Annotated in this window: 48 protein-coding genes and 1 tRNA gene (1 of these 49 only partly in view); 37 read left to right on the top strand and 12 right to left on the bottom strand. The window is 60.3% G+C overall.

Annotation, left to right across the window (positions count from 1 at the left end):
• Positions 1-250 precede the first annotated feature (250 nt).
• From LVD10_RS01730 to tesB, 3 genes are all read right to left on the bottom strand, one after another.
• Entirely contained in the window at positions 251-1492 is a 1242-nt protein-coding gene (locus tag LVD10_RS01730) for a hypothetical protein (protein WP_237061554.1), read from the bottom strand.
• A 152-nt stretch (positions 1493-1644) separates the two neighbouring features.
• Positions 1645-1721, bottom strand: a tRNA-Pro gene (locus LVD10_RS01725).
• A 70-nt stretch (positions 1722-1791) separates the two neighbouring features.
• On the bottom strand, positions 1792-2637 hold the full coding sequence (tesB, locus tag LVD10_RS01720; RefSeq protein WP_237061550.1) for an acyl-CoA thioesterase II: 846 nt from the start codon (positions 2635-2637) through the stop codon (positions 1792-1794).
• A 352-nt stretch (positions 2638-2989) separates the two neighbouring features.
• Between tesB and LVD10_RS01715 the strand changes: the two genes are divergently transcribed.
• The 4 genes from LVD10_RS01715 (at position 2990) to LVD10_RS01700 (ending at position 9219) form a co-directional block, all read left to right on the top strand.
• Positions 2990-3667, top strand: a complete 678-nt coding sequence (locus LVD10_RS01715; RefSeq protein WP_232942639.1) for a TetR/AcrR family transcriptional regulator — start codon at positions 2990-2992, stop codon at positions 3665-3667.
• Positions 3660-4226: a DUF1285 domain-containing protein gene (locus LVD10_RS01710; RefSeq protein ID WP_237061548.1), complete on the top strand. Its 567-nt coding sequence runs from the start codon at positions 3660-3662 to the stop codon at positions 4224-4226. Before LVD10_RS01715 ends, LVD10_RS01710 begins: the two co-directional genes overlap by 8 nt.
• A gap of 501 nt (positions 4227-4727) precedes the next feature.
• On the top strand, positions 4728-6377 hold the full coding sequence (locus LVD10_RS01705) for a beta-helix domain-containing protein (RefSeq protein ID WP_237061544.1): 1650 nt from the start codon (positions 4728-4730) through the stop codon (positions 6375-6377).
• Positions 6378-6495: 118 nt separating this feature from the next.
• The gene (locus tag LVD10_RS01700) at positions 6496-9219 is read left to right on the top strand and encodes a TonB-dependent receptor domain-containing protein (RefSeq protein WP_237061542.1); all 2724 of its coding nucleotides are present in this window, start codon (positions 6496-6498) and stop codon (positions 9217-9219) included.
• Positions 9220-9318: 99 nt separating this feature from the next.
• Here the strand turns inward: LVD10_RS01700 and LVD10_RS01695 are convergent, their stop codons facing one another.
• Together LVD10_RS01695 and LVD10_RS01690 are read right to left on the bottom strand one after the other, a co-directional pair.
• Entirely contained in the window at positions 9319-9948 is a 630-nt protein-coding gene (locus LVD10_RS01695) for a cysteine hydrolase family protein (protein ID WP_232942631.1), read from the bottom strand.
• Between the two features lie 174 nt (positions 9949-10122).
• Positions 10123-11745 carry an electron transfer flavoprotein-ubiquinone oxidoreductase gene (locus tag LVD10_RS01690; RefSeq protein WP_237061873.1) on the bottom strand — a complete coding sequence of 541 codons (1623 nt, stop codon included), beginning with the start codon at positions 11743-11745 and terminating at the stop codon, positions 10123-10125.
• Positions 11746-12113: 368 nt separating this feature from the next.
• On the opposite strand from LVD10_RS01690, the gene LVD10_RS01685 reads away from it, so the two are divergent.
• The 16 genes from LVD10_RS01685 to LVD10_RS01610 all read left to right on the top strand — a co-directional run bounded on the left by LVD10_RS01685 (position 12114) and on the right by LVD10_RS01610 (position 27839).
• Positions 12114-12863, top strand: coding sequence for an electron transfer flavoprotein subunit beta/FixA family protein (locus tag LVD10_RS01685; RefSeq protein ID WP_237061540.1), 750 nt, complete (start codon positions 12114-12116; stop codon positions 12861-12863).
• Positions 12863-13792, top strand: coding sequence for an electron transfer flavoprotein subunit alpha/FixB family protein (locus tag LVD10_RS01680; protein WP_232942628.1), 930 nt, complete (start codon positions 12863-12865; stop codon positions 13790-13792). Before LVD10_RS01685 ends, LVD10_RS01680 begins: the two co-directional genes overlap by 1 nt.
• Positions 13793-14029: 237 nt before the next feature.
• Positions 14030-14731 (top strand): type II secretion system protein N, encoded by a 702-nt coding sequence (locus LVD10_RS01675; protein ID WP_237061538.1) that lies wholly within the window; start codon positions 14030-14032, stop codon positions 14729-14731.
• A gap of 81 nt (positions 14732-14812) precedes the next feature.
• The gene (gene gspD / locus LVD10_RS01670; RefSeq protein ID WP_237061536.1) at positions 14813-16795 is read left to right on the top strand and encodes a type II secretion system secretin GspD; all 1983 of its coding nucleotides are present in this window, start codon (positions 14813-14815) and stop codon (positions 16793-16795) included.
• Positions 16792-18288: a type II secretion system ATPase GspE gene (gene gspE, locus LVD10_RS01665; RefSeq protein ID WP_237061528.1), complete on the top strand. Its 1497-nt coding sequence runs from the start codon at positions 16792-16794 to the stop codon at positions 18286-18288. The genes gspD and gspE overlap by 4 nt, the downstream gene beginning before the upstream one ends.
• Before the next feature lie 2 nt (positions 18289-18290).
• Positions 18291-19508 carry a type II secretion system inner membrane protein GspF gene (gspF, locus tag LVD10_RS01660; protein ID WP_232942620.1) on the top strand — a complete coding sequence of 406 codons (1218 nt, stop codon included), beginning with the start codon at positions 18291-18293 and terminating at the stop codon, positions 19506-19508.
• 56 nt (positions 19509-19564) lie between these two features.
• A complete protein-coding gene (gene gspG, locus LVD10_RS01655; protein WP_305080394.1) occupies positions 19565-19993 on the top strand; it encodes a type II secretion system major pseudopilin GspG in 429 nt (142 codons plus the stop codon).
• Positions 19994-20011: 18 nt separating this feature from the next.
• Positions 20012-20611 carry a type II secretion system protein gene (locus LVD10_RS01650; RefSeq protein WP_237061526.1) on the top strand — a complete coding sequence of 200 codons (600 nt, stop codon included), beginning with the start codon at positions 20012-20014 and terminating at the stop codon, positions 20609-20611.
• Entirely contained in the window at positions 20608-21033 is a 426-nt protein-coding gene (gene gspI / locus LVD10_RS01645; protein ID WP_232942616.1) for a type II secretion system minor pseudopilin GspI, read from the top strand. The genes LVD10_RS01650 and gspI overlap by 4 nt, the downstream gene beginning before the upstream one ends.
• Entirely contained in the window at positions 21033-21866 is an 834-nt protein-coding gene (gene gspJ / locus LVD10_RS01640; protein ID WP_237061524.1) for a type II secretion system minor pseudopilin GspJ, read from the top strand. Before gspI ends, gspJ begins: the two co-directional genes overlap by 1 nt.
• Positions 21856-22872 carry a type II secretion system minor pseudopilin GspK gene (gene gspK / locus LVD10_RS01635; protein ID WP_237061519.1) on the top strand — a complete coding sequence of 339 codons (1017 nt, stop codon included), beginning with the start codon at positions 21856-21858 and terminating at the stop codon, positions 22870-22872. Before gspJ ends, gspK begins: the two co-directional genes overlap by 11 nt.
• On the top strand, positions 22869-24263 hold the full coding sequence (gene gspL / locus LVD10_RS01630) for a type II secretion system protein GspL (protein WP_237061517.1): 1395 nt from the start codon (positions 22869-22871) through the stop codon (positions 24261-24263). The genes gspK and gspL overlap by 4 nt, the downstream gene beginning before the upstream one ends.
• Before the next feature lie 35 nt (positions 24264-24298).
• Positions 24299-24790 carry a type II secretion system protein M gene (locus tag LVD10_RS01625; RefSeq protein ID WP_232942608.1) on the top strand — a complete coding sequence of 164 codons (492 nt, stop codon included), beginning with the start codon at positions 24299-24301 and terminating at the stop codon, positions 24788-24790.
• Between the two features lie 217 nt (positions 24791-25007).
• A complete protein-coding gene (locus LVD10_RS01620) occupies positions 25008-25277 on the top strand; it encodes an acetyltransferase (RefSeq protein WP_232942606.1) in 270 nt (89 codons plus the stop codon).
• A gap of 97 nt (positions 25278-25374) precedes the next feature.
• Entirely contained in the window at positions 25375-25578 is a 204-nt protein-coding gene (locus LVD10_RS01615) for a DUF2788 domain-containing protein (RefSeq protein WP_232942604.1), read from the top strand.
• A 53-nt stretch (positions 25579-25631) separates the two neighbouring features.
• Positions 25632-27839 carry a hybrid sensor histidine kinase/response regulator gene (locus LVD10_RS01610; protein WP_232942602.1) on the top strand — a complete coding sequence of 736 codons (2208 nt, stop codon included), beginning with the start codon at positions 25632-25634 and terminating at the stop codon, positions 27837-27839.
• Positions 27840-27899: 60 nt separating this feature from the next.
• Here the strand turns inward: LVD10_RS01610 and LVD10_RS01605 are convergent, their stop codons facing one another.
• Positions 27900-31055: a TonB-dependent receptor gene (locus LVD10_RS01605; RefSeq protein WP_237061514.1), complete on the bottom strand. Its 3156-nt coding sequence runs from the start codon at positions 31053-31055 to the stop codon at positions 27900-27902.
• 259 nt (positions 31056-31314) lie between these two features.
• Between LVD10_RS01605 and LVD10_RS01600 the strand changes: the two genes are divergently transcribed.
• Positions 31315-32127 carry a S1/P1 nuclease gene (locus LVD10_RS01600; RefSeq protein ID WP_237061513.1) on the top strand — a complete coding sequence of 271 codons (813 nt, stop codon included), beginning with the start codon at positions 31315-31317 and terminating at the stop codon, positions 32125-32127.
• A gap of 22 nt (positions 32128-32149) precedes the next feature.
• On the opposite strand, the gene arsJ is transcribed toward LVD10_RS01600, so the two are convergent.
• Genes arsJ through LVD10_RS01585 form a run of 3 tightly spaced genes read right to left on the bottom strand, consistent with a single transcriptional unit; the run spans position 32150 to position 34830 of the window.
• Positions 32150-33385, bottom strand: coding sequence for an organoarsenical effux MFS transporter ArsJ (gene arsJ / locus LVD10_RS01595; protein ID WP_237061512.1), 1236 nt, complete (start codon positions 33383-33385; stop codon positions 32150-32152).
• 45 nt (positions 33386-33430) lie between these two features.
• Entirely contained in the window at positions 33431-34435 is a 1005-nt protein-coding gene (locus LVD10_RS01590) for an ArsJ-associated glyceraldehyde-3-phosphate dehydrogenase (RefSeq protein WP_237061511.1), read from the bottom strand.
• 50 nt (positions 34436-34485) lie between these two features.
• The gene (locus LVD10_RS01585; RefSeq protein WP_232942592.1) at positions 34486-34830 is read right to left on the bottom strand and encodes a metalloregulator ArsR/SmtB family transcription factor; all 345 of its coding nucleotides are present in this window, start codon (positions 34828-34830) and stop codon (positions 34486-34488) included.
• A gap of 308 nt (positions 34831-35138) precedes the next feature.
• Between LVD10_RS01585 and modA the strand changes: the two genes are divergently transcribed.
• From modA to modC, 3 genes are read left to right on the top strand one after another with little or no spacing between them, the layout of a single operon-like run.
• Entirely contained in the window at positions 35139-35822 is a 684-nt protein-coding gene (gene modA, locus LVD10_RS01580) for a molybdate ABC transporter substrate-binding protein (RefSeq protein ID WP_237061510.1), read from the top strand.
• 2 nt (positions 35823-35824) lie between these two features.
• Positions 35825-36526 carry a molybdate ABC transporter permease subunit gene (gene modB, locus LVD10_RS01575; RefSeq protein ID WP_232942588.1) on the top strand — a complete coding sequence of 234 codons (702 nt, stop codon included), beginning with the start codon at positions 35825-35827 and terminating at the stop codon, positions 36524-36526.
• Positions 36523-37647, top strand: coding sequence for a molybdenum ABC transporter ATP-binding protein (gene modC, locus LVD10_RS01570; RefSeq protein WP_237061509.1), 1125 nt, complete (start codon positions 36523-36525; stop codon positions 37645-37647). The genes modB and modC overlap by 4 nt, the downstream gene beginning before the upstream one ends.
• 48 nt (positions 37648-37695) lie before the next feature.
• Here the strand turns inward: modC and xthA are convergent, their stop codons facing one another.
• A complete protein-coding gene (xthA, locus tag LVD10_RS01565; RefSeq protein WP_232942584.1) occupies positions 37696-38511 on the bottom strand; it encodes an exodeoxyribonuclease III in 816 nt (271 codons plus the stop codon).
• Positions 38512-38616: 105 nt separating this feature from the next.
• Positions 38617-40722: a carboxy terminal-processing peptidase gene (locus LVD10_RS01560; protein ID WP_232942582.1), complete on the bottom strand. Its 2106-nt coding sequence runs from the start codon at positions 40720-40722 to the stop codon at positions 38617-38619.
• 960 nt (positions 40723-41682) lie between these two features.
• Between LVD10_RS01560 and LVD10_RS01555 the strand changes: the two genes are divergently transcribed.
• The 9 genes from LVD10_RS01555 to LVD10_RS01515 are packed head-to-tail and all read left to right on the top strand — an operon-like array spanning position 41683 to position 49288.
• On the top strand, positions 41683-42153 hold the full coding sequence (locus LVD10_RS01555) for a Na+/H+ antiporter subunit E (protein WP_237061508.1): 471 nt from the start codon (positions 41683-41685) through the stop codon (positions 42151-42153).
• Entirely contained in the window at positions 42153-42464 is a 312-nt protein-coding gene (locus LVD10_RS01550) for an MrpF/PhaF family protein (protein ID WP_232942580.1), read from the top strand. Before LVD10_RS01555 ends, LVD10_RS01550 begins: the two co-directional genes overlap by 1 nt.
• Complete coding sequence (gene mnhG / locus LVD10_RS01545; protein WP_232942578.1) at positions 42461-42865, top strand: monovalent cation/H(+) antiporter subunit G; 405 nt, start codon at positions 42461-42463, stop codon at positions 42863-42865. The genes LVD10_RS01550 and mnhG overlap by 4 nt, the downstream gene beginning before the upstream one ends.
• A gap of 14 nt (positions 42866-42879) precedes the next feature.
• Positions 42880-43896: a DUF4040 domain-containing protein gene (locus tag LVD10_RS01540; RefSeq protein ID WP_237061506.1), complete on the top strand. Its 1017-nt coding sequence runs from the start codon at positions 42880-42882 to the stop codon at positions 43894-43896.
• A 1-nt stretch (position 43897) separates the two neighbouring features.
• The gene (locus LVD10_RS01535) at positions 43898-44305 is read left to right on the top strand and encodes a cation:proton antiporter subunit C (protein WP_232942574.1); all 408 of its coding nucleotides are present in this window, start codon (positions 43898-43900) and stop codon (positions 44303-44305) included.
• Positions 44299-45780 carry a monovalent cation/H+ antiporter subunit D family protein gene (locus tag LVD10_RS01530; protein ID WP_237061504.1) on the top strand — a complete coding sequence of 494 codons (1482 nt, stop codon included), beginning with the start codon at positions 44299-44301 and terminating at the stop codon, positions 45778-45780. Before LVD10_RS01535 ends, LVD10_RS01530 begins: the two co-directional genes overlap by 7 nt.
• A complete protein-coding gene (locus LVD10_RS01525; protein WP_232942570.1) occupies positions 45780-47246 on the top strand; it encodes a proton-conducting transporter transmembrane domain-containing protein in 1467 nt (488 codons plus the stop codon). The genes LVD10_RS01530 and LVD10_RS01525 overlap by 1 nt, the downstream gene beginning before the upstream one ends.
• 4 nt (positions 47247-47250) lie before the next feature.
• Positions 47251-47601, top strand: a complete 351-nt coding sequence (locus LVD10_RS01520; RefSeq protein ID WP_232942568.1) for a hypothetical protein — start codon at positions 47251-47253, stop codon at positions 47599-47601.
• The gene (locus LVD10_RS01515) at positions 47594-49288 is read left to right on the top strand and encodes a Na(+)/H(+) antiporter subunit D (protein WP_232942566.1); all 1695 of its coding nucleotides are present in this window, start codon (positions 47594-47596) and stop codon (positions 49286-49288) included. The genes LVD10_RS01520 and LVD10_RS01515 overlap by 8 nt, the downstream gene beginning before the upstream one ends.
• Before the next feature lie 55 nt (positions 49289-49343).
• On the opposite strand, the gene LVD10_RS01510 is transcribed toward LVD10_RS01515, so the two are convergent.
• On the bottom strand, positions 49344-49988 hold the full coding sequence (locus LVD10_RS01510) for a TetR family transcriptional regulator (RefSeq protein ID WP_232942564.1): 645 nt from the start codon (positions 49986-49988) through the stop codon (positions 49344-49346).
• A 254-nt stretch (positions 49989-50242) separates the two neighbouring features.
• Here LVD10_RS01510 and LVD10_RS01505 point away from each other — a divergent pair, with 254 nt between their 5' ends.
• The 4 genes from LVD10_RS01505 to LVD10_RS01490 all read left to right on the top strand — a co-directional run.
• On the top strand, positions 50243-51409 hold the full coding sequence (locus LVD10_RS01505) for an efflux RND transporter periplasmic adaptor subunit (RefSeq protein ID WP_305080563.1): 1167 nt from the start codon (positions 50243-50245) through the stop codon (positions 51407-51409).
• An 11-nt stretch (positions 51410-51420) separates the two neighbouring features.
• Complete coding sequence (locus LVD10_RS01500) at positions 51421-54603, top strand: efflux RND transporter permease subunit (protein WP_237061502.1); 3183 nt, start codon at positions 51421-51423, stop codon at positions 54601-54603.
• A gap of 117 nt (positions 54604-54720) precedes the next feature.
• Positions 54721-56796 carry a TonB-dependent receptor gene (locus tag LVD10_RS01495; RefSeq protein WP_237061500.1) on the top strand — a complete coding sequence of 692 codons (2076 nt, stop codon included), beginning with the start codon at positions 54721-54723 and terminating at the stop codon, positions 56794-56796.
• A gap of 125 nt (positions 56797-56921) precedes the next feature.
• Positions 56922-57671, top strand: the 5' portion of a protein-coding gene (locus tag LVD10_RS01490) for a DUF547 domain-containing protein (RefSeq protein WP_237061499.1). The gene runs 45 nt beyond the window's last position; only the first 750 of its 795 coding nucleotides appear in the window; the start codon lies at positions 56922-56924; its stop codon lies off the right edge, out of view.

Genomic DNA, 57671 nt, shown 5'->3' with positions numbered 1-57671 from the left:
AACCTATTACCAATTGTTCTAAGATTTTCTACTGGCCGTACTGGCAATCCCGGCGACTTCGCCAATACTTGCTTTAACTGGCTAGCACATTCCCCCCCAAGGTGCTCAGTAATGCCGGTAGGACGCGCCCCATACGGCAGCTGTCCGCTGTGTAGCAAGGATGAAATCCTCCAAGTTTCACTCCTAATGGTCTTGGCCCTGACGCTCTCCCCCCCCCCGTCGTCAGGGCTTTTTTTTGCCTGTCATTTGCTCACTGTTCCGCGTCGCGGAGGTTGTCCTTGTCCAGGGCCTTGACCGGTCGACCGGCGGCTTCCTCGGCCAGCTTGCGGAACCGGGCCAGGGTTACCTTGCCCCGGTCTTCAGCCAGTGCCCGGGCCACGTCGTCAATGCTTGCTTTCCCATCGGTGGCCGCGCGGATTTCACGGTCCAGCTGGCGCATGATACCGACCGCCCGTGCGGTGACAGGCCCGGACGAGCGCTTGACCAGCAATGTCGGGGCTTCCTTGCCCCATTCCTCCAGTTCATCAACTGCTCCCTGGTAGCGGCGCTCACTGATGCCCCCGGTGCGCCGCAGGATCTCCAGGGAGTAGAACTCGGCCAGGCCCTCCACGATCCAGTCACTCTGGTGGTCGCCGCGGATTCCGGTGGCCACATGCACCAGTTCGTGGATCATGCTGCTGGTGCGGTTCCCGCTGATCAATGGGCGGTCGGAGTGCATAAAGAGTGAGCGGGTGCCCGACAGGCCACCCCGCCACATGGGATCGTCAGCGCAGACGATCAGCAGGTGTTGCGGGAATTCCGGGAATACCTTCTTGAGCTCAGGCAGGTTCCAGTTGAGGAAAGCCAGGGTGTCCTGGCGACGCACATTCTGGCCCAGCGGGGCGGCGACAGTGGTGTCCACGCCATCAATGATGTCCTGCCGGCTGCCAATCCGGCCCACGATCATCCAGCCCTTGGGCCGCTTGAAGCGCCGGCCAGGATCCTTGATACGGTAGTGGTCGTCCGCAATTTCCTTGTAGGGCAGGGCGGACGACCAGTCCTCGGGCAGTACCAGTTTCAGCTCGGCCCGGGACCGCAGGCCACTCTCCATAGTGGCGGAAATCGGCGGGATCAGCTTGTCACTGCGCAGGATTGACCATTTGTCAGTAATGCGGGAATCAAAACTGCCGGATCCCTTCTGTTCGTTGATTGTGAACTGGTAGCGCAGGCTGGCAGATTTACCCTTGGGGTGCCACACCGCCTCGTCACCATTGACCTCCAGGTCACCGTCGCTTTCCAGTTCCTGGTGGCGCTCCGGGTTGAGATGCAGTTCCAGCTTGCGGGGTAACTTTTCACCCTCCAGCCGGATTTCGACCAGGGCGCGGCCCGATTCGGGCTGGATTTCTGCCTGGTAAAGCAGCTTGAAGGTTTCGCTGCTTGCGGCTGGCGTAGATATGGCAAATACCGTACAGACGAGAAGCGGGCCCAGCAGGGAGTGCAGTTTTCTAAACATCTTTCCTGTCGCTGTGAGGTTGTCAGTGGGATTGGACAGCGCAAGAGGGTAACGGTGCCATCTGGATTGAGGCAACCGAAGTGATGATTCGAGAGGGGAATGGGTTTCACACGGCATAAAAAAAGCCCGCTATAAAGCGGGCTTTTCGCAATTGGTCGGTGAGAGAGGATTCGAACCTCCGACCCCTTCCTCCCGAAGGAAGTGCGCTACCAGGCTGCGCTACTCACCGATTTGTGTGTCGCCTCATCAACGAAGCGAGCGGCATTATAACAGCCGTTTTCCACTTGTAAACCATTGATTTACTTTTTAATTTGCCGGATCAGTCCCTCCTGGGCGGTGGACGCCACCAGTACACCGTCGCGGGTGAACAGCTGGCCCCGGCAGAAGCCCCGGGCACCGCTGGCGGAAGGGCTGTCAGTGACGTAGAGCAGCCAGTCATCCGCCCTGAAGTCCCGGTGGAACCACATGGCGTGGTCCAGGCTCGCGGGCATCAGGTGCGGGTCGAACAGGGAGATGGGGTGGGGTTGCAGGCTGGTCCCCAGCAGCGCCAGGTCAGAGGCGTAGGAGAGGGCACAGCGGTGCTCCAGCGGGTCATCCGACATCTCTCCCTCGGCCCGCAACCAGAACATGCAGCGGGCCTCGCGCTGCTTGCGGTCGAAATAACTCTCTGGGTCCACCGGGCGGAAATCGATCATATAGCGCCGCTGGTCGTGGGCCTCGCTGACCAGCCCGGCCTCCTCAGCCAGCTGCTGGGTGTTCTTCAGCGACTCCGGGTCGGGGACATCGTCGGTAGGCATGTCCACCTGGTGGTCAAAGCCCGGCTCCTGGATCTGGAAGGACGCCGACATGTTGAAAATGGCACGTCCGTGCTGTTTGGCCACCACTCGCCGGGTGGTAAAGCTGCCGCCATCCCGGATCGGGTCCACGTCGTAGATCACGGGCAGGTCGCTGCTGCCGGGACGCAGGAAGTAGGCGTGCAGGGAGTGGGGCAGGCGGTTCTCAACAGTACGGGTGGCCGCTGTCAGGGCCTGTCCCAGCACCTGGCCGCCGAACAACACCTTGCGGTAGTTTTCCACGTGCTGTCGGCTGCGGAACAGATTCCGGTCCAGCTCCTCTACGTCCAGCAGCTTGCTCAGTTTTTCCATTGTGTGCCTTACTTTCTGAGTGATCCATCGCCCCGGTCTGAGTATTGGCCAGTAACCGAGGGCATTCCAGCGGCGCATGATAACAACCCGGGAGGGTACGACCATTACCAATCTGCTCAGTATGGATGTTCCTTTAGCGGGCCATGATGGACCTGTTGGCGCCATATGCGACTGGGTTGGGCCCAGCCCATGCCGGCGCAAGGGCTTCCGGGGGCGGCGGGGCGCGTGATCGAGCGGCGCTTTCCACACAAAGTCCCCCGCAACGCTTTTCCAATGTCCACTAATTGCCTATCATTCATGAATGGATAGTCAATTTCAGTCTCAAAACCGTATGGCACCTAAGGTCGGAAGTATGGATAAGGCAAAGGAGAAGGTTCAGCGCTTCCGCGCGAGGGAGCAGCGGATCCTTGATGCAGCGCTCGAACTGTTACTCGAGCATGGCGAGGAGAAGGTTACTGTCGAGCAGATCGCCGAGCGGGTCGATATCGGCAAGGGCACCATCTATAAGCATTTCATCTCCAAGACAGAGATATACATGCGCCTGCTGATGGACTACGAAAAGGCCCTGACCGAGCGCCTCAAGTCCGCCGTAGCGACGGCAGAGCAGGGAGACATTACCGCCCCGGCCCGCGCCTACTTCGAATCGCGGATGGCCGACCCGGCAAAGGACCGCCTGTTCCAGCGCCTCGAAGAGAAAATCATTGCGCTGAACCTGGCCCCGGAAATGATCGCCGAACTCCATGCCATCCGTAACTCCAATGCGTCGGCACTGAACCGCGTATTCGAGCGCCGGATGGAGCAGGGCGTGCTCAAGAAGGTGCCAGCCTACTTCTACTATTCCACATACTGGGCCCTGGTACAGGGCGCCGTCGAACTCTACCACTCCCGGTCCTTTGCCGATGTGATCGAGGACCGTGAGGGACTGATGGAGTTCATTATGGATGTGGGTGTCCATATTGGTGACGTGTCCGGCCGCCGGCCTGAAGGTGGCTCCCCGTCAGAAGGTAGCGCGAGTTCCTCTTTTGGCTGAACCCCTGTTCCAGCAACTGCAGCGCTTACAGGAAGAGTTCAGCGGGCATCCACCAGTCTCCGATTGGAACCCGGACCTCTGCGGCGATATGGACATGCTCATTCGTCGCGACGGAAACTGGGTACACGAGGGCACTGTCATCCGCCGCAAGCCGCTGGTGAACCTCTTTGCCAGTATCCTGAAGCGCGAGGGCGATGAGTACTTCCTGGTAACCCCGGTGGAGAAATGGCGTATCCGGGTTGAGGATGTGCCATTCCTCGCTACCCAGGTCGCACGCGGAAAGGAGGGTGACTCGCAGCACGGCGAGGACAAGCTGCTCTTCACCACCAATTCCGGCGACGTGGTGCCCCTGGATGCGGAACACCAGTGGGAGCTGCGTCCGTTTGGCCGTCCGCCGCAACCCATTCCCTATATAGAAGTGCGCAACGGGTTATTCGCCCGGATTTCCCGTGACGTCTATTACGAACTCGTCGGCTGGGCCGCGACGCCCGCAGAGGGACCACAGGATACCCTTGTCATCAAGAGTGCTGGAGGCGAATGGCCGCTGGGGCAATACTGAGTAGCAGCGCCCCGGCTGCCGGAAGCCGGTTTCCTTGCGCAATTATATTCCTATTGTCTGCCCGATAGAGATCCCTGTCTTCCTCCGCCCGACCAGTACGGGACATTAAAAGTGGCTTCACTTTTTTTGTCTTACCGGCCAGGTAACGCTGGTAATTCCAACCGCAATTTTTCCCCGTTGCCCTCTGGCTGTATCTCCCCCGAATAGAATTTGTCCTCCATTTGATCGATTACTATTCGATTGAAACATGGGCGCAACATAAGTGTAATCTTTGTTTCTATTCATGCCAGATGTTGCAAGTTTTTTTGGAAAACAACCGAAAAGTAACATTTTCGCAACAATGCATTCCTACACTCCCCCTCGTCCGAATCGCCAAGGCGAACAAAAAATTTAAGGTTTCCGGGTTGCTGAAAAAACGCTTTTGGATTCAGGACGCACAGCTGAAGAAAAAAGTCAGAATTTTGGCTGCCCAAATTTGCAACACTTCCGTTAGGGGGAAACATGAAACACGTGAACAAGAAGCTGCTGCTTTCCGCGGCCATTGCCGCCCTGCTGGCCGGCTGCGACAGCGGTGGTATCAGCATCGAGCCGGAGACTGTCGACAATTCAGTCGACAATTCTGTAAGCGGTGGCACTCCCGCCGACGCAAATAACCCTTGCGCTTCTTACGAGGAGAGCGGGCAGGTAATGCAGGGCTCCTTCGACGGTGCAAATTGCACCTACTCGGCGAGCTTTGTTGACTCCGGTAACGCCCTGACCCAGGACTTGTTTATCCCTGCGCTGGACAACGGTGGTGTTCACATCTTTGAAGGCAGCCTGTTTGTCGGCAACAACTACGACGACGATGCGACCATGGCGGCGGCCGGCATTGCTGAAGGGGGCGACGGCGCCAAGCTGACCATCGAGGCCGGCTCCACCATCGCTTTCCCGGACAGCACCAAGTTCATGGTCGTTAACCGTGGCTCCCAGCTGTTCGCGGTGGGTACTGCAGATGCCCCGATCACTTTCACTTCCACCTCTGATGCCGTTGACAACGCCGTTGCCTTCGATGCGGTACAGCAGTGGGGCGGCATGGTGATCAATGGTTTCGGTATCACCAACAAGTGTAGCTACGACGCCAGCCTGAACACTTCCGAGTGTCACGTACTGGCCGAAGGCGCTGCCGGCAAGGACCAGTCCAACTACGGTGGTGACAACAACAGTGACAGCTCCGGCCAGCTGGAATACGTGCGAGTCAAGCACACCGGTGCGGAAGTGGCCAACGGTGACGAGCTGAACGGTATTACCTTCAGTGCCGTGGGCGGCGAGACCATTGTCAAGAACCTGCAGGTTTACTCCACCTACGACGACGGCATCGAGATGTTCGGCGGCGCGGTCAGCTTCGAAAACTACCTGGCCATGTACGTGCGCGATGACTCGATCGATATTGACGAGGGCTGGAACGGCTCCATCACCAACGCGCTGGTAATCCAGGCGGAAACCGATGGCAACCATTGCATCGAGTCTGACGGTATCGGCAGCTACGATGACAAAGACGCCGCTACTATTGATGCGATGATTTCTGCCGGTATCAACAGCCGTCCGGTCATCGACGGGCTTACCTGCATTATCTCCGCCAGTGGTGCTGATACCGCTACCCACGATCCGGGTGCCGGCTGGCGCTTCCGTGAAGCCATCTTCCCGAAGATCACCAACTCCATGGTGTTGGCTTCCTTCAATGCGGACACTACCGGTGTTGATGGCAGCAACTACTGCCTGCGTGTTGAAGACCCGGAGACCCTGGTTGAAGCGGAAATGGGTACCGAACTGCAGATCGAGTCCAATATCTTCGCCTGTGAAGATCGCACCAAGGGTGGCCCGGTTGGCGCACAGACCCTGGAAGAGTGGGCCGTTGCCAACAACAACGTCTTCGCCGATATCACCGGCGCCGTTGACCCGACCGCAATGAACGCTACCCAGCTGCAGCTTCTCGAGGGCACCCCATCTGTGTTCTCCATCGCTACCGGGAACATGATGGTCAACGATGCACCCATCAGCATCAGCCCAATCTCCCGCGCCTATTTCGGTGCGCTGAGCCAGGGTGACCTGGACTGGACCCAGGGCTGGACCTACGGCCTGCACGACGGCGAGCCGCTGTGGTTTGCAAACTAAGCAGGGCACTTGATCGGGGGCCTGGTCCCTGATCACCCGGGGCGCCACTTTCGCAAAGGGAGTCGGCGCCCTGTTTGCTTCTACCGCAGGATCAACAGGAAATATAAGAGGCCTGGAAATGGTTAAGATCGAAAAGTTTCAAAGAGCGCCGCTGGTACTGGCTATCGCCACGGCCTCGACCCTGACGCCCAATGCCTGGGCCCAGGTGGAGATGGATGATGTTCCCGCTCCACAAGCACAGCAAATCGAAGAAGTGATGGTCCAGGGCCGCCTGCGTGATTCGGCGGAGATGCTGGTCAGTGAGCGCCTGGAGGAAGAGGTCGTCACTGACGTGCTGGGCTCGGAGATGATCGGGCGCGTGGGTGATTCCACGGTTGCCGCAGCTCTCCGCCGCGTTTCCGGCCTTTCACTGGTAAGCGACAAGTTTGTCTATGTACGCGGCCTGGGTGAGCGCTATTCCAGCACCACCATGAATGGCGCTACGGTCCCTTCACCGGACCTGACCCGTAATGTAATCCCCCTGGATATTTTCCCCACCTCGGTGGTTGATTCCCTCGCCGTGCAGAAATCCTATTCTGCCGACAAGGCTGCGACCTTTGGGGGCGGTAACGTTGATATCCGCACCAGGGGCATCCCGGAGTCGCTGACGTATTCTCTTGAGCTCGGCACCGGCACGAACTCGGAGACCGACGGGGATGTGCTGAGCTATCGTGGCGGTGACGATGATGATTTCGGCACTGACGATGGAGCGCGGGAACTTGCCGGTGAAATAGACTGGTACCTGGAGCGTTTCCAGGGGCGCCTGGGTGTAGCCGATATCCGGGATACCCTGCAAAAAGAAGGCGTTGAATACGATTCCCCGCAGGATGCCTTCTCTGCGGCGCAGAAGCTGAATCGTGAGATGGCGCTGTACCTCAACCGCGATGTCGCCATTGAGGAGGAATCAAGTGAGCCGGATACTGATATCAAGGGCAGTGTCGGCAATCGCTTCTATATCGGTGATGACCTAGAAGTGGGCTTCCTGGCCGGGGGTTCCTACAAGAACAAGTGGCGTGAAGAGGAGCGTGTCAAGCGCAGCTTCGGCTCGCCCGACCAGCAATTCGATACCCAGAACAAGTCCACATATTCTGTCGACCTGAGCGGTAACCTGAACCTGGGTGTCCGTTATGGGGATGATCACGAAATCTCCAGCACCAGCCTGTACCTGCGCAATACCGATGACGAAACTGCCATCCGCGACTACTTCAACGAGAATCGCCAGCTCGCTGACGGCCGGGGCTTCCGTGAGTACAGCATCAAGTACGAAGAGCGCGACCTGTTTGTTAACCAGGTCAAGGGCAGCCATGTGGTTGGTGCCCAGACCAGGGAAATGATGCCCGGTGGCATGCTCAACTGGGTGCCGGAAGACCTGGCGTTCAACTGGTTCTATTCCGAAGCCACCGCTGCCACTGATATTCCCAATGAGGTGTCAGTGAATGCAGATACCACTACTGACGAATCCGGTGCAGTTGTCAGCTCGGCCGTCAGCATTGGCACCAATACTTCAGGTTTCCGTTTTACGGATCTGGAAGACACGGTCAAGGATTATGGCTGGATTGCAACCCTGCCGCTGCAGTTCTCTTCTTCCACACTGGAGCTGAGCGGTGGCTTTGCCCGCACAGAGAAGGGGCGTACCTACAAGGAGACCGAGTTCCGCCTGGGTGCCCTGGATGTCGACAGTGTTGATTCCCTGAACGGTTCATTGGACCAGGTGCTCAGCGACCAGAACATCACCGACTCGAACAACAACTTTGTGTTCGATCGCGCCGGTGCAAACAACCAGAGCTATATCGCCGCAACCCTGACCGATGCCGCGTTCGGTAAGTTCGACTGGACACTGAATGAAACCTGGCGTGTCTCCGCCGGCGCCCGCTGGGAGGACTACAACCAGGTGGCGCTGGACTGGAACCCCTACGGCTACACCATCGATGATCCGCAGGTCACCATGGATCGCCAGGAGCTGGAAGATGCAACGTTCAGCGAAGATGCGGTCTATCCATCTCTGGCACTGACGTATATTGGTAATCTCTGGGCCGAAACCTTCCAGCTGCGCTTTGGTGCCAGCAAGACCGCGGTGCGTCCCGACCTGCGTGAGATCACCGATGCCATCTATATCGACCCGATCACCGATGAGCAGATCAAGGGTAATCCCAGTGCGCGCCCGTCCGAGATCACCAATTATGACCTGCGCGCAGAGTGGTTCTTCGACAACGGCGACAACCTGACTCTCTCTGCCTACTACAAGGACATCCTCGACCCGATCGAATTCTTCGAGCTGGGCTCCAGTGATACCAACGTCGCGCGGGAGATTATCAATGCCGAGTCCGGTGAGATCACCGGTGTCGAGATTGAGGGCCTGAAGACCATGGGCTTCCTGGGCGAAACCATGGACAGTTTCTTTGTCCAGGGCAATATCACCCTGCAGGAGTCAGAGCTGGTTGCCGGCACTGAGGCGGACGCACCGACCAACGCCGTGCGTGAAATGACCGGTGCTTCCGATTACGTGGTCAATATGCTGGTTGGTTTTGATTCGCCCGACGGTTACCACGCGGCTACCCTGGGTTACAACGTATTCGGTGAGCGCCTGTACCTGGCCGGCCGTAACGGCTCGCCGGATGCATTCGAGCAGCCGTTCCACTCGCTGGACCTGACTTATTCCTGGTATCCCACCCAGGAGTTAACCATCAAGGCCAAGATGCAGAACCTGCTGGATGAGTCTGTAGAGATCGAGCGGGAGGGCGTCATCGTTTACGAAGAACAGCCGGGATCCTCATTTGCCCTGAGCGCGCAGTACAAGTTCTGAGAACAAACAGGGACTTGCCAGGCAGACCAGGCAAGCTTAAACCGGGCGCTGGTTCCAGCGCCCGGTTTTTTATTGTCCGGATGTCGTCGAAGTGCTGTATCAGCGTACCGAGCGTATATGCTGGCGCAGGTCTTCTACCAGCGTTTCGGTTTCGATGACATCGCAATAAACCCCTTGTAGTCGGTCCACAGTGTCTTTCTCCACCTGTTCACTGCCCGTGGCCGTGGCGTCTGTGACCAGGACTGGACGGTAATGGAAGTCGGCCAGGGCGCGGACGGTGGATTCAACACCCTGATGGGTAAACACACCGCAGCAATATGGCTGGGAAATATCCAGCTCGGTGAGCAGGGGGTGGATATTGCTGTTACCGAAAGGGCCGGAGCCGGTCTTGTTGATAATCAGCTCGTTCTCCCGGGGCCGCACTGAATCGAGAAATTCCGATTCCCGTGAGCCGGGCAGGCACAAGAGTTCGCGCCGCTTGTGCCAGTAAGTCCGGTCGCGCCCGTCAGTGGTTTTGCAGCGGGTGCGCAGGTGGATCACCTCCAGGCCCTTGTCGCGGAAGATCGCCTGTAACTCCTGGATGTTCGGCAGGGCCAGCTTCTCCAGCCGGTCAAAATAGTATTCCTGGCCCGGCTGGTCGAAGGGTGCCTCGCTGTCGGCGCTGAATATCCCATGACCGCGAGCGGCCACAAGGTACTGGAGGTCAATGCAGAGTAGGGCGGCTTTCATCCGGATAACCTGTCTTCGCGGTGTCGCAGGGCGACGTTCTTCTATGGCGGTATGCTTCAGTGTAGACAGGAGTGAAGGCCTGGCGGGGCCCGCCACCGGGACCAGGGGTGATCCCCGTGGCCGGCTGGCTTGATATTGGGGGCAAAAAAAGGCGCCCGAAGGCGCCTGGAAACTTTACATGTTGGGGTAGTTGGGACCACCGCCGCCCTCAGGGGCGATCCAGACAATATTCTGGGTCGGGTCCTTGATGTCACAGGTCTTGCAGTGCACGCAGTTCTGCGCATTGATCTGGAAGCGCTTGCCATCGGCATCTTCAACCACTTCGTATACGCCCGCCGGGCAGTACCGCTGCGCCGGCTCGTCGTAGATGGGAAGGTTGTGGTTCAGCGGGATCTCGTCATCCTTCAGTGTCAGGTGACAGGGCTGGTCTTCCTCATGGTTGGTGTTGGAGATGAATACCGAGGAGAGCTTGTCAAAGCTCAGCACGCCGTCGGGCTTCGGGTAGTCAATCTTCTTGCAGTCCGCGGCCGGCTTGAGCTGGGCGTGATCCGCCTTGGTGTCACGCAGGGTCCACGGCAGCTTGCCCTGGAAGATGTTGATATCCAGGAAGGCGTAGGCGGACCCGAGAATGTTGCCGAACTTGTGCTGGGCGGGGCCGAAGTTGCGCTGCTTGTGCAGTTCCTTCCAGGCCCAGCTGTTGCGGTACTTGTCGCTGTATCCGGTCAGTTCGTCACTGGCCCGGTCTGCGGCCAGGGCTTCTGCCACGACCTCGGCAGCGATCATGCCGGACTTCATGGCGGTATGGTTGCCCTTGATTTTGGCAAAGTTCAGGGTGCCGGCGTTGTCGCCGATCATCAGGCCGCCCGGGAAGGTCATTTTGGGCTGGGACTGCAGGCCGCCCTTGGTGATGGCGCGGGCGCCATAGGCCACGCGCTGGCCGCCCTCCAGGTACTGCTTGATTACCGGGTGGTGCTTGTAGCGCTGGAACTCGTCAAACGGGCTGACGTGGGGGTTGCTGTAGGCCAGGTCGGTAATCAGGCCCACCACGACCTGGTTGTCTTCCAGGTGATACAGGAAGCCGCCGCCGTGGGAACCGCTCTCGTCGAGGGGCCAGCCAGCGGTGTGGACTACCAGGCCTTCCTGGTGTTTGTCGTCGGTAACCTTCCAGATTTCCTTGATGCCGATACCGTAGTGCTGAGGGTCCTTGCCTTCATCCAGCTTGAACTTGCTGATCAGCTGCTTGCCCAGGTGTCCGCGACAGCCCTCGGCAAAAAGGGTGTACTTGGCATGCAGTTCCATGCCCGGCATGTAGGCGTCTTTGTGTTCGCCCTTGGCGCCGACACCCATATCCCCGGTGGCGATACCCTTGACGGAGCCGTCCTCGTTGTAGAGGACTTCGGCTGCGGCGAAGCCCGGGAAGATCTCCACGCCCAGGTTTTCCGCCTGCTCCGCCAGCCAGCGGCACAGGTTGCCCAGGCTGATGATATAGTTGCCTTCATTGTGCATGGTGCTGGGCACGAAGAGGTTGGGCACCTTGGTGGCCTTTTCTGCACCGCCCATTACATAGATGTCATCACCCTTGACCGGGGTATTCAGCGGCGCGCCGCGTTCTTTCCAGTCGGGGAAGAGCTCGTTCAGGGCGGTGGGCTCGAATACAGCGCCGGAGAGGATATGGGCACCCACCTCGGAGCCTTTCTCGACCACGCACACCGAGATGTCTTCGTTGAGCTGACGAATACGGCAGGCCGCCGCCAATCCCGCCGGACCGGCGCCCACGATAACTACGTCGTATTCCATTGATTCGCGTTCCACGGCGCTCTCCTCCGCTGGTTGCACTCGAGTATTCAGGGACCACAGGGGTCACGGTTCTTATATTGGTCGGCGAGTATAACGGTGTTTGAACAGCCCTACCAATTGCAGGAGTATTCAATTCCCGTGGCAAATGCGCCGAAATTCAACGGCTTGCGCCGGTTTATCGGCGACACGGATGCCCGGTCATCAGTCATATGAATAGTCTGGACAGCTATTATCAGCCTATTGATTTTGCGCATTAGAAGGCTCAACATACACCGCGTTCAAACAACTGTTTGACCGAAGAATCATATTTGTTCGCGATATGACCTGTCAGTCGCGGCTCCAAAATAGATTAGCGAGACGGGATTTCCATGAAAGTTCTTGTAGCTGTGAAACGCGTTGTGGACTACAACGTCAAGGTTCGCCCGAAGGCGGACGGTTCCGACGTCGATACCGCAAACGTGAAAATGTCGATCAACCCCTTCTGTGAAATAGCCGTCGAAGAGGCGGTTCGCCTCAAGGAAAAGGGTGTAGTCAGCGAGATCGTTGTTGTTTCCATGGGCTCAAAGCAGTGCCAGGAACAGATTCGTACCGCCCTGGCCCTGGGTGCCGACCGCGGTATCCTGGTCGAGACCGATGAAGAACTGCAGCCCCTGGGCGTGGCCAAGTGCCTGAAAGCCATCGTTGAGAAGGAAGAGCCGCAAATGGTCATCATGGGCAAGCAGTCCATCGATGGCGACAACAACCAGACCGGCCAGATGCTGGGCGCACTGACCGGCATGGCCCAGGGTACCTTCGCTTCCGAGGTGGTCGTGGAAGACGGTTCTGCCAGGGTGACCCGCGAGATCGACGGTGGCCTGCAGACCATTGAGCTGAAGCTGCCGGCCATTGTCACCACCGACCTGCGCCTGAACGAGCCGCGCTACGCCTCCCTGCCGAACATCATGAAGGCCAAGAAGAAGCCGCTGGATACCACCACCCCGGCTGAGCTGGGTGTCGATATTGCCCCGCGCTTCAAGACCCTGAAGGTCGAGCCGCCGGCTGAGCGCCAGGCGGGCGTGAAGGTCGCTGACGTAGCGGAACTGGTGGAAAAACTGAAGAACGAGGCGAAGGTAATCTGATGAGCATCCTGGTTATTGCGGAACACGACAACGCCGAACTGAAGGGCGCGACACTGAACACCATCGCTGCTGCCAAGGCGATTGGTGATGATATTCACGTACTGGTTGCCGGTGCCGACTGCGGCGCGGCTGCCGAGGCGGCTGCCAAGGTGGAAGGTGTCAGCAAGGTCCTGGTTGCCGATAACGCAGCCTACGGCCACCAGCTGGCAGAAAACGTGGCCAAGCTGGTTGCTGACCTGGGTAAGGACTACGGTCACGTGCTGGCCCCGGCCACTACCACCGGCAAGAACATGCTGCCGCGCGCTGCGGCGCTGCTGGATGTGCAGCCCATTTCCGACATCATCGCAGTCGAGAGCGCCGATACCTTCAAGCGCCCGATCTATGCCGGTAACGTCATTGCCACCGTGCAGAGCTCCGATGCCATCAAGGTGGTTTCTGTGCGCACTACCGCGTTTGACGCCGTGTCCGCTGAGGGCGGCTCTGCGACGGTGGAAGCCGTTGATATTGCCGATGATGCCGGCGTGTCCAGCTTTGTCGGTGAGGAGCTCGCCGAGTCCGATCGCCCGGACCTGACGGCTGCCAAGGTGGTCATCTCCGGTGGCCGCGGCATGCAGAATGGCGACAACTTCGAGATGCTCTACAAGGTTGCCGACAAGCTCGGAGCCGCTGTGGGTGCGTCGCGCGCAGCCGTGGATGCGGGCTTCGTGCCCAACGACATGCAGGTGGGCCAGACCGGCAAGATCGTAGCCCCGGACCTGTATATCGCCGTTGGTATCTCCGGTGCCATCCAGCACCTGGCAGGTATGAAGGATTCCAAGGTGATCGTCGCTATCAACAAGGACGAGGAAGCGCCGATCTTCTCGGTGGCAGATTACGGCCTGGTGGCAGACCTGTTTGACGCCGTGCCGGAGCTCGAAACAAAGTTGTAATCCTGGGTTAATATACTACCCGGCATTCGGAAGGCGGCCCCCGGGCCGCCTTCTTTGCGCCAGCCAGGCAATGCCGGGTGGTATCAGGACTTTTTCTCGTCTGGATACCTGTGGGTGCCCACTAAGTGGTACCCGACGCCAAATACGGAACATTGCCTTTCCGGGTGTGACCAAAGACAATAGGCGTCAATAACAGTTTAGGTAAGTCGATCTCGTTATTGACTCACAGGGTGTTCCATGACCGCAGTATCTCGTGCGTTCAGTGCTTTTCGCGATCGTTTCGCGCGCACTGAAGGCCGCAAGTCACTTCCGCGCAGCACCGTGGCCGCAGCCGCCGTGGCCGGTGGGTGGTTGCTGCTGAATGCGACTGCCTATGGCTCACTGCTCATCCCTTCTTCCCCGGAGGACTCTCTCCTTGCTTCCCGTGAGGCCGGTCCGGTAGCCAATGCGCGCTCCGCACGCCTGCCTGCAACTGCATTTTTCGGCACGGCGGCGGCCGAAGAGCGTGGGGAAGAACCGGAACTGGATCTGGCCAATATACCCATCACCCAGCTGAACCTGGTGCTGTCAGGCGTACTGGACAGCAGCCAGAAGCAGCGCGCCAGTGCACTGGTGGCCGAGCGGGGCAAGCCGGCCGAACGGGTTTACGTCGGTGAAGCTTTGCCCGGTGGCGCAAAGTTGCACTCGGTGGCTGTTGACCATATTGTGCTGGAACGCGGGGGGCAGATGGAAAAGCTGACCTATCCCGATGCGGATGGGCGGCCCAGTGTTCCCCAACGCAACTATTCGGCCAGCAGTGCCAGCGCTGCGGCCAGGGCGGCGCTCCGCTCGAGCAGTAGCAACACCAATAACGAGCGGTCACGGGCCTCGGTACGCGATCGGCTGGAGGAGCTGCGGCGCCTGGCAAAGGAACGCCGGGCAGAGCGCCAGACCCAGTAGTACTGAATAAAACAACAAGATTTTTGCATCGCGACGTCCCAAATTTGCATCGCGACATCTCAAATAAGAGTCAGTTAATCAATGATCAGGATGGTTTACCGGCGGCTGCTAGCCGCATTTGCAGTGGCATTGCTAGCAACGTCAGTCGTGGCGCAATCCCCGGAAAGAGTCACCCTGTCTCTCGATAACGCCGATATTCGCGACCTGATCAACTGGGCAGCTGACTTCACCGGCAAGAACATCATCGTTCACCCGAACGTCAAGGGTAAGGTCACGGTGGTGGCCGGCGACCCGATGACCCATGAGGAGGCTTTTGATGTCTTCATGTCGGTGCTGCAGGTCAACGGCTTCAGCCTGGTGGAGCAGGGCGGTACCTGGAAAGTGGTGCCGGATGCCCTGGCCAAGCAGCAGGCGATACCAGTCACCGACGACAGCTCGCGCGCACCGGCGGAGTCACTGGTAGTACGCACGGTGCGGGTTGAAAATATCTCCGCGACCCAGTTGATCGCCATGCTGCGGCCCCTGATCCCCCAGACCGGCCACCTGGCTGCTTATTCCGACACGAACACCCTTATCATCGCCGATCGCGCCGCCAACATTGACCAGATTGTCCGCCTGGTTCGGCAGCTGGACCGTGCCGGGGCCATCGATATCGAGCTGGTGCCGCTGCAGTTTGCCTCCGCCAAGGAGGTCAAGCAGGTACTGAGCGAGCTGCTGCAGTCCGGCGGCAAGCAGGCCAACGAGGCCCAGCCGCTGCGCATTGCGGTCGATGAACGCTCAAATTCCGTACTGCTGACCGGCGACCCGGTGACCCGCCAGCAGCTCAAGAACGTGATCATGCGGCTCGACCAGCCGCTCGAGGGGGACGGCAATACCGCCGTCATTTACGTGCAGTATGCCAAGGCTGCCGACCTGAAGCCGATTCTCGAGGGCATGAGTGGCAGTATCCAGAAGACGGAAAAGGACCAGCAGGCGGCCGATGTCGAGGTCAGCATCCAGGTCAATGAATCCCTCAACTCCCTGGTCCTGACCGCACCGCCAGCATTGCTGGAAACCATGAAGGGTGTGATTGCCAAGCTGGATGTGCGCCGGGCGCAGGTGCTGATCGAGGCGATTATTGTCGAAGTGACTGAGGGTACCGGCAACGAGCTTGGCATCCGGTGGATCGCCGGCGCCAGCGACGATGTAGTGGCGGGTTTCCGCAACGATGCCGCCCGCAGTAACGTGGTCGACGAGGACGGCAACGTCGTCAGTGAGGATTTCAATCCCTTCTCACTGGATCCCCGCAACCTGCTGGTCCCGGGCGCACTGAACCTGGGTTACCTGAGTGGTACCGATATCCGCGTGGCAGTGAATGCAATCGCGCGGGAGAGCAACGCCAATATCCTCTCGACGCCCACCATCATGGCGCTCGACAACGAGGAAGCCGAAATCCTGGTGGGCCAGAACGTGCCGTTTATCACCGGTGAGCAGCTGCTGTCCGGCAGCAACAATGACCCGTTCACCACCATCCAGCGGCAGGATATCGGTACCACCCTCAAGGTCACCCCGCGGGTGAACAACAATAATTCTGTAACCCTGGATATCGAGCAGAAAGTCGAGAACGTGCTCCCCACCAACGAGGGTGCTTCGGATATCGTCACCAGCAAGCGCGAGATCCGTACCCGGGTACTGATTGACGATGGGGCGATGCTGGTACTGGGTGGCCTGATCGAGGACCAGGTTACCGAGACCAAGGAAAAAGTGCCGCTACTGGGGGATATTCCCGGCATTGGGCGGTTGTTCCGGTCCAGCTTCAAGGATGTCACCAAGACCAACCTGATGGTGTTCCTGCGCCCGCGGATCCTCACCACGCGCCGCGCCGGCTACGAGGAGACTCGCAAGCGCTACCTGGACCTGCAGCGCAAGCAGCTGGACATCAAGGACAACACCAGCTACATCTGGGACTGGCACCGGGGTGACGTGCTCCCGGACCTGCTGCCACCTTCGGGCTCCTACGATGATGCCGAATCTTCCCCCCCGGTCCAGGTGCTGGAAGCGGAAGAGGCAGGGGCAGAAAAATGACGGCCAATGCGGTATCCGCGGCGGCGTCTTCCCGGCGTCTCCCCTATACCTTCGCCAAGCGCCACCGGGTGCTGCTGGTGGATGTGAACGGGCAGCCCCGTTGCCAGTATGTGGCGCCACTCAACCCGACCGTACTGGGTGAGGTGCAGCGGCTGACCGGCGCCGAACTGGATATCGAGGCGGTCGGTGAAAGCGAGTTCCAGGCGGCCCTGCAGGGACTTTATGAAAACCGCGAGGGTGGCAACCTGTCGGATGTCGAGGGACTTGGCGATGAGCTGGACCTGGCTGCCGTTGTCGATGCGCTGCCCGAGACCGAGGACCTGCTGGAGCAGGAAGACGATGCGCCCATCGTCAAGCTGATTAATGCCATTTTTGCCGAGTCCCTCAAGCAGGGGGCCTCGGATATCCATATTGAGACATTCGAGAAACGCCTTGTGGTGCGCTTCCGCGTGGATGGCGTGTTGCGCGAGGTACTGGAGCCCCGCCGGGCCCTGGCACCACTGCTGGTCTCCCGTATCAAGGTAATGGCGAAGCTGGACATCGCGGAGAAGCGGGTCCCGCAGGATGGCCGGATCTCCCTGCTGATGGCCGGCCGCGAGGTCGATGTGCGTGTTTCCACCATGCCCTCCAGTGCCGGCGAGCGGGTCGTGATGCGACTGCTGGACAAGCAGGCAGGCAAGATGGACCTGCGCCAGCTGGGCATGGCCGGCCACGACCTTGAAGTAATGACCGACCTGCTGACCCGTCCCCACGGTATCCTGCTGGTAACCGGGCCCACCGGTTCGGGTAAGACCACCACCCTCTATGCCGGACTCGGCAGTATCAACAACCGCGAGAAGAACATCCTGACGGTTGAGGACCCGGTCGAGTACAACCTCGAGGGGGTGGGGCAGACCCAGGTCAATACCAAGGCTGATATGACATTTGCCCGCGGCCTGCGTGCGATCCTGCGCCAGGACCCGGATGTGGTGATGGTCGGTGAGATCCGTGACCTCGAAACCATGCAGATTGCCATCCAGGCCAGCCTGACCGGGCACCTGGTACTGTCCACCCTGCACACCAATACCGCCCTGGGCGCGGTAACGCGCCTTGTCGATATGGGTATCGAGCCGTTCCTGCTGTCATCGAGCCTGATCGGCGTGCTGGCGCAGCGGCTGGTGCGGGTGCTGTGCGAGGAGTGCCGCGAGGCACACCCGGCTGATGCCACTGAACGCCGCATGCTGGGGATTGGCGGTGACGAGGATGTCACGATTTATCGACCCCGTGGCTGCGAGGCCTGTAACCACAGCGGCTATACCGGCCGGGTTGGTATTTATGAGCTGGTACCGGTCAACGAAACCATGCGCCAGTTGATTCACGACCGGGCTTCAGAGAGCAAGCTGGTGATCGAGGCCCGCAAGGTGGCCCCCAGCATACGGGAGGATGGCATTGCCAAGGTGCTGTCCGGTGTGACTTCACTGGAAGAAGTCCTGCGGGTAACCCAGGAGTCCTGATTGTGGCCGCATTCCAGTACATCGCCCTGACCGACTCGGGCCGCAAGAACCGCGGCACCCTCGAAGCCGACAGTGCCCGGGCCGCGCGGCAGCAGCTGCGCTCACGCGGGCTGGTGCCACTCGAGGTGGAGCCGGCCGCGGGGCCGGCAGAGAGCCATTCGGGCGGCCTGCTGGCGGGAAGCCCCGGCCTGAGCGTCAAGCACCTGGCATTGCTGACCCGGCAGCTGGCGACCCTGCTGCGTGCAGGTATCCCGCTGGAGGAGTCCCTGGGGGCCATCGCCAACCAGACCCGTAACCACAAGATCCGCCGGATCGTACTGGCCGTGCGTGGCAAGGTACTGGAGGGGCACAGTTTCGCCCAGGCACTGGGCAGTTTTCCCCGGGCCTTCCCGGGACTCTATCGTGCTACTGTCGAGGCAGGTGAGCACTCCGGCCACCTCGATAAAGTGCTTGAGCGACTTGGGGATTACACCGAGAACCAGCAGAAATTCCGCCAGAAGGTCCAGCTGGCCCTGATTTACCCGATTGTGCTGGTATTTATCTGCGTCCTGGTTGTCACCGGCCTGATGGTTTATGTGGTACCGGATGTGATCGAGGTATTTACCGGAACCGGCCAGGCCCTGCCACTGCCGACACGCATCCTGGTGGCCATGAGCGATTTCATCTCTGCCTGGGGCTGGCTGGTGCCGCCCGCACTCGCCGTGCTGGTGGGGCTGGTGGTCGCGCTGTTGCGCCGGCCGGCAATCCGTTATCGCTTCCATCACCGGCTTCTGGAAATGCCAGTGATCGGCTGGTTGGTCCGCGGCGCACAGAGCGCACGCTATGTCGGCACCCTTGCGATCCTTACCGGCAGCAGCGTACCCCTGGTCCAGGCCATGGGAATAGCCAGTGGTGTAATGTCGAACGAATACCTCAAGGAGCGGCTGAAAACCGCACAGAAGTCCGTACGCGAGGGTGGCAGCCTGAGGCGTGCGCTCGAGGATGTTCAGTACTTTCCGCCGATGATGGTGTATATGATCGCCAGTGGTGAGTCGTCGGGCACCTTGGACGAGATGCTGGGAAGGGCCGCGGAATCCCAGGAGCAGGACCTGCAGGGGGCGGTAACCGCCTTTGTGAGCCTGTTCGAACCCGCCATGCTGCTGATCATGGCCGGGATAGTACTGTTTATTGTCATGGCGATCATGATGCCGATCATGAGCATGAACCAGATGGTGGTATAAAGGCTGGACGGTACCCGGGGGTCCCGCATCGGCCTGGAAACAAGAGGGTAGAAAAGATGAAAACAATGAAGAGAAACGGTGGCTTTACGCTGATCGAGATCATGGTCGTGATCGTGATCCTCGGGGTCCTGGGCGCACTGGTGGTACCAAACATCATGGGCCGTACCGGCGAGGCGCGGGTAAAGGCGGCGGTGACCGACCTGCGCGCCATCGAGACCGCGCTGGATATGTACCGCATGGACAACTTTGTCTATCCCAGTTCCGAACAGGGCCTGCAGGCACTGGTCAGCAAGCCATCCGGCTTCCCGGAAGCCAAGAACTGGACCCAGCCATACCTCAAGCGTGAGGCCAAGGACCCCTGGGGTAATGAGTACCAGTACATCAGTCCCGGCACAGAGGGCCCTTACGACCTCTACAGCCTGGGTGCCGACGGCAAGCCCGGTGGTGAGGGAGAGGCCTCGGACATTTTTGTCAGCGAACTGTAACCGCTGACGCCGATTGTGATGGGCGCTTCGCTTCGCCGCAGCCGTGGCTTTACCCTGATCGAATTGCTGGTGGTGATCGTGATTATTGCCACCCTCGCCGGCATGGCGGTTATTTCACTGGGGAGTGCGGGGCACCGGGTGTGGACCGGAGAGACCCAGCGGCTGGCAAATATATTGAGGCTGGTCGCCGATCGCGCGGTGATCGACAAGGCCCATTACGGCGTGCGGCTCGAGCGCGGCGAGTATTCAGTGGTGCGCTTCGAGCCGGCCACCATGCGCTGGGAAAAACCGGGAGGGAAGGGGGCCGGCCGGTCTTCGGCCAGCCGCTTTGCTGCACACCGCCTTCCCGACAATATTCGCCTTGAGGTGCTGGAGCAGGCCGAATTGCCCGGTGCCGAAGAATCCGCATTTGCCCCCGCCGGGTCCGGGGATGATGAAGCCCAGGTCCCACAATTTGTGGCACTCTCCAGCGGCGAAGTGCTGCCGGTGGAGCTGGCGGTCATACTGGTGGAGAACGGCGATTATGCCCGGGCGGCAAAGATTTCATACAGCAGCCTCAATGGCCTCGAGCTGGAATGGCAGCCTCAATGGCCTCGAGCTGGAATGGCAGGCCGATGACCTCTGAGCGTAGCCGCCGCGAAGGCGGCTTTACCCTGGTCGAAGTCCTGGTGGCGCTGGTCATTTTCGGCGTGATCGCGGCCAGCGTGCTGAAAACCATGCAGGACAGCGTGCGACACCAGGCGCTGATGGAGGAACGCCTGGCGGCCAGCTGGATCGCCCAGCAGGCCCTGGCGGAGATTCGCCTGCAAGAAGACTGGCCGCCCCTGGGGGAGAAAACCGAGCGCGTGCCCCAGGGCGCCCGGGAATGGCAGGTTACCGCGCGGGTCGAGAGCACTAATGAAGAGCGCCTGCGGCATATCATCATCGAGGTGGCCGAACCCGACAGTGAAACCCCGAGCCTGACACTGGATGCCTGGGCCGCGCGAGGCGTCACGACCGCCGGTGCCGGCAATGCACCATCGGGTGGGAGGCGCCAGTAATGGCGGCCTCTCCAGTGTCCCGGCCAATCGGCCGCCAGCACGGTTTTACCCTGATTGAGGTAATGGTGGTGCTGGTGCTGGTAGCCATCATCAGTATCGGGTCTTACGCGCTGCTCGACTCCTTCCAGAGTACCGACCGGGCCCTCGAGGCCCGGGCCGAGCAACTGCGGCGTATTTCCATGGCCATGTACCGGATCGAGGACGATATGCGCCAGGTTACTGCGCGACCGGTAAAGAACGGCTACACGGGCTATGAACCGGCCCTGCGCGGCGATGCCGATGAGCTTGAGTTTACCCGCCTGGGGGCCGCCAACCTGACCGGGGAACCCCGCGGGGAGCTGCAGCGACTGGCCTACAGCCTGGGTTTCCCGGAGGACAGCGCGGACTCCACCAGCGAGACTGGCGGCCTGTTACTGCGGCGGCGCTGGCGGGTGCTGGACCGTGCGCCCGACACCGAGGCAATCACCGAGCCACTCCTTGCCGGCGTGGACAACCTGTCATTCCGCTACTACGACGGCGACAGCGAGGCGTGGCTGGACCAGTGGCCGCCGCTCGGGTCGAATTCCGGGACCGGTGCGCCGGACAGCCGTTTGCCGCGGGCGGTGGAAATGCTGGTAACAACCCGCAATGCCGGTGAAATGCGGCGAGTCTACACATTGCCGCAGGTCGCCTCGTTTATTTCAGGCTCCGGCGGTGGCCGGGGGCCTGGGGGCGAGGAAGACCCCGGTGATGGTGCCGGTGACTCCGGGGGGGCAGGCGACCAGCCCGGAACTGACGAGGGCTCGGGTGAGGACTCAGGTGAACGCTCCGGGGAGGCCCGGGATGACGCCTAAATCCATGGCCGGGCAGCGGGGTGTCGCGCTGATCACCGTATTGCTGGTGATGGTAATTGCGATCGCTGCTGTGACCCATACCATCCTGCGCAATCGCATCGCTATTTCCCGGACAGCGGCGTTGCTGGCCAACACGCAGATGGCGGAGTTTGTGCACGGGGCGGAAGCCTGGACAAAGATTGCGCTTGAGCGTGACCACCAGCAGGATCGCGAGAATCCGCAGTCGGCTGACTCGGCACTCGACAGCTGGGCACTCGAAGCCCTGCAATTCAATCCTGATAATGGAAAAATGCGCATTAAAATCAAGGACTTAAATTCTTGTTTTAATGTGAATAATCTCGCCGGATCCGGGCAGGCATCGGCGGACCAGCGGGCGATATTTGAGCGCCTGGTGCGCAGTGTCAGCGGCAAGGGGGACCTGGCCTCGGCAATGCTCGACTGGGTCGACAGCGGTGATACGCCGCTGACCCCGGGCACTGAGGACAATGGCTACCTGGGACGCGAGATCGCGCACCGGACCCCGGATATCCCGATTACCGATATCTCGGAGTTGTCCGCAGTGCAGGGTATGGAGCGCGAGGACTGGGAGGCCCTGCGTCCGTTCCTTTGCGCCTTGCCGGAGTCGGGTACCGTGATCAATGTAAACTTTGCCCCGGCGGAATTGCTGGAAGCCATGGCCCCCGGGGCCAGGGCATCGCAGATCGAGAGCTTCCGTGAAGCGGACGGGGTTTTTACCGAAGCCTCGCAACTCGCCCCTTACGGCCTGGGGGGAGTCGCCGGGTTGGTGTTCCATAGCCAGTACTTCCTCGCCCAGATTGCGGTACAGCTCGGGCCGGGGCCGGAAAACCGGCAGTACTGGGAGACGACCTTCAGGCTCGATCAGGGTCGCGGCGAAGTGTCGATGGTTCAGCGCCAACGACGCATGTTCTCCGGCAATGAAGTTCGGGAATTACTTGAAAGCGAATCAGCTTCAGGCGAAAAAACCAATGAAAACAATGACATATGACTGAAACCTTAAGTGAGCGCAAAGAATTAGCGGGTAGTCGGCAGCCGTTGGTGCTGCTGCGACTGGCCGAGACGGCTGAGTCGGACCGGGTTACCGTGCAGTCCTGGACGGACCAGGGCTGGCGCCCGGTTCCAGTCGACGCGAAGTTCGCCGGTGCCTTTTCCCCCGACAGCGCTCCCACAGTGGCCCCTGTCTCTGCAGGTATGGTGGAGCCCCGTGAGGGCGATGGTTCAGCTGCTGACGGTGCGACGACGCCGGAGTTCCCTGTGGGTTCACGGGTCGTCCTGTTATTGCCCGGCAGCTGGGTCTGGAGTGGCGTCGAGTCGATTCCCAGGGCGGCACGAAAGCAGAGCAGCGCCGTGGGTTATATGGTCGAGGAGCGCCTAGCGGAAGATGTGGAAGACCTGCATTTTGTTTGCCAGCCGCGCACCGGGGACCTCTGTTCGGTTTACGCGATCCGTCACGAGAAGATGGCGGCCCTCAGTGCCCAGCTGCAACGCCTGCAATGGCCAGTGGCTGCAGCCCTGCCGGAGTACCAGTTGCTGGATCTCCTCGATACTGACGTAAGCCTGTGGCTCGATGGGGATCGGGCCCATATCTGGCGTGCCGCCGGGCATGGCCTCACTGTGCGCCGGCGTTACCTGCAGCCTCTGCTGGCCTCGCTGGCGGAGCCGGGTGACGAGCGGTCCGGTGAATCTCCGGATGGTGGCTCCCCTGTAGGTGAGGTTTCCCGGGCCGATCATTCGCTGAGCCTGCTGGGTGCGGGTGAGCAGGACGAAATGGCCGTGGCTGAACTGGAGTCGCTGTTCGGCCATGGGCTGCAGCGGGTTGAAGGGGATGCCGGGGAGTACCTGCTTTCCCGGCTCAGGATTCCCCTCCTGGCCAACCTGCTGGTGGGGGATTATCGGCCCGTGGGCAGCGCGGATGAGTCCAGTTGGTGGATAAAGCCACTCAAGGTGGCCGCTGCGTGTTTTGTATTGCAGTTGATGCTGTTCCTCGCCGGCGGCGCTTATTACAGCTGGCAGGCCGGGCAACAGGACGCGCAGGCGCGGGCGCTGTTCGCCGAGCTATTTCCCAATGCACGTGCCGGTGCCGATGTCCGCCGCCAGATCCAGGGGTACCTGAACCAGGCCGGTAATGGTGGTGCGGGCTTCGCCCGACAGGTGACCACACTCAGCCAGGCATGGGAGCAGCACCGCGGGGAGCCATTACAGCTTCAGTCCCTGCGCTTCGATGGCAACCGTGGGGAGATGGTGATCCAGCTGCAGGCCGCGAGCCTGGGGGAGCTGGATGGCTTTGTGGGACGCCTGTCCTCCGGGCAGTACCGGGCCGAGCTGCTGGCTGCCAACGAGCTCGAAGACGGAGTTTCGGGCCGGATCCGGCTGCGCTGAGCAAGCACAATAAATAGACATAAGTACCCTGGAAGATGAAAGAAAAGATCGAGCAACTGCAGCAGCGATGGCGGGCCCTGCCGCCCAATGACCAGCGGGCCCTGGGGGCCCTGACCCTTTTTCTCGGCGGGATGTTCCTGGTCTACGGCCTGTTTATGCCCGCCAAGCACTTCTTCGACGATGCCCGTGCCAGGGCAGAGGAGTCACGGGAGCTTGTCGCCTGGATTGAATCCCAGCGCCCGGTACTGGAGCAGCTGGACCCGGTAGCGGGCGCGATGACCGAGCAGGGCGCGGGCACCCTGCTGCAGCGTGTCACGGCCGCAGCAGAGCGCCACCAGATTACCATCAAGCGCTTCGAGCCCGAGGGGCAGGGAAGGATTCGGCTCTGGATTGAGCGCGCGCGCTACGAGGACCTGCGGCCCTGGTTCAATACCCTCATAGAGCAGAAATTTATGCTCCGGACGGTAAACCTGGATGCGCTGCCTGAAGAGGGCATGGTATCGGCGAGACTCACGCTGGAGGGCTGACTCCGGTATCGATGCAGGTAAACCTCGATACTTTCGATGTTTTGTCGGTAGCTGAATTCGTAAAAATCGTATGGTAATCGGCCCTACAGCACGCAGGGCTTCGATTTTTTCGGGCTTGCATGAAGTTTGGGCCGCTTCTGAATTTCTACACCACAGCCGGCCGGTTCCCACAAATTGCCCCTATACTGTCGATAGAGATGATGAATAGGGTGCCAAGATGCTGTTCAGAGATACTTCGACCAACCATCTCGTGGAAGTGGCCGATATCGTAACGCTCGCCAATCCCTATGAGCTGACGGTGGTGGGGCGATACCTGTGGGGCGAGGAGGTGCAGGATCCTGAGGTCTTTGACAAGACCCAGCTGAGCTTCCTCTCCGGTGAGGCACTACCGCGTTGCTGGCATGACAGCCGTTACCGCGACCGCGAAGTGCGGCGCCTGAAATGCGGCACACGTGCCGAAGATGGTGATTATTACCAGGGGGCCTGAATTTCTCCCGGGAGAGTTGGCCATTAGGCGGCAAAATACTCGCGGGTGGACCCGGTAAAATGTAAAATGCGCGCCAAATTTGTATCTGTGGTAACCCATGACGTTTGCGCAATTTGAAGAGTACTCCCTCTGGCTGGGTATCGGTGGCCTGATCCTCTTTATGCTGTTTATCGTCTGGGACCTGGCTAAAAAGTCCAGGGCCGGCAGGTTCGGTACCCTCATTCTTTTCCTGGCACTGGGCCTCGGCCTCCTCGGGTTTATTATCAAGACGGTGCTGGTAGAAGTCATGGGTATCGGCTAGGGATTACCCGATGCATGCATTCGGGCCGCCGGGCCTATTCAGGGAAGGGCATAATGCCAATATTTGACCGCCCAGAACTCAAGGTACAGAAGGATCGGCGAGTCTGCCGGGCCACTGATACCCGGATCGCCAAATACAGCCGCCGGGGTATGCTGCTGACCCTGCTGGCTTTTGCGATCGCCGCCGCCATGGGCGACCTGCGCCTGCAGGCTCCACGCTTGTTGCTGGTACTGGGTGTGGTGCTGGTGCTGCTGACACTGGTGCGGGGCTACTATGTATTCCGCTTCAGCCACCTCTATGCCACCGGCCCGGTGCGCTGGCGCCGACGGTACTTCTTCGTTTCCACCCTCGGGGCGGCCTGGTGGGGGGTAATCCTGCTGTTCCACGAGTGGTTACTGGGCTTCGCCCCGGTGACCCATTTCCTCTGGCTCTACACGGTGGTTTTCTGCTCCAGTGTGGCCTCGGTCTTTGCCCCATACCACCGCTTCCTTATCTGGTTCGTCTCCGCGTGCCTGGTTCCAGCCGCGGTCAAGGCGATCCTGTCCGCCGATATCCTGGGCACCATCTATGGTGCCCTGACCTTTGCCTTTATCTGGTTGACCGCTCACCAGGCGCGGAGGGAATCGCAGAATTACTGGGACCGCCTGTCGGCAATGCAGGAACTGCAGCAGCGGGCGAGCAACCTGGCGGCCGCGCGCAAGCACTCTGAGGCAGCGGTTGAGCTTACCAACGAGTTTGTCGCCAATATCGGCCAGGAATTCCGCAGCCAGCTGTCCGATTCGCTCGGCGCACTGGCGCTTCTCGAGGCAGACGACCTCAGCGAGCGCCAGCGGGAATGGGTAAGGCTGGCCAAGAACGCCGGCAGCCAGCAGCTGAAGCTGGTGGATAACGTCGGCCTTTTCACGCGTGTCGCGCGCAAGGATATACGGCTGCGCCAGGGTCCTTTCAACCTGGTCAAGACAATTGAAAAGTCCTTCAAATTTGCCGCCCGGGCCGCTCATCGCCAGAACCTGGAGTTCAACTTCCAGATTGACGACAACCTCCCGGTGATGGTGACCGGCGACAACCGCAAAACCGCACAACTGATCCGAAACCTGGTTGACTCCGCCACTGCGGTGGCCCAGGCCGGCGAGCTCTGGGGGCAGGTGAATTTTGCCCCGATTACCAGTTTCGAGGGCCAGCTTACCATCCACCTCAATGACGATGGCCGGGGAGAGATCCTGCCTGACGAAAGCGAGCTGTTCGGCGCTTTTGCCCGCCTCGACACCAACCAGGTGACCAGCGGGCTGGGGCTCTCAATCGCCAAGGGACTGGCCGAGGCAATGGGAGGCTACCTGCAGGTGAACTCCACGCCCGAGGGCAACCGCTATGAAGTGGTGGTCAAACTTGCGATGGAGCCGAACCAGAGGGTCTACCTGACTCCCGATCGTCGCCTGCAGGACAGCGAAGTGCTGGTGCTGCACGAGGGCGGCCTGTTTGTTTCCGGCCTGGTGCAACAGCTGCGGTCTTTTGGCATGGAAGTGGATTGCGGCAAGTGGTCCAGGTCCAACAGCGAGACCGTGCTGCAATTACAGCGGGCAGTGGAGCGGCAGCAACTCCTGATCATGGTGCCAGCCATGGGTGCCCGGCAGATGCTGGTGGAGGTCTCGGAGTTTTTCAACAGCCTGAATGGCGATGGGACTCAATCTAAAGTCGTGTGCCTGGGGGCACCGGGACACAAGGTCGATTTCGCTCCGCTGATGCAGGCGTTGCCCGAAGCCAAGTACATCCGGCGGCCGGTCACCCGAAAGGAACTGCATGATGCCCTGATCGAACGGCTGTTTGGTGGGGTGAAGAAGGCCAGCCGGCGTATCGTTTCCACCATCAGTGCCCACCCCCGCCAGCGGTCGCTGTTGCTGATCGAAGAGTCCCGCCAGCACCAGGGGGTGACTGAGGAAATGCTGAGCGCGCTCGGGTACCAGGTGGATGTGGCTGCGGCAGTGGAAGAGGCGCTGGAACGGCTGGGGGATAAGAGTTACGACCTGCTGCTGGTGGACTGCCAGCAGAATACCGACCACAGTGCGGAGATCATCGATCGGCTGCGCCACTGGGAGTCGGAGCACTCGCCGGATGACCGGATGCCCATTGTTGCCCTGACCAGTACCACCGAAGAGCAGTTCGAGGGTCGCTGCCTGGCCGCAGGCATGGACGACTACCTGACCAAGCCGCTGAACAAGGAATCCCTGCAGGAAACCCTGGAACGCTGGCTGGGCGACGCCTGAGTAAGCTGAGCCAGGTACCCGGGGCCTTGCTGGCCCCGGGTTGAGGGCTACGTCGTTACATCAGAACTGGTAGCGAATGCCCAGCCGCGCGCGCCAGAGGGAGGCATCTGCCACCCGGGTCTGGCCCGCCGGATCCAGGAACTCCTCGAAGACATAGCGTCCCTGTTCGTCCACGCCGGCACTGACCGCCGCCTGGTAACGGGGGAAGCCGCCCTCGTACATTACCCCCCACTCATCGTTCAGCAGGTTGCCCAGGTTCTCCACCACAAAGTAGGCGTTGGCGCGATCATCGGCCCGGAAGCCCGGCAGTTCCTGGTTGATCTTCAGGTCGAACTTGGTCCACCAGTCGCTGCTGAGTTCATTGCGCTCCGCTATCCCACCCCGGTCCAGCTCCTCACTGTCCAGGAAAGCAAAAAAAGCATCCGTGTCGAAACCTTCCGCAAAGACGACATTCTGGTCGTCCGGACCACTGGGGACATAGAGCAGGTGCCGGGAGATAAAGCCGGTAGAGTCACCGAACTTGAAGCCGTCATCGAAGGTGTAGGTGTAGGGGCGCCCCTCGTTGGCGGAGCCGAACAGGGTGATGCGGGTCTCCAGGCCGGCGAAAAACTCCTGTGCGTAGTCCAGCTTCAGGGTGAACCGATGGGGTACGACATAGTTGGATGTCGCGGTACGCGGGTTCTCAGGGTCGGCGGTGGCAATATTCACGTAGTTTGAAAATGCGACCGAGCTGGTCATGGGATTGACATCCTCTGCCTCGGTGTAGGCGTAGCCCACAGCAGCGCTCAAGCCGGACTCGAAGGACTTGCTCAGCCCCAGGGAGACTACGGTTGAGTAGCCACTATCGCCCCGGGCGTTGGTCAGCATGAAGTCCTGCGAACGCCCCATGTCGCTTCCATAAATGGGGCGGCCGTCGATGGCTGTGCCCACCTGGACGCGGGAGATATCGCGTACGATTGCCGCATCCTGGTAGTCACTGTAAAGCAGGTCGGCTGATGCCAGGTAGCCGTCGCCAAATTCGTAGCTGCCACCGATTGCATATTTCCAGACCGAGGGCACTTCGAAATCCGGGTCCAGCAGGTTGACTCCGCCATTGTCACCTTCGCCGCTGGCGACCGCGTCATAGAGTTCCGCCGGCACGTCGTAGATCGGCTGGCCGGAGCCGGTCCAGGCCAGGTCGAACAGGCTCTGCTGGCTGAAATCGGCGAGTGAAGTCTCTATCTGGGTAACGCCGTCGTTGGAATAGTTGTTGGAAATCCAGACATTGGGATTGCCGCCGGAATAGAGGCCGATACCACCGTGAATCTCAGCGCTGTCGGCCAGGCTCCAGTTGAAGCCGATACGTGGCTGCAGCAGGTCCTTGCCATCGAGGTTGGCCCGGTTGGAGAAGCCGTAGGCTGAAACGATATCGCCATTGTCTACCGGCCGCTCATCACTGCTATAGCGGTCGTAGCGGAAGCCACCCACCAGGGTCAGGTCGACACTGGCAAAGGTGAACTCGTCCTGCAGGTAGAAGGTGTCGATGGCATAGCTGAATTCGGCCGCAGCGTCCTGGGGATTATTGCTCCCGCTGGCATTCTCGTAAATCAGGACGGAAGGGGTACCTGCGGCAAATTCCGCGATACTGCCAAAGCGGTACTCGCCTTCGGCTTCCTGGACAAACATATTGAAGACATCGAACGTCTCGCGCTCATAGCCACCGTAGAGGCGGTGCTCACCCAGCTGCAGGTTGCCGGCGAGCTTCAGGCTGAGGCTTTCATAGCTCAACTTGTTCGCATGGCGGGAATCGTCAGCGCCGAGATAAACGGTCGCCCGGGACGCATTGCCATCACCGTCGTCATCGTTTTCGGTGCGAATCTGTACCTCCCCAAACTCGGTGCCTCCCAGCGAGAGCTGGCGGTTGTCCAGTTCCGAGTAGCCGATCTTGACCTCGGTTGAAAAGATGTCACTCCAGTCGGAATACAGCTGTCCCACGTAAGCATTGAGCTCTGCGCCGCGCTCGTAGTAGTGGTTGGAAAGCTCCAGTTCATCCGGGTCGCCGTCGGACTGGGCAATGCTGAAGCCATCATTGTAATTGTAGGTAAAGGCTGCCCGCTGGGTATCGGTGATATTCCAGTCAAACTTGACCAGCAGTTTCTCATCCTCTTCCGGGAGGCTGGATGGGAGCCCACCCGGGTCATAGCCGTAAATATCACGGGAGATACGCAGGATTTCCTCCAGCTGTGCCTGCGAGACACCCTGGACCGGGGTGGCAGTGTTACTGCCGGCCGGGCCCCGATCGAAAGTCGCCACGCCGTCAAGCTTTTCATAGGCGGCGAAGAAGAAGAGCTTGTCCTGGATAATCGGGCCGCCCAGGGTGGTGCTGTAGCGCTGCTCATCGAACGGGGCAATATTGATATCGTCGCCCTCCAGTTGGTCTCCGCGCATGCCGTCATCGGTGTAATCGTAAAACACCGACCCGTGCCACTGGTTGTCCCCGGATTTGGTAACTGCATTGATGTTGCAGGCGCTGAAACCGCCGTACTGGACATCGAACGGGGCGAGCTCCACGGCCACTTGCTGGATGGCATCGTAGGAGAAAGGCATCCGCTCGGTAGGGTAGCCATTGCTGTTCAGGCCGAAATTATCATTCATCCGCACGCCGTCGACAGTAAGGCTGTTGAAGCGCGGGTTGGCGCCGGCACATTGTACTGAATCGTTAAAGGCCTCATCGACGTACAATCGCGGGTCCAGCCGTACCAGGTCTTTCAGGTCCCTGTTAATCGCCGGGGCACTTTCCAGATCGTCAAGACTGAAGTGCGAGGAGGGCCCTACTGCAGTGGCAGTAGGGTCCTGGACATTGGCCACAACACTGATTTCTTCCATCGCCTCCGGCGCCAGGCTCAGGTTCAGCGGCAGGGTGTCACCCAGCGAGAGATAAACCCCGTCGACTACCCGCCGCCCCTCGGGGGCATCGATGATCACCCGGTAAGGGCCGCCTACCCGGAGCCCGTCCAGGTTAAAGCGCCCAGATTCGCCGCTGGTGATCTCCCGGCGACTGTTTGACGGGGTATGCACTACGGTCACAGTAGCGTTATCCAGCGGCTGGCCGTCGAGTCCGGTCAGCTGTCCCCGAATGCCGGCACTCGTTTCCTGGGCCATGACGCCCGGTGCGCAGCTGATGGAAGCCGACACTGCTGCTGACAGCAGTGCGCGGGTAAAATTAATTCGTTTCATTGATTACTCCTGCTCCCTGGAAGGGTGGTTGAGATTCCTGCCCCTGGGAATTGCCGCGTTGCAGCATGCCCGCCAGAGACTGTTTTTTGTTGTTTACGCGAGCCCGGTCGCGCGGACACTTTGTAACAGCCTTGCTTTAACCTGCTGTGACGGTGAGGTTTCCGGTTTATCTCCGTGCGGTTATATTTTTGTTACTGATTACAAACTGTCATGACAGGTGGTTATCCTCGGGCACTCAAATAATCAAAGGACTTTGAACATGGTGAATAGCAGTACCGCAGTGACTGCATTGCTGGTTGCATTGATATTGAATTGCTTTTCCGCCACGGCCTGGGGCTGGGGGGAGGACGGTCATCGGGTAACCGGGGAGATCGCCTGGAGGCTACTTGATTCTTCAGTGCAGGAACCGGTTCAGGAACTTCTGGACGTAAAGGGAGAGGGGAGCCTGGCCGAGGCTGCGACCTGGGCGGATCGGATCCGTGGTGATGGGCAGTACGACTGGGCTGCCCCCCTGCATTACATCAGTCTCCCGCGTCACTGGCCTGGATACCAGCCGGGCCGGGATTGCCCGGAGCAGGGATGCATCCTGGAGGCCATTGCAAAGTTCCGGCAAATCCTGGCTGATCCTGATGCACCACAGCGAGAGCGGGCGGAGGCCCTGCTGTTTATTGTCCATTTCGTCGGTGACCTGCACCAGCCCCTCCACACCGGACTGGCCACAGACCGCGGGGGCAATGATGTGGAGGTGGAATTTTTCGGGTTTGGCACCAACCTCCATGCGCTGTGGGATGTTTTCCTGCCGGGGGGCTTCCTGACGGACTGGCAGGCATACGCGGAAAAGCAGGCCGCCGGGCTGGGGAAAAGGCGGTTAGATGCATGGCGCCGGGGCACGCCGGAGGACTGGGCCGCAGAGTCCCACCAGTTGGTGCATGAGTATGCGTATACAGAGAGCCGGGTACTTGGTGAAGACTACTACCTGCGCAACCGGCCGATTATCGAAAGGCGCTTGCAACAGGCCGGGGTAAGGCTGGCGGCATTGTTGAATAACGCGCTGGCGTCGGCGCGCCAGTAGCGGCGGGGGCCGGCACTGGGCGCTACAGGCTCCCGGCGGAATGGCTGGCCCTGGCCGTTTCCGCCGGCAGTGGCCATACAAACGCCGCGGCCAGCAGGATAAAGCCGACCGAGATCCACAGGCAGGCGTTCAGGCCTGCCACCTGGAATACCCAGCCGGAAAGCACCGTCCCCAATAAGCGGCCCATGGCATTCGCCATATAGTAAAAACCCACATCCAGTGATACGCCGTCCTCGCGGGCATAGCGCACAATCAGGTAACTGTGCAGTGACGAGTTGACGGCAAACAGCGCCCCGAACAACAGGAGTCCCCCCAGCAGGCTGGCCTGGGGCGGCAGCCCTGCCTGCAGCGCTATGGGGATGGCGGCGGTTACAAGCGCCAGTGACAGTGCCCAGCCGGTCGCGGCCCGGTTGACGGAACCACTGGTTGCGACGGAACCGGTGAACCTGGGGGCGAGTGACTGGATGACGCCGTAGCCTATGATCCAGATGGCCAGGAAGCTACCGATACGCCAGTGGTCCCAGCCGAATTCCATTCCCAGGTAGAGGGGCAGGGCGATAACAAACCAGACATCCCTGGCCCCAAAGAGGAACAACCGCGCAGCTGCCAACAGGTTGATTGCCCGGCTTTTGGAAAAGATATCCCGGAATTTTGCCTTCTGTTTTGCCCGGCCCAGGTCTTTCTTCAGCAGGCAGATACTCAGGAGCCAGACCAGGAACAGTGCCAGAGCCATTGCGCCAATGGCAGCGGTAAAGCCGATTGCACTCAGCAGCAGGGCCCCGAGGAAAAAGCCCAGACCCTTGAGGGCGTTCTTCGAGCCTGTGAGTATTGCCACCCATTTATACAGGGTCCCCTGGGCTTCACCCGGGACCAGTAACTTGATGGCGCTCTTGGCACTCATCTTGTTGAGGTCCTTGGCAATACCTGACAGGGCCTGCGCCGCCATTACCCACGGGACGGTCAGCATCGGCGATGGCAGCAGTAGCATGGAAAGCGCTACGACCTGTAGCCCAAGCCCGATATTCATGGTGCGGTTCAGTCCTACGCGGGCGCCCAGCCAACCTCCCAGCAGGTTGGTGACCACACCAAAGAATTCATAGAACAAAAACAACAGCGCGATCTGCAGCGGCGAATAGCCCAGCTCGTGAAAGTGCAGTACCACGAGCATGCGCAGGGCACCATCAGTAAGGGTAAACGCCCAGTAATTCCCGGTTACTACCAGGTATTGCCTGATTCCCGGTGAAAGGTGCTGAAACATCGACAAGTTGACCTATCTCAATACGTGCCCGTGAGAGGGGTTGCCTTACTGCCTGGCCCCGACCATGCGTGCCAGTTCCACGGTGCGGTTGGCGTAGCCCCATTCGTTGTCGTACCAGGCATAGAGCTTTACATGGGTACCGTTGACCACCATGGTCGAGAGCGCATCGACGATACTGGAGCGCGGATCGGTCCGGTAATCGATGGACACCAGTGGTCTTTCCTCGTAGCCGAGGATGCCCTGCAGGGGCCCTTCGGCAGCTTGCCGGAACAGTTCATTGACCTCTTCAGCGCTAGTGGCGGACTCAACTTCGAACACGCAATCGGTCAGGGAGGCATTAGCCAGTGGTACGCGTACCGCATGGCCGTTCAGCTTGCCCTCCAGCTCGGGGAAAATTGCGGTAATCGCAGTGGCTGAGCCAGTGGTGGTGGGAATCAGGCTCATTCCGCAGGCGCGGGCCCGGCGCAGGTCCTTGTGGGGCGCATCGAGGATGGTTTGCGTATTGGTGATATCGTGGATGGTAGTCATGGACCCATGGCGGATACCGAGGTTTTCGTGCAGTACTTTGACTACCGGTGCCAGGCAGTTGGTGGTGCACGACGCGGCAGTGACGATTTTGTGCTGATCCGGGTCAAACAGGTTGTGGTTCACACCCATCACCACATTCAGTACGGCGGCATCCTTTACCGGGGCGCTGACTACAACCCGGGCCACGCCCTGGTCGAGATAGGCCTGCAGCAGGTCTGTGCTGCGCATCTTTCCGCTGGCCTCGATTACAAGGTCACAGCCGGACCAGTCAGTGTCGCCAATCTCCCGGTTATTTGTGCACCGCAGGTTTTTATTGCCGATTACGATGGTATTTTCACCGGCCTGGGCCTCATGTTCCCACTGGCCATGTACGGAATCGAAGTTCAGCAGGTGCGCGAACGTGGCAGCATCGCCGCCCGGATCGTTGACCTGCACAAACTCGAACTCCGGCCAGTCCCATGCGGCGCGCAGGCACAGGCGGCCGATCCGCCCGAGACCATTGATACCTATCCTGATTGCCATTACAGAAATCTCCCTGAAAAGTGGTTTGTCGAGTTCGGGCGGGAGCTCGCTCAGCAGTTGCTAGAACAGCGTTCGGGGCGGTTCGCCATTCCCCCAAGTCGCTGCAGCGGCTCACTCAGCAACGCCTCATCGCCCTCAAGAGTATGTTGCAGGACAGCCGTGGCCCATTCCGGCATTTGCGGGGCAAGCCGGTAGAATACCCATTGCCCCTGGCGCCGGTCGCTCAGCAGGCCGCACTCACGGAGCTGGGCGAGGTGCCGCGATATTTTTGGCTGGCTATCGCCCAGGGCTTCCACCAGTTCGCATACACAGAGTTCGCCCTCCCGGGCAATCAGTAGCAAGCTACGCAGGCGGGTGCCATCTGCAAGGCACTTATAGAATTGCAACGGGCTCAAGGCCGGGTCCCCGGGGTAATGTTGAATAACTCCGGGCAGTATATATGGAAATCCATATATGTGGCAGTGGGAATGTTTATGCCATACCGGCACACGCCGGGGCATGAAAGTCCCGATGGTGCCGTGCTTGTAGGCCATGGGTGTATCGTGCAGTATAAGAGTAATTATGTGGAGATGGCCGCCTCGTGAAGGGGCAGACAGCAGCTTGCCAGGTGCGGGGAGGGAATTTGCGCGGGCGCCGGATACTCCTTTCATTAATACTCACCGCCATTGTGCTGCCTGCCCGGGCCGAAGAGGTAATTGCGGCCGTGGCTTCCAATTTTGCCGCACCCATGAAGGTGATCGCGGCAGCATTCGAGGAGTCCACCGGACATCGGGTGCGCCTGGCTTTCGGTTCCTCCGGAAAATTCTTCGCCCAGGTCAGCAATGGCGCCCCTTTCGATATTTTCCTCTCGGCCGACCAGGCCAAGCCTCACGCCCTCCTGAATGCCGGCCTGGCCGAGCCCGGTAGTGCATTCACCTATGCCATTGGCCGGCTGGTGCTCTGGTCTCCTGTAACCGGCAGGGTATCCGACGGCCCAGGGGCGCTGCGGGAAGGCGGATATCGCAAACTTGCGCTCGCCAATCCACGCCTGGCCCCTTACGGCGCCGCAGCCGTACAGGTGCTCGGCTCGCTGGAGCTGGTTGAGACGACTCGCAGCCGCTGGGTGCAGGGTGAAAATATTTCCCAGGCGTTCCAGTTTGTCGCCACTGGCAATGCGGAGCTGGGATTTGTTGCTTTATCCCAGGTAATGAAAGAGGGGCGAATCGCGCGGGGCTCCGGTTGGGTGGTGCCCTCCAGTATGCACCGGCCGATCCGCCAGGATGCAGTACTCCTGGAGCAAGGTGCAGAAAACCCGGCCGCCCGCGCCTTGCTCGCTTTCCTGCGCTCGCCCAGGTCTGCGGCCCTGATCGAGTCCCACGGCTACCAGCTACCCGTGAGCGAGGAGTAGCCATGGGTTTTTCCGAGGCGGACTGGATTGCCATTGGCCTGACCCTGCGGCTGGCGGTGACGGTGACCATACTGCTGCTATTGCTGGGTACACCCATTGCCTGGTGGCTGGCCCGCACCAGTTCCCGCTGGAAAGGGCCGGTGAGCGCGCTGGTGGCATTGCCCCTGGTGCTGCCCCCGTCAGTACTGGGCTTTTACCTGTTGCTCTCCATGGGGCCCGGCGGGCCGATCGGCCAGCTCACCACCTCACTGGGCTGGGGCACCCTGCCGTTTACGTTCTGGGGGCTGGTCGTGGCGTCGCTGTTCTATTCGCTGCCGTTCGTGGTCCAGCCAATCCAGAATGCGATTGAGGCGATTGGGGAGCGGCCACTTGAAGTAGCCGCGACCCTGCGGGCGGGGCCCTGGGACCGCTTCTTTACGGTGGTGCTGCCCCAGGCCCGGCCCGGGTTTATCAGTGCCGCGATCCTGGGCTTCGCTCATACGGTAGGGGAGTTTGGCGTCATCCTGATGATCGGGGGCAATATTCCCGGAGAGACTCGCGTGGTTTCGGTGCAGGTCTACGATTACGTTGAGATGATGCAGTATGACAAGGCTCACTGGTTGTCTGGTGGCATGCTGCTGTTCTCATTTGTGGTACTGCTTGCGCTTTACGGTTTCCGTCACCAGCGCTCGCATGCCGCGCTGCGCATGGGGGCCGTACAATGAAGCCGGGAGCGAATCAGGAAGCCGTGCCAGCGGACGAGATTATCGCGCGCTTCCAGTTCAGTTACCCTGCCGGCGCAGGTGACCCGGGGTTTTCCCTGTCTGTGGATGCCAGGCTGCCCGGTAGCGGAATTACCGGCATTTTCGGCCAGTCAGGATCGGGCAAGACTACATTGCTGAGGTGCATCGCGGGCCTGCAGAAAAGTGATGACGGCCAACTGACAGTGGGCGGGGAAACCTGGCAAGGCCCGGCTGTGTTCATGCCGCCGCACAGGCGACCGGTTGGGTACGTATTCCAGGAATCCTCCCTCCTCAATCACCTGACCGCAGATGGAAACCTGCAGTATGCATTTCGCCGGGCGCGCCCGGCGCCGCCACCAGGGCTTTACAAACATGTCGTGGCCTTGATGGCTATAGGGCCGCTGTTGGGGCGCTACCCGCACCAGCTGTCCGGCGGGGAGCGGCAGAGGGTGGCCATCGCGCGCGCGCTGTTGAGCTGTCCAAGGCTGCTGCTGATGGATGAACCGCTGGCGTCACTGGATACAGGTCGCAAGCTGGAAATCCTGCCTTACCTGGAGCGGCTGCGGGAGGAGTTTGCGCTGCCAATTCTCTATGTCAGCCACTCCCTCGACGAGATCGCCCGCCTGGCGGATCACGTCATTGTCATGGAACGCGGGCGCCAGGTGGGGGCGGGCAGCCAGGCTGAAATACTGGCAGACCCTTATATGCCTGTGGCACCGGATGATGAGCGCTGTGTTGTACTGGAAGGGTCTGTCACGGAGTGTGACTCGCAATGGGACCTGGCACGGATCTGTATACCCGGGGGGCACCTGTGGTTGGCGAACCATGGCCTCACAGTTGGAAGGTCGCTGCGGGTCCGGATTTTCGCCCGGGATGTCAGTATTGCGCTGCACAGCCACGACGACACCAGCATCCTGAACCGGCTGCAGGCAACCGTGTCCGCCATAGCAACAGAGGAGGGCAGTGCCCTGGCCCTGGTGCAGCTCCGTATGGGGAGTAGCGTGATACTGGCCCGGGTTACCCGACGTTCCCTGGCGGACCTGGGACTCGCCGCCGGAAGCCGGGTCTGGGCCCAGGTCAAGTCAGCCGCAATCGTCAACTGAGTCCGGCGGCCATTTTATCCCCGCCCGGATAGCCGGGCGGGGAGAGGTTTAAAGCTCGAAGTCGGCCCAAACCGGGGCGTGATCCGAGGGGCGCTCCATGCCGCGAATATCGTAGTCCACACCCACGTCCACGCATTTGTCTGCCAGCATCTGTGTGGCGAGGATCAGGTCGATACGCAGCCCGCGCTTGGGATCGCGGTCGAAGCCGCGGCTGCGGTAGTCGAACCAGCTGAAGATGTCATCAGTATCGGGGTGCTTGCTGCGGAAGGTGTCTACCAGGCCCCAGCCCTGGATTTTTTCCAGCCATTCACGCTCTTCCGGCAGGAAGCTGCACTTGCCATCCCGCAGCCAGCGCTTGCGGTTGGATTCTCCAATACCGATATCCAGGTCGGTGGGGGAGATATTCATATCACCGATCACCAGCACCGGCGCCTCGGGTTTGCAGGTGGTCTGCAGGTAGTCGTCCAGGTCCGCGTAGTATTTGCGCTTGGCGGGGAACTTGACCGGATGCTCGCGGTTTTCACCCTGGGGGAAGTAGCCGTTGATGACGGTGAGCGGAGAGTCGCCACCGATATCGAACTTGCCCGCGACCATGCGCCGCTGGGCGTTGTCCTCGTCTTTGGGGAAACCGTATTCACGATCGATAAACGGGTAGCGGGAGAGCAGGGCGACACCGTAATGGGTTTTCTGGCCGAAATAGATCACCTCATAACCCAGGTCACGCACTGCATCCACCGGGAAGTCCTCGTCGGTGACCTTGGTTTCCTGCAGGCCGATAATATCCGGGGCATGGCTGTCCACCAGGGCTTCCAGCTGGTGCAGTCGCGCACGGATACTGTTTACATTGAATGAAACGACTTTCATTTTTCCCCCACACAAAATAAAAAGGTCGGGCATAGCCCAACCTGCATAATATCAAATGGATACCGGTGTTACGGCGGGCCCGGCCGGGCCCGCCGTCCGGAACAGTCAGAAATTGGCGACCTGCGGCGGAGCCTTGGCGGTTTTCTCGGTCATGCCAATAAAGTCGGACATGATATATCCGGCCTCGTTGAGGATCGGGTCATCCTCCAGCTTGATTTCTACCGGCCCGCCAATGGCTGCAGTGTTCTCAGACTCGCTTTCCTCGTAAGCCTCGAAGGACTCATAGGGTTCCAGCCCCTTGGCGGAGCGGCGGCGGTTCTCCATTGTCAGGAGACGCTGATTGATATCCTCACGCTCCTGCTTGCGGGCCAGTTCGTTGAGGGAGACAAACTTGCGGTCGGCGCGCTCACTCTCAAAGCTGAACTGCTCTCGCAGGTAGATGAAGTCCGGGTCAGCTGCCGTGCGCTCGTTATGCTTGCTGACCAGGTCCGGCAGCATCTCCTTCAGGTTGAAGTACTTGGCGTGCGGCACGGCGTGGATACGGTCCCAGGGCAGGGCGGTATCGTAGGCACTCTCACCAACGCTCTCCGCATCGATCAGCTGCGGCATGGAAATGTCCGGTGTCACACCAGCATGCTGGGTACTATCGCCGGAGACCCGGTAGAACTTGGATTGGGTGATCTTCAGCTGCCCCTCTTTCAGCGGCGCCATGGTCTGCACAGTGCCCTTACCGAAAGACTGGTTACCCACCACGATACCGCGGTTGTAGTCCTGGATGGCGCCGGCAAAAATTTCTGACGCCGAGGCGGAAAGGCGATTGATCAGGACCATCAGCGGCCCGCGATACATGGCCCGTGAACGGGAGCGGTTGTGGCGGGAGATCTGCTCGTTGGCATGGCGGATCTGCACCACTGGACCCTGGTCGATAAACAGGTCGGTCAGCATAGTGGCTTCCTGCAGGGAGCCGCCGCCGTTGTTCCGCAGGTCCAGGATGATACCGTCGACATTTTCCGCCTTCAGCTCGTCGAGCAGGCGTGCCACGTCACGGGTGGTGCTCTTGTAGTTCGGGTCGCGACGGCGATAGGCCTCGAAGTCGATGTAGAAAGTCGGGAGGTTGATCACACCAACCTTGTAGTTCTTCTCGCCATCGGAGAATTCGAAGATCGCTTTCTTTGCCGCCTGGTCTTCCAGCTTCACCTTGCTGCGCTTGATCAGGATGGTGCGATGGGAGCCGTCGCCGCCGGTGGGGATGGTCTCCAGGCGCACAAAGGTGCCTGCAGAGCCCCTGATAAGGTCGACGACATCGTCCAGGCGCCAGCCAATCACATCCACCAGTTCGCCTTCCTTACCCTGGCCCACAGCGACAATCTTGTCGTTGGGCTTGACCTTGCCCGTGCGATCCGCCGGCCCCCCGGCAACCAGGCGCGCTACCTTGGTGTACTCCTCCTCCATCTGCAGGACCGCGCCGATACCTTCGAGCGACAGGGACATGCTCATGTTGAAGTTTTCCAGCGAGCGCGGTGACAGGTAATTACTGTGCGGGTCGTAAAGGCGCGTCAGCGAGTTCATGTAGAGCTCGAACACATCGTCGCTGGTCTGCTGCTTGATACGCTTGAGCTGGCCCTGGTAGCGGCGCACCAGCATTTCCTGGATTTCCTTGTCTTCCTTTTCGGTCAACCGCAGGTTCAGGATGCTGGACTTGAGTCGTTTGCGCCAAAGCTCATCGGCGGCACTGATGGAACCCGGCCATTCGGCCTCCTCGCGGTCCATTACCAGTGACTCATCGCGGGTAAAGTCGAAACTGGGCAGGCCCTTGTCCAGCTGCGACAGAATATTATTCAACCGGTCGGTAACCCTCAGGCGGTAGCGGTTGTAGATCTCAAACCCGGCATTGACCTCACCTGTGCGCAGCTGGTCATCCAGGTCGTCGCGCCATTCACGAAACTCGGCGATATCTGACGCCAGGAAATAACTGCGGGTAGGATCGAGGGCATCGATGTACTCATCCCACAGTTCGGCGGACATCTCATCGCCCACCTTCTGCTTGTTGTAGTGCAGCATTTCCAGCTTGCCCACGATCTCGCGCGCGGTGCCACCCTGGCCGTCCTCGGGCTGCAGGGTGTCCACCTCTGCCGCGTGAAGCGGGGTAGCGGCAGTAAAGGCAAGAATCAGGAGACCGGAGAACAGGGATGTGATCCGATTGGTAAGCATAGGGAGTCTCTTTATACGTCCTACTTCAAGGCGCCGCGCAACCCGGCGGGAACGAACCCGGGGCGTTGGCGACTTATAGCTTAGGACAAGTATAAAGGCTGAAAGCTCCAAAAGGCATGAGTTGCCTCTCATCCGAGGCAGACGGTGTCGTGAAGGGCTTATTTTAGACATTTTGTTGCGTATTTGACCGGTTTGACGCGTGTATATACTCAACTGGCACGATAGTAGATTGCGCTGATCCGAGATTCTGCTCTTTTTTTGCACAGCAGCTGGCCCTGTGACTACCGCCCGGCAACTCGCAATAGCCGGCCCCAGCTCCCAATTTGCCACCCAGTCACCTTCGACGCACTGGTCACCGCCTGGATGTGACCGCTTTTCGGTAACTGGTCCCGAGGTTGCCAGGTGGGGCACTCCTGGAGCACTACTGCGGACCTGGCGGCCACCTCCAAACCCGCACCATTACTTGGCTGTGAGAAGAAGCTACGGTTCCGTTAGCGAATAGGCGGGACCGGGGGTGACCAGCGCAGGGGGACCGGAAAGTCGGGCGATGGGCGTGACGGGACTATGTGAATCTCTTGTATCTCTTGACACACTGATACGGTTGGTGAGATTTTTCTTACGAACCCGACAACGTTTGCGGCAGAAAGTGCTGCAGTGGTCGGGAACGTTGCAAGCAAAAGAACGATGAATACACAGGGCCTGGTCCCCTATAAGTGGGCCGACCTGGTTGACAATAATTTGCGCACAAAACAGGCAGGTATGGCCACAACAAAAAGACCCTTGCTGCTTTCCTTGTGCGGAGGACTCATGTCCCCGCTTGAGTCACGTGTCCCACGTTGTTCTGCCAGCGGCGACCTGCACGGTTTCCCGAATTTGTGGGCCGGTGCCTATGCCATCTGCAGAGCGCGCTAATCCCGCCATGCGCACCGTTATCTCCCCCCTGGCCACGAGAGTCCATTGATGCGTTACACACTGGCACTGTTCGCGATTCTTGCATTCGTCTGGTTGGCCAACTCCGGCCATTACACCGGGCTCCTGCTTTCCTTTGGCCTGGTCTCGGTATTACTGGTTATGGTGATTGCACGGCGCATGGGGTTGATAGACCAGGAGTCGCAGCCCGTGCATCTTTTGTCCCGCCTGCCGCGATACTACTGGTGGCTTTTCACAAAGATTGTGCGCAGCAATATCGACGTGGTGATTAATGTATGGCGCGGGCCTGCATCCATCAGTCCGGTGAGCGCGCGGATCCCCGCACGCTTCCATTCCGATCTGGGGAAGGTGCTTTATGCCAACTCCATTACCCTGACACCGGGTACCGTGGCTGTGGATATCGAGGGCGATGAGATCCTGGTGCATGCACTGACTGCCGGCGGGTTAGAAGACCTGCGCGGTGGGGAAATGGAACGCGAAGTGAGGGCTCTGGAAAAATAATGCTCGCTGCAACAATTTTAGCTCTGCTGGTGGTTATGGTCCTGGCACTTGTCCGGGCCCTGTTGGGTCCCACCATCTATGACCGTATCCTGGCGGTGAACGTGTTTGGCACCAAAACGGTGGTGTTGATCGCGGTGATCTGCTTCACGTTGGGTAAGCCCGAGTTCCTGGATATTGCCCTGGTTTACGCACTGATCAATTTTGTCAGCGTGGTGGGCGTGCTGCGCTACTTCGAGTTTCGTTCCGGTAGCCGGGACCAAGGGGCTGGCCGGCATGAATATACCCCTGGTGAAGGGGGGGCTGGCTCATGAGCGATTTGCTGGTGGACGGCCTGAGCGGGCTACTGCTGGCGCTGGGCTGCCTGTTTATGGTTTCAGGGGCAGTCGGCCTGTTGCGCTTTCCTGATTTTTATACACGCATGCATGCGGCGGGGGTGACCGATACCCTGGCCACCTTCCTGATTGTCTGTGCGCTGATGCTGCAGGCCGGCTGGAGCCTTGCACTGTTCAAACTGGGCCTGATTCTCCTGTTTATCTTTTTTACCAGTCCCGCTGCCAGCCATGCGCTCGCCAAGGCCGCCCAGCACAGCCCACTACGGCTGGAGCCGGTAGCAGAGCAGGGTGCCGATGAGGCATTCCCTGAACCGGGGCAGGGGACAGAAATCGCGGAACCGGCCCTCGAGGCGGACGCAGCCAATGCCGACCGCGCCTGAACTGGGGTGACCACATGGATTTAGTACTCGATATTGTCCTGCTTAGCCTCTTGCTGACCACAGCGGTGGCTATCGCCTGGACGCGGGATCTCTTCAGTGCCGCAATGCTGGCCGGCATTTACGGATTGTTGTCCGCAAGCTTCTTCATGACGATGGGTGCGGTGGATGTGGCCTTTACCGAGGCTGCGGTGGGTGCGGGTATTTCACCGCTGCTGATCCTGGCCACGCTGGCCCTGTGCGGCCGCAAGCAGCGCTCCGATCGCAAACGCGCCCTGCTGGCGCTGGGCCTGGTGGCCACCGTTGGTGCCCTGCTGGTGGCGGCAACACTGGATATGCCCGCGTTTGGCGACCCAGCCGCGCCAGCCCAGACCCACGTGGCACCCCGCTATATCCAGGATTCCATGGCTGAAATCGGCATCCCCAATATCGTGACTTCGGTACTGGCCAGTTATCGCGCCTACGACACCCTCGGCGAAGTGGTGGTGATCTTTACTGCCGGCCTGGGTGTGTTGAGCCTGTTGCTGGGAATGCGGGGGACGCGCGAGACGGGGACGGCCCTCCAGGCTATACCGCGCCAGCACCTGGTGTTGCGTATGGCAGCAAAGGTACTGATTCCGCCGATACTGGTATATGCGCTCTACGTGCAGTTTCACGGTGAGTACGGCCCTGGCGGCGGCTTCCAGGCCGGGGTGATCTTCGCTGTTGGTTTTATCCTCTACGCCCTGGTCTTTGGCCTCGACGCAGTTCGCCGTGTGGCCGGGAATGGCCTGGTGCAATTCCTCGCCGCCCTGGGAGTGCTGATTTACGGTTCAGTAGGCCTGCTGGGCATGGCAACCGGTAAAAACTTCCTCGATTACAGTGCGCTTGCCGGAGACCCGGTAAGCGGGCAGCACATAGGTATTATCGTCATCGAGTTGGGGGTCGGCATTACTGTGGCCGCTGTGATGATGCTGGTGTTCTATCTGTTCTCGGAGCAGCTACAGGATCGCAACGATGCGCCGGAGCAGTTAAGCCCGGGGAGGGCCGGATAAGGTGTTAATAACATCGCTGTACAACTACTGGATTGTTATCGCGCTGATGATGATTGGCCTGTACATGGTTGTGGCACAGGGCAACCTGATCAAGAAAATCATTGGCCTGAATATCTTCCAGACTTCTGTTTTCATCTTTTATATCAGTGTGGGCAAAGTGGATGGCGGTGCGGCGCCGATCCTGATAGAGGGGGAAAATGTCTACTCCAACCCACTGCCCCACGTATTGATCCTCACTGCAATTGTGGTCGGCATCGCCACCACTTCGCTGGCCCTGGCCCTGGTGATCCGGATCATGCGGGCCTATGGCTCGGTAGAGGAGCGTGAGATCCAGGCAGAGGAAGAAAAGCGTGAGATCCAGGCAGAACAGGAGAAGCGTGAGATGCAGGCGGAGGAAGTGCAGTGCTGAGCCACTTACCGATTTTACAGGTTATCCTGCCGCTGGTAGCCGCACCCTCGTGCATGCTGATCCGGCGCTCCAGCCTGGTCTGGTTCTTTTCCCTGCTGGTCAGTGCTGGCGCACTGGTTGTCAGTGTCCTGCTGCTACAGCAGGTGATCGACTCCGGGCCCATTAGCTACCGTCTGGGGGGCTGGGAGGCGCCCTGGGGGATTGAATACCGGATCGACCTGCTCAACGCCTGGGTGCTGCTGGTGGTCACCGGCCTGGGCACTGCAGTGATTGCCGCGGCGCGGCAGAGTGTGCAGCGCGAAATGGACGACCTGCGGCAGACACTGTTTTATACCCTCTACCTGCTGTGTTTTGCCGGGCTGCTGGGTATCGTCGCTACCGGTGACGTATTCAATGTATTTGTATTCTTGGAAATCTCTTCCCTCGCCACCTATGCACTGATTGCACTGGGGCGGGACCGGCGTTCATTGTGGGCCGCATTCCAGTACCTGATCATGGGGACCATCGGGGCGACGTTTATCCTCATTGGTATCGGCTTCCTGTACATGATGACCGGTACCCTCAATATGGCCGACCTGGCGTTGCGCCTCCCCGAGCTCGGTAGCTCCAGTACAGTACTCGCTGCCTTCGCCTTTATTGTTGTCGGCGTGTGCCTGAAGCTGGCACTGTTCCCGCTCCATATGTGGTTGCCCAACGCCTACGCGTTTGCACCGTCCATCGTTACCGCCTTTCTCGCAGCGACAGCCACCAAGGTGGCCCTGTACTTGCTGGTGCGTTTTATCGTCACCGTATTCGGTATCGACTTCTCACTCACCAGCCTGCCATTACAGTCCCTGTTTATCGGCCTGGGCCTGGTGGGTGTGTTTGTGGCCTCGGTTGTCGCCATTTACCAGGTAGACATCAAGCGGATGCTGGCCTATTCCAGTGTTGCCCAGATCGGCTACATGGTGGTGGGTATCGGTATCAGCAGTGTCGTCGCCATGCAGGCAACACTGTTGCACCTGTTCAACCATGCATTGATGAAGGGTGGCCTGTTCCTGGCACTGGCAGGCCTGGTCTATCGCCTGGGCAGCAGCCGGATCGATGCCTTCAACGGTCTCGGGCGCACCATGCCCTGGACCATGGCGGCCATCGTGATCGGCGGGATCAGCCTGATCGGCATGCCGCTCACCGTGGGGTTTGTCAGCAAGTGGTACCTGATTACTGCCGCTATCGAGAGCGATATGTGGTTGGTGGCACTGCTGGTGGTGCTCGGCTCGCTGATCGCTGCAATCTATGTCTGGCGCCTGGTAGAGGCGGGATACTTCCGTCAGGCACCCGCGGGCGGGGACGTGACTGTTGGCGAAGCCCCGCTGTCCCTGTTGGTGCCTACGTGGATCCTTATCGGCGCGAACATCTACTTTGGTATCGATACGCGCCTGCCGGTTGAAGTCACCGGTGCCGCGGCGCAGTACCTGCTGGGAGGTATCCAATAATGTCTGCTGTAGGCCTCCTGCAACTCAGCCTCCTGATTCCCCTGCTGGCAGCGGCCGGTATCGCGCTCACGGGCAAGCACCAGAACCTGCGTGAGAGCGTATCGCTGGTCGCCGGCACCCTGCTGTTTGCCTCGGTCTGCAACCTTTACCCGGTGATCATGGCGGGGCAGGCGGTAGAGCTGTTGTGGCTTGAGGTGCTCCCGGGACTGGCGCTGGCATTCCGGGTTGAGCCCCTGGGGCTGCTGTTTGCCATGGTCGCCAGTGGCCTGTGGATCGTCACCACGCTCTACGCCATTGGCTATATGCGGGGGCACGGCGAGCAGAACCAGACCCGCTTCTTTGCATTTTTTGCGATTTCCATCGCTGCGGTGATGGGCATCGCCTTTGCCGAGAACCTGTTCACCCTGTTCGTTTTCTACGAGATCCTGACGCTGTGTACCTATCCGCTGGTCACCCATGCCGGTACCGACAAGGCGCGGGAGGGTGGTCGCGTTTACCTGGGCATCTTGCTGGGCACCTCGGTGGCTTTCTTCCTGGTGGCAATCATCGCCACCTGGTTGCTGGCCGGGACACTGTCTTTCCAGCGCGGGGGCGTATTCAGCGGGGATACCCCGGCAGGCCTGTTGTCGTTATTGCTTGTCCTTTATGTATTCGGTGTGGGCAAGGCGGCGATCATGCCGTTTCATCGCTGGCTGCCGGCTGCCATGGTGGCGCCAACTCCGGTAAGTGCTCTCCTGCACGCGGTTGCGGTGGTAAAGGCGGGTGTCTTTGTGCTGCTCAAGGTGTGCCTGCTGATTTTTGGCCTTGAGACCCTGCGTGAGATTCCCGCCACCCAGTGGCTGCTCTACCTGGCGGGCGCATCAATCCTGCTGGCCGCCATTGTGGCAATGCGGCAGGAAAACCTGAAGAAGCGTCTCGCGTACTCCACCGTGAGCCAGCTTGGCTATATCACCCTGGGCGCACTACTGGCGACCAGCGCCGGGATGACCGGCAGTGCGATGCACATCGTGATGCACGCCTTTGGCAAGATCACCCTGTTTTTCTGTGCGGGTGCCATCCTGGTGGCTGCCCACAAAACCGAGGTGGGGCAGTTGCGCGGCCTGGGCCGGCAGATGCCAATTACCATGGGCGCCTTCCTGGTCGCCAGCCTCTGTATTATCGGTATTCCGCCAACCGGCGGCACCTGGAGCAAGTGGTACCTGTTACTGGGTACCCTGGAGGCAGGCGAGCTGTGGCTGATGGGGCTGCTGATGGTGAGTTCGCTGCTCAGTATCGCCTACCTGTTACCGATCCCGTTGCGGGCATTTTTCTCCGATGCGTTACCGGCCGATACCGGCGACGCCAGTGTCGCCGTACGCGAGGCCCCGTGGCCGTCGTTGCTGGCGCTGGGGATTACAGCCACGGGCTGTGTCCTGCTATTGATTTACCCCGACATTATCTATCAGCTGATCAAGGCCGGAATCTGACCCGATGAGCACTGGTGACAAGCAAGACTTTTTCGACAAGCCGGAGAATATCCAGCGGATCCTGCGCACCTTCTACGCGATCTGCGCGCTGCTGGTGCTCGCGGATTTCGTGGTCCACCGGCATACAGAACACGGCTGGGAAGGGCTACCCGGATTCTACCCGCTGTATGGATTCGTTGGTTGTGTGATCCTGGTGATCATTGCCAAGTGGATGCGCAAGTTCCTGATGCGCCCGGAAGACTATTACGACCGGCTGGAGCTCGGCGGTGATACGGCTACCGGGGCCAATGGTGCGACCGGTACGGAATCACGGTCGCAGGAGGAAGGGATGAGTGGAGGTCAGGAACATGTTTGAGGTGGCACCTTTCATTCCGTTTTTCGTCGCCGCATTGCTGGCACTGGTCCTGCGTGGCTGGCCGCGCGCGCTGGTAATGATCGCTGTACCCTTGCTGGGACTGGCCAACCTGTGGATGCTGGGCGCTGGCAGTTTCGGGGCCTATTCGGTGCTCGAATTTGACCTGTTGCTTTTCCGTGCAGACAAGCTGAGCCTGTTATTCGGCTACCTGTTCCATGTGGCGGCATTGATTGCGATCATTTACGCACTGCATGTGCGCGACACCCTGCAGCAGGTGGCCAGCCTGCTCTATGCCGGTAGTGCCCTGGGCGCAGTATTTGCGGGGGACCTGCTGACCCTGTTTATTTTCTGGGAGCTGCTCGCGGTCACTTCCGTATTCCTGGTCTGGGCGCGCCGCAATGGCCGCGCGTATATGGCCGGCCTGCGGTACTTCACGCTGCATATTCTCTCGGGCCTGCTGTTGCTAGGCGGGATTATCTTCTACGGCCAGGCCCACAGCTCTCTCGCTTTCGGGCAGATCGGGCTGGGCGACAACGCCTACAGCTGGATGATCTTCCTGGCCTTCGGTATCAAGTGTGCCTTCCCTTTCTTCCACAACTGGCTCACCGATGCTTACCCGGAATCCACCCCGACCGGCACTGTGTTCCTGAGTGCATTCACCACCAAGGCGGCGGTATATGCACTGGCGCGGGCCTATCCGGGCACAGAGTTGCTGGTCTACATCGGTGCGACCATGGCCTGTTTCCCGATCTTTTATGCCGTGATCGAGAATGACCTGCGCCGGGTGCTGGCCTACAGCCTGATCAACCAGCTGGGCTTTATGGTGGTGGGTATTGGTATCGGTACTTCACTGGCCATCAATGGCGCTGTGGCCCATGCGTTTAACGATGTGATCTTCAAGGGGCTGCTGTTCATGTCCATGGGGGCAGTCCTGCACGTCACCGGCCGCATCAATGGTTCGGAGTTGGGCGGCCTGTACAAGACCATGCCCAAGACCACCATCCTGTGCATCGTCGGTGCGGCCTCGATTTCCGCCTTCCCGCTGTTCAGCGGCTTTGTCAGCAAGTCGATGGTGATGAGTGCGGCGATCAAGAATGGTTATGACTGGGTGTGGCTGATCCTGCTGTTTGCGTCCGCGGGTGTCTTCCACCATGCCGGCATCAAGATCCCGTACTTCGCCTTCTTTGCCCACGACTCGGGTATCAGGGCGAAGGAGCCGCCTGCCAATATGCTGGTGGCAATGACAATTGCGGCGTCCCTGTGCCTGGCCATCGGTATTTACCCGCAAGCGCTCTACAGCCTGTTGCCCCATGAGATGGCGTATACACCTTACGACGTCACCCATGTGCTGACCCAGCTGCAGCTGCTGTTCTTCTCTGCGCTGGCGTTTGTATGGCTGAACCTGCGCCGCCTGTACCCGCCGGAATTGCCGTCGGTCAACCTGGACGTTGAATGGCTGTACCGCCGGTTGTTCCCGCAGGCAATACGCGGCTTTGTGACCGCCGCCTTCCGCCTCGACAATCGCGTCCGCCGCGCGGCCATTGGTGGCGTGGGGGCCCTGATGGATTCGGTCGCCAGCCACCACAGGCCGGCGGGCGTGCTGGCACGGAGCTGGCTGACCGGGAGTATGGTCGCGGGGGTGGTGTTGCTGTTGGGCGTCTACCTGTTACTGGGCTTCGCCCTGTAAGTCGGTTGCAGACGGGGAGGGGCATCGCGCTTGTGTGCCATGCGCCCCCCAATACTCAGGCGGGTATACTGCGGCGCAGGGTAGGGGAGTGCTGCAGCATTTCGATCATGGCATCCAGGTAGCGCTCGCCAATACAGGCCAGGTCCCGGTCGCGGGGCTGGAGCAGCCAGTCGCCCAGGGTGCCAACCAGCGAACTGTGCAGCAGTGGAGCTGCCAGGTCGATATCCAGGTCGCCGGGCAGCTGGCCCCGGTCAACCGCCCAGCTGATCAGCTGGCGGACCCGTTCCTGTCCCTCCTCGGTGCAGTCGAGCATGCGCTGGCGGATCTCGCCGCTCTCTGTGACCAGCTCACAACGATGGAAGATGATATCCAGGATCAGCTGCCAGTCCCGGTTGCACGCGACTTCCTGGAACAGCCACAGCCAGCGGGTCCGCAGGACTCCCAGCGGGTTCTCCGGTGGCTCGCAGCCGCCTTCCTCGCACAGCTTTTCACCCGGTAACTGGACCCGCTCGGCCAGGGCATTGAAGACATCGGCCTTGTTGCGGAAGTGCCCGTATACCGCACCGCGTGTGACGCCCGCGAGCTCTGCCACCTCGGTCAGTGACGGACGCGCCAGGCCCTGCTGGTGAAATACTGTGATGGCCGCATCCAGGATGCGTTCCCTTGTCTCCAGCGCGTCTTCTTTCCGCTTATTGGCCAACTTTCTGTCCTCTGGTGGCAACCGTTTATCTATTCGCCCGCGGGATTGGTCCACATACGGGGTAGGATGGCCGGCGCTACCGGTCCATCCGGGCGCGAAGTTTAATTCATATTCATGCATGAATGAATACTTGCTGCACATCTCGGCGAAGCGATAGAATGCGCGGCATTGTTAACCATTCATAACTGTCAAAGCGAACTGACCATCCGGTCCGCTGGCAGCATTTGGACCATCGGGTCACTGGAGAGGTGTAGATGCGGAAACGGAATCTGTTGGCCGGCCTGATGGCCGCGTTGTCACTGCTGACGGCATGTAGCCAGGAACAGGGCGGACGGCCGCAAATGGCGCCGGAGGTGGCGGTGGTGACCCTGGAGCCCGAGTCAGTAACCCTGACCCGTGAGTTACCGGGCCGTACCAATCCGTATAAAGTCGCCGAGGTTCGCCCACAGGTGAACGGCCTGGTGGAACAGCAGCTGTTCCGCGAGGGCGGGATTGTCGAGGCCGACCAGCCGCTTTACCAGCTTGACGATGCCACTTACCGTGCCGACTACGACAGCGCCCGGGCCAACCTGCAGAGCGCCCGGGCCGAGCTTGAGGTGGCGCGGCTGCGCGCCGACCGTGTCGCCAACCTGGTGAAAACCGGCGCGGTGAGCAAGCAGGATAACGACAGTGCCCGCGCGGACCTCAAGAAGGCCGAGGCCGCGGTTGCCAATGCCCTGGCGTCGGTCAAGCGCAGTCGTATCCCGGTGGACTATGCCCGCATCAGTGCCCCGATCGGTGGCCGGATCGGCAAATCATCAGTGACCCAGGGTGCCCTGGTGACAGCGAACCAGGCACAGGCACTGGCGACTATCCAGCAACTCGACCCGATATACGTCGACCTTAACCAGTCCACCAGCGAGCTGCTGCAACTGCGCCGCGCCCTGGAGGCCGGTAAAGTGGAAGACACCACAGATCTCCCGGTGACGATCCTGCTTGATGACGGATCTACCTACGAGCACAAGGGCAAGCTGGAATTTGCCGAGGCCACCGTGGACCCCACCACCGGCAGTGTCCTGCTGCGGGTCGTGGTTCCCAATCCCGAGCACATGCTGCTGCCCGGCATGTACGTCCGTGCCGTGGTTGGCCGCGGCGTGCGCGATAATGCGATCCTGGTACCGCAGCAGGGCGTCACTCGCGACCCCAGGGGCAACACCAATGCCATGGTCGTGAACACAGATAACAAGGTTGAAATGCGCCCGTTGACTGTCAGCCAGACCGTTGGCAGCCACTGGCTGGTTGAGGACGGCCTGCAGGCGGGTGACCGGGTTATTGTCGAGGGACTGCAGAAAGTCCGCCCGGGCGTTGAGGTCACCACCGTGTCCGCTGAACCTGAACAGCCTGCCCCTGCGGCGGAAAGCGCTGCTGCAGCTGATTCCTGAGGGGGCGTACCATGGCATCTTTCTTTATTGACCGTCCCATCTTTGCCTGGGTGATCGCGATCGTCGTGATGCTCGGTGGCGGGCTCGCGGTCAGCAAGCTCGCTGTAGAGCGTTACCCGGATATCGCGCCCCCCACGGTATCCATCAGTGCCAGCTACCCCGGTGCATCTGCCAGGGTGGTGGAGGAATCGGTGACACAGGTTATCGAGCAGGGCATGACCGGGCTCGATGGGCTGCTGTATATGTCCGCCACCAGCGAATCCAATGGCCGGGTGAATATCTCGCTGACTTTCGCCAATGGCACAGACCCCGATATCGCCCAGGTACAGGTGCAGAATAAACTGCAACTGGCCCTGCCGCTGTTACCGGAAGCGGTGCAGCGACAGGGGGTGAATGTTGGCAAGGGGCGCAGCGGCTTCCTGATGGTCGTGGGTTTCGTATCCGAGGACGGCCGCATGGACCGTGCGGATATTGCCGACTATATCAATGCCAATATTGTCGACGCTATCAGCCGGGTGCCCGGCGTGGGCGGTGTGCAGGTATTCGGTTCCCAGTACGCCATGCGTATCTGGCTGGATCCGAACAAGCTGGAAACCTACAAGCTGGTCCCCAGTGATGTGATCGCGGCGGTACAGGCGCAGAACCAGCAGGTGGCGGTGGGCAGCCTGGGTGGAACCCCGGCCATCGATGGCCAGCAGCTCAATGCCAATGTGGTATCCCAGGGCCGGCTGGAGACTCCTGAACAGTTCCGCGACATTGTGATCCGCTCCAATCCCGATGGCTCGGTGCTCAAGCTGGGGGACATCGCGCGGGTCGAGATCGGTGCGGAGAATTACGATTTCATCAGCCGTTTCAACCGCCAGCCGGCCACCGGCCTGGCAGTGAACCTGGCCACTGGCGCCAATGCACTGGAGACGGCCGACGGTGTGCGGGCGAAGCTCAAGGAGCTGGAGCCCTATTTCCCCACCGGGATCCGGACCGTGGTGCCATTCGACTCGACACCGTTTGTCGAGGTATCCATCAAGGGCGTGATCAAGACGCTGATCGAGGCGGTGATCCTGGTATTCCTGGTGATGTACCTGTTCCTGCAGAACATCCGCGCCACGATTATTCCCACTATTGCCGTGCCGGTCGTACTACTGGGCACTTTCGGCGTGCTGGCGGCGATGGGCTTCTCCATCAATATGCTCACCATGTTTGCCATGGTACTGGCCATCGGCCTGCTGGTGGACGACGCCATTGTGGTGGTGGAAAACGTAGAGCGGGTGATGAGCGAAGAGGGCCTTTCGCCCCGAGAGGCCACTCGCAAGTCGATGAAGCAGATCACCGGGGCGCTGGTGGGTATCGGCGTGGTGCTCTCGGCGGTATTCGTGCCCATGGCATTTATGGAAGGCGCCACCGGGGTAATTTACCGGCAATTCTCGGCCACCATCGTCGCGGCCATGGCACTGTCGGTGCTGGTGGCCATCGTGCTGACACCGGCCCTCTGCGCCACCATGCTCAAGCCAATTGCGAAAGGCGAGGGGCATGCGAAGAAGGGCTTCTTCGGCTGGTTCAACCGCAATTTTGAACGCGGAACAGCCGGCTACCAGCGTGGTGTACGCGGGATCGTGGCGCGGGGCGGCCGTTTTATGCTGCTGTTTGCCGGCCTCGCCGCTGTGATGCTGGTGCTCTTCCTGCGCCTGCCCAGTTCCTTCCTTCCCGAAGAGGACCAGGGTGTGCTGTTTTCCATGATCAATGCTCCGGTGGGCGCCACCCAGCAGCGCACCATGGAGTCGATCAAGAAAGTAGAGGACTATTACCTCGAGAACGAGCAGGACACCGTTAAATCTGTCTTCAGCGTGCAGGGCTTCAGCTTTGCGGGTAGCGGCCAGAACAACGGTATTGCCTTCATCAATATGCACGACTGGGAAGAGCGCGAGGAGCCTGGCCAGGACGCGGGTTCGGTAGCCATGCGGGCCATGGGCGCGCTGATGCAGATCAAGGACGCCATGGCCTTCGCGTTCTCCCCCCCGGCACTGCCGGGCCTGGGTACCTCCGGCGGCTTTGACTTCTACCTGAAGGACAATGCCAACCTGGGGCACGAGGCGCTCACGCAAGCGCGCAACCAGCTCCTGGGTGCGGCGGCACAGAGCCCGCTGCTGGCAAATGTGCGTCCCAATGGCCAGAACGATACACCCCAGTTCCGCCTGAACATTGATACCGAGAAGGCAGCTGCACTCGGTCTCTCGATCAACGAGATCAATACCACCATCGGCACCGCCTGGGGCGGCCGTTATATCGATGACTTTATTGACCGTGGCCGGGTCAAGAAGGTCTACGTGCAGTCTGATGCGCCGTATCGAATGGTGCCGGAGGATTTCCAGAAGTGGTCCGTGCGTAACCGGGACGGCGAAATGGTGCCGCTGTCGACTTTTGCCAGCTTCGAGTGGGAGTACGGCTCCCCGCGCCTTGAGCGCTACAACGGCGTTCCGGCGATGCAGATCAACGGCTCTGCTGCACCGGGTGTCAGCTCCGGTGAGGCCATGGCGGAGATGGAGCGACTGGTCAGCGAGTTGCCGGGCGGCGTCGGCCTGGAATGGACCGGCCTGTCTTACCAGGAGCGCCAGGCGGGGGCACAGACACCGCTGCTGTATACGCTGTCGTTGCTGATCGTATTCCTGTGCCTGGCGGCTCTCTACGAGAGCTGGACGGTGCCCACTGCGGTACTGCTGGTCGCACCGCTGGGCATCCTCGGGGCCGTGCTCGCGAACACGCTGCGCGGCATGGAGCGGGATATCTACTTCCAGGTGGCCATGCTCACCACCGTGGGCCTGACCAGCAAGAACGCCATCCTGATCGTGGAATTCGCCAAGCAGAACCTGGAAGAGGGCATGGAGCTGGTGCAGGCCACCATGCGCGCAGTGCGCGATCGCCTGCGCCCGATCCTGATGACCTCGCTGGCCTTTGGCCTGGGTGTACTGCCGCTGGCCATTGCCTCCGGTGCCGGTTCCGGTGCCCAGCAGGCTATCGGTACCGGGGTGCTGGGCGGCATGCTGGTTGGGACATTGCTGGGGATTTTCTTTATCCCGCTGTTCTTCGTGATCGTACAGCGGCTGTTCGGTCGCTCACGCAATACGGAAGAGTCCGCAAGTGAACCAGTGGCGCCCGCCAGGGGAGACCTGCGTGAAAGTGCGACGGCAGATGTGACCTGACCGGGCGAATATGACCTGACAACAGGCGCATCCCGCCTGATTGGAAACGCCGGCATTCGCCGGCGTTTTTTTTTGTGCGTTAGAATGCGCAGCAAATAATCGCAACAGGAGACCGGGATGCGCAGGGCGGCACTCGTGACGGCGTTACTTTTGAGCGGGGACGCTTTTGCCAGCGACCAGGCCGTGGAGCAAGTTCGTGGCCAGCTGGAAACCGTGGTGGTCACCGGCAGCCCGCTGCACAGCAGTCGGGCTGACTACGCCGGCAGCATGGCGGTGCTGGGTGCCGATGCGCTGGCACTGGTGAACCACAGCCATATCCAGCAGAGTCTGGCACGGGTTCCCGGGGCAAACCTGAGCCGCGGTAACGGGCAGGAATACCTGCCGGCACTCCGTTCACCGGTACTGACTGGCGCCGGTGCCTGCGGCAGCGTGCTGGCCATGCAGGACGGCATCCCACTGTTTCCCGCCGGCTTCTGTAATGTGAATGAACTGTTTGCGGCACACAGTGAGCAGGCAGAGCGTATCGAAGTAGTGCGTGGACCGGCGGGCACCTTACATGGGGCGGGCGCCATGCACGGGGTGATTAATGTACTGGGCCCGTCGTACCAATCCGGGGGCACCGGAGCCATGAGCCTGGAAGCCGGGCCCAACGACCGCTGGAAATTCTCCAGCCGTGTCCCCACTGCTACCGGCACTGAGTCGGGCCTGCTTACCGCCATCTCCCTGGCCAGTGACGGCGGTTACCGGGCCAGTTCCGGTTATGACCAGCAGAAGCTGACCGTGGTGCACCGCAGGGGGCAGTCCAGTTCCGAGACCCGCTTCAATGCCACCAACCTGGAGCAGGAGACCGCCGGTTATGTGGTGGGAGAGGAAGCCTACCGGGACGTCACGCTGCGGCGCTCAAACCCAAACCCCGAGGCCTTTCGCAATGTGCGCACCGCACGCCTGTCGCACAGCATGGCAACCGAGTGGGGCGACGGCTATTCCCTGCAGGTCACGCCGTACGCCCGCTACGGGGACATGCAGTTCCTGCAGCACTTCCTGCCCGGACAGCCCCTCGAAGAAACAGCCCATCGCAGCGCCGGTGTACGGACCAGCCTTATATTGCCAGTCAGTGATTCGCTCCGCGTCGCAACGGGCCTCGATGGGGAATATACCCGGGCCTCCCTGCGCCAGTCTCAGTCCGGCATTGCCACAGGATCCGAATTCCTGGCGGAAACCGTGCCACCGGGGCGGCATTACGATTATCGAGTCAATGCGTTATTACTGTCGCCCTATGCACTGGCATCCCTGCGGCTGACGGAACAACTGGTCCTGGAGGCGGGACTGCGGCTGGAAAGCCTGTCCTATGACTATGACAACCACATGCTGGCCGGCCGATCCCGCGAGGATGGCAGCAGCTGTGGTTTTGGCGGCTGCCGCTATAGCCGTCCCGCCGATCGTCGCGATGACTTTGAAAACTGGTCACCGCAGCTGGGGTTGGTATACGACTGGACGCCTGCCCATCAAGTGTTCGCAAACCTGGCCCACGGTTTTCGTGCCCCCCAGGCGACGGAGCTCTACCGCCTGCAGCGGGAGCAGGAAGTGGCTGACCTGGACTCCGTGGAGATTCGCAGCGTCGAACTTGGGCTGCGGGGTGGGGGAGGTCGCATCGACTACGAGTTGGTCGGCTATGCCATGGAGAAGCACAATGTGATCTTTCGCGATGCCGACTTCTTTAACCGGTCCGGCGGGACCACTAGCCATCAGGGCCTGGAGCTGGCACTGGGTTACCAGCTGGCACCGAACTGGTTGGTGGATGTGTCAGCGAGCTATGCGGAGCACCGCTTCGACGATGAGCGACTACTAGAGGGAATCGCCCTGGATGGCAGGCTGCTGGACTCCGCGCCGCGCAGTTTTGGTTCGGCCCGGCTCCAATGGCAGCCGGATGCCGCCACGCAGGTGGAACTCGAATGGTTGCACCAGGGGCGCTACTACACAGATCCACTCAACCAGCACAGCTACCCGGGCCATGACCTGCTGCACGCGCGCGCCACCCGGCAGCTGGGCGAGGGCTGGTCAGTAGGCCTGCGGTTACTCAACCTGCTGGATGAGGAATACGCGGAGCGTGCGGATTTCAGTAACTTCAGTGGCGACCGGTACTTCCCCGGGGAATCACGGTCTCTCTATGCCGAGTTAGCATTGCAGCTGTGACAGCCGGATACTATCGAGGACCCGGATAATGGCAGTGGCGATTGACTGTAATAAATCAGCGCCCGGCACGACTCTTGTTCCAGCATAGGCGGAAACCGTCACCAGCGATCGATAAGAGTCACCCGATGCCGCGTATTCTCGTTATCATCCTGCTCTTGAGCCAGTTTACCCTGGCCCGGGCCACTGTTCCGGATCACCACATCTGGTCGAACCTGTTGCAGGATCATGTAATCCTGGCTGATGGCGGTCACTCCTCTACCGTGGATTACAGGGGAATGCAGGCAGACCGGCAACAGTTGGTCCGTTACCTGGCACAACTGGCCGAGGTGGAGCGGAATACCTTTGATGGCTGGGAAGAGGCTGACCAACTGGCTTTCCTCATCAACGCTTATAATGCCGCGACCATCCAGCTGGTGCTGGCAGAATACCCGGGCCTTGATTCCATCCGTGATATCGGCTGGCTTCCGGGTGCACCCTGGCGCCGGGAGTTCGTCGCCCTGTTCGGCCGCAGGTATTCTCTGGACGAGATTGAGCACGGCATGATCCGCCGGGATTTCAATGAGCCCCGCATCCATTTCGCCGTCAATTGTGCGAGTGTCGGTTGCCCGATGCTGCGCGAGGAGGCCTATACCGGGGAGCGGCTGGAACAGCAACTGGAGCAGCAGGCTCGCCGGTTCCTGTCGGATCGCTCGCGCAACCGCGCCACTCCAGGGGGGCTGAGGCTGTCACCGATATTCGAGTGGTATCGCGACGACTTCAGTCGAGGCTGGCGCGGCCACAGTAGTCTTGGCGAGTTCCTGCTGGATTACCGCGGGGCACTGGGCCTGAGTGCCGCACAGGCTGCGGCCCTGCGGGCCAATGAAATGGATATCACC

Origin of the sequence: Microbulbifer zhoushanensis (assembly GCF_021729055.1) — a bacterium.
Taxonomy (GTDB): Bacteria; Pseudomonadota; Gammaproteobacteria; order Pseudomonadales; family Cellvibrionaceae; genus Microbulbifer; species Microbulbifer zhoushanensis.
The sequence above is the reverse complement of the archived record's forward strand: the minus strand, read 5'-3'. Positions and strand labels throughout refer to the sequence as shown.

What these genes read in the sequence shown, in the direction of transcription:
- LVD10_RS01650 (WP_237061526.1), top strand. Translation starts at nt 20,012, where the DNA reads ATGGGCGCTTCGCTTCGCCGCAGCCGTGGCTTTACCCTGATCGAATTG.
- LVD10_RS01680 (WP_232942628.1), top strand. Translation starts at nt 12,863, where the DNA reads ATGAGCATCCTGGTTATTGCGGAACACGACAACGCCGAACTGAAGGGC.
- LVD10_RS01500 (WP_237061502.1), top strand. Translation starts at nt 51,421, where the DNA reads ATGGCATCTTTCTTTATTGACCGTCCCATCTTTGCCTGGGTGATCGCG.
- LVD10_RS01675 (WP_237061538.1), top strand. Translation starts at nt 14,030, where the DNA reads ATGACCGCAGTATCTCGTGCGTTCAGTGCTTTTCGCGATCGTTTCGCG.
- LVD10_RS01605 (WP_237061514.1), bottom strand. Translation starts at nt 31,055, where the DNA reads ATGAAACGAATTAATTTTACCCGCGCACTGCTGTCAGCAGCAGTGTCG.
- LVD10_RS01620 (WP_232942606.1), top strand. Translation starts at nt 25,008, where the DNA reads ATGCTGTTCAGAGATACTTCGACCAACCATCTCGTGGAAGTGGCCGAT.
- modB (WP_232942588.1), top strand. Translation starts at nt 35,825, where the DNA reads ATGGGTTTTTCCGAGGCGGACTGGATTGCCATTGGCCTGACCCTGCGG.
- gspG (WP_305080394.1), top strand. Translation starts at nt 19,565, where the DNA reads ATGAAAACAATGAAGAGAAACGGTGGCTTTACGCTGATCGAGATCATG.
- LVD10_RS01705 (WP_237061544.1), top strand. Translation starts at nt 4,728, where the DNA reads ATGAAACACGTGAACAAGAAGCTGCTGCTTTCCGCGGCCATTGCCGCC.
- gspD (WP_237061536.1), top strand. Translation starts at nt 14,813, where the DNA reads ATGATCAGGATGGTTTACCGGCGGCTGCTAGCCGCATTTGCAGTGGCA.
- gspJ (WP_237061524.1), top strand. Translation starts at nt 21,033, where the DNA reads ATGGCGGCCTCTCCAGTGTCCCGGCCAATCGGCCGCCAGCACGGTTTT.
- LVD10_RS01555 (WP_237061508.1), top strand. Translation starts at nt 41,683, where the DNA reads ATGCGTTACACACTGGCACTGTTCGCGATTCTTGCATTCGTCTGGTTG.
- LVD10_RS01700 (WP_237061542.1), top strand. Translation starts at nt 6,496, where the DNA reads ATGGTTAAGATCGAAAAGTTTCAAAGAGCGCCGCTGGTACTGGCTATC.
- LVD10_RS01625 (WP_232942608.1), top strand. Translation starts at nt 24,299, where the DNA reads ATGAAAGAAAAGATCGAGCAACTGCAGCAGCGATGGCGGGCCCTGCCG.
- tesB (WP_237061550.1), bottom strand. Translation starts at nt 2,637, where the DNA reads ATGGAAAAACTGAGCAAGCTGCTGGACGTAGAGGAGCTGGACCGGAAT.
- LVD10_RS01540 (WP_237061506.1), top strand. Translation starts at nt 42,880, where the DNA reads ATGGATTTAGTACTCGATATTGTCCTGCTTAGCCTCTTGCTGACCACA.
- LVD10_RS01600 (WP_237061513.1), top strand. Translation starts at nt 31,315, where the DNA reads ATGGTGAATAGCAGTACCGCAGTGACTGCATTGCTGGTTGCATTGATA.
- mnhG (WP_232942578.1), top strand. Translation starts at nt 42,461, where the DNA reads ATGAGCGATTTGCTGGTGGACGGCCTGAGCGGGCTACTGCTGGCGCTG.
- modC (WP_237061509.1), top strand. Translation starts at nt 36,523, where the DNA reads ATGAAGCCGGGAGCGAATCAGGAAGCCGTGCCAGCGGACGAGATTATC.
- LVD10_RS01495 (WP_237061500.1), top strand. Translation starts at nt 54,721, where the DNA reads ATGCGCAGGGCGGCACTCGTGACGGCGTTACTTTTGAGCGGGGACGCT.
- LVD10_RS01525 (WP_232942570.1), top strand. Translation starts at nt 45,780, where the DNA reads ATGTCTGCTGTAGGCCTCCTGCAACTCAGCCTCCTGATTCCCCTGCTG.
- LVD10_RS01730 (WP_237061554.1), bottom strand. Translation starts at nt 1,492, where the DNA reads ATGTTTAGAAAACTGCACTCCCTGCTGGGCCCGCTTCTCGTCTGTACG.
- gspI (WP_232942616.1), top strand. Translation starts at nt 20,608, where the DNA reads ATGACCTCTGAGCGTAGCCGCCGCGAAGGCGGCTTTACCCTGGTCGAA.
- LVD10_RS01505 (WP_305080563.1), top strand. Translation starts at nt 50,243, where the DNA reads ATGCGGAAACGGAATCTGTTGGCCGGCCTGATGGCCGCGTTGTCACTG.
- LVD10_RS01520 (WP_232942568.1), top strand. Translation starts at nt 47,251, where the DNA reads ATGAGCACTGGTGACAAGCAAGACTTTTTCGACAAGCCGGAGAATATC.
- arsJ (WP_237061512.1), bottom strand. Translation starts at nt 33,385, where the DNA reads ATGTTTCAGCACCTTTCACCGGGAATCAGGCAATACCTGGTAGTAACC.
- LVD10_RS01695 (WP_232942631.1), bottom strand. Translation starts at nt 9,948, where the DNA reads ATGAAAGCCGCCCTACTCTGCATTGACCTCCAGTACCTTGTGGCCGCT.
- LVD10_RS01690 (WP_237061873.1), bottom strand. Translation starts at nt 11,745, where the DNA reads ATGGAATACGACGTAGTTATCGTGGGCGCCGGTCCGGCGGGATTGGCG.
- gspE (WP_237061528.1), top strand. Translation starts at nt 16,792, where the DNA reads ATGACGGCCAATGCGGTATCCGCGGCGGCGTCTTCCCGGCGTCTCCCC.
- gspK (WP_237061519.1), top strand. Translation starts at nt 21,856, where the DNA reads ATGACGCCTAAATCCATGGCCGGGCAGCGGGGTGTCGCGCTGATCACC.
- xthA (WP_232942584.1), bottom strand. Translation starts at nt 38,511, where the DNA reads ATGAAAGTCGTTTCATTCAATGTAAACAGTATCCGTGCGCGACTGCAC.
- LVD10_RS01610 (WP_232942602.1), top strand. Translation starts at nt 25,632, where the DNA reads ATGCCAATATTTGACCGCCCAGAACTCAAGGTACAGAAGGATCGGCGA.
- LVD10_RS01615 (WP_232942604.1), top strand. Translation starts at nt 25,375, where the DNA reads ATGACGTTTGCGCAATTTGAAGAGTACTCCCTCTGGCTGGGTATCGGT.
- LVD10_RS01685 (WP_237061540.1), top strand. Translation starts at nt 12,114, where the DNA reads ATGAAAGTTCTTGTAGCTGTGAAACGCGTTGTGGACTACAACGTCAAG.
- LVD10_RS01560 (WP_232942582.1), bottom strand. Translation starts at nt 40,722, where the DNA reads ATGCTTACCAATCGGATCACATCCCTGTTCTCCGGTCTCCTGATTCTT.
- LVD10_RS01590 (WP_237061511.1), bottom strand. Translation starts at nt 34,435, where the DNA reads ATGGCAATCAGGATAGGTATCAATGGTCTCGGGCGGATCGGCCGCCTG.
- LVD10_RS01715 (WP_232942639.1), top strand. Translation starts at nt 2,990, where the DNA reads ATGGATAAGGCAAAGGAGAAGGTTCAGCGCTTCCGCGCGAGGGAGCAG.
- LVD10_RS01515 (WP_232942566.1), top strand. Translation starts at nt 47,594, where the DNA reads ATGTTTGAGGTGGCACCTTTCATTCCGTTTTTCGTCGCCGCATTGCTG.
- gspL (WP_237061517.1), top strand. Translation starts at nt 22,869, where the DNA reads ATGACTGAAACCTTAAGTGAGCGCAAAGAATTAGCGGGTAGTCGGCAG.
- LVD10_RS01550 (WP_232942580.1), top strand. Translation starts at nt 42,153, where the DNA reads ATGCTCGCTGCAACAATTTTAGCTCTGCTGGTGGTTATGGTCCTGGCA.